Below are 56,505 nucleotides of genomic sequence, written 5' to 3' on the forward strand. Positions count from 1 at the left end.
GCCGGCGAGGTCCAGGCCGGAGTCGGCGAGCGCCTCCCGGGCGGCGACCAGCGCGAACTGGCCCGCGCGGTCGAGTCTGCGCGCCTCCTGCGGGGACAGTCCGGCCGCCGCGGGATCGAGGTCGACCTCGGCCGCGACCTGGGAGCGGTACGGGGAGGCATCGAAGAGGGAGATCGTGCGGGTGGCCGTCCGCCCGGTCGACAGCAGATCCCAGTACCGCTTGATCCCTGTTCCCCCGGGCGCCACCGCACCGATTCCGGTTATGACGACGCGTCGTTCCATGGGCATCCTCACTCGATGTCGGCGGGAACCGGCGCTCCGGCCCCTGGTAGTGACCGTGTCAAGTCGGTCTGGAGACCGGCTCGAACGGGCCTGGACACCCGCGTGTCCGGGTCGGCGGCCGGGGAGTCGGCCGAGGCCCCCAAGTGGGAAGGCCCGCCCGCGAGTTCGGCGAGGGCCTGCTCGAAGGCCGCGCGCTCGGCGTCCGGTCCGCCGGGCCTCGCGGGCAGCAGGCCGATCGCCCGCGAGCGCCCCCGCGCCACCCTCGGGTGGCGGCGCGCGAGTGCGGTGAGCCCCTGTCCGGGGCCCGCCTCCGCGAGCACCGCGTCCTGCCCGGCGAGCAGCATGTCGAGGGCCGGCCCGAACAGCACGGGGCGTGCGGCCTGGAGCGCCCAGAACCGGGGGTCCCGGGCCCGTTCGTAGGTCAGTGGCCCGGGTTCGTACGCCGAGTGGAGCGCCAGTCGGGGCGGGTGGATCGGCACCGATGCGAGCAGCGGCAGCGTGCGCAGGGCCGCCTCGGTGAGCACGGGGCTGTGGAACGGGTTGAGGGCGCGGGCCCTGCGGCAGGTGAAGCCGTCGGCCCGCAGCTTCTCCTCGGCGGTGCGCAGCCCGGCCTCCGGGCCCGCGAGCAGCACCTGGCGGGGCGCGTTGACGGCACCGACGACGACCTCGTCCGTGGTGTACGGGGCGACCTCGTCGGGGCCCGCCCGCACGGCGAGCATGCCGCCCGGCGGGGTGCCGTCGAGCCGGGCGATCCGGTCCGCCATCACGGACACGGCGTCGGCCGGGTCGAAGACACCGGCGAGGGTGGCCGCGGCGACCTCGCCGACGCTGTGCCCGAGCAGGGCCACGGGCCGCACACCGGCGTCGAGGACCGTCCGGCCGACGGCCCAGTTCAGCGAGTACAGCAGCGGCTGCGCCGTGCGCAGACCATCGGCCTCGGGGCCTTCGCGGGCGGCGAGCCAGTCGGCGCGCAGGTCGAACCCGTGCGCCCGCCACAGCTGGAGGACCTCGTCCATACGGGTCCTGAAGCCCGGGTGGGCGTGGTAGAGGCCCACACCCATTCCGGGCTGCTGGGCGCCCTGTCCGGGAAACAGCAGCACGGCCGACGGCGGTGCGGTCACGGCGGGTCTCCTCTCCTCGGTGTCCCGTCATGCTGGCGGCACCGTCTGGAGCCTGGGTCGACCCCGGGCACAACGGGAGCCCTCCAGCCGTTCTGGACCGCCCGTCCACCGGGCGGGCCCAGTGTCGTGTCCGACCGGAGGCACGCGACCCGTCGCCCCGGTGCGCCGCGGTCGGCACGAGGCCGCCGGGCCGGGCACCACCTGGTCCGGCGGCTGTCGGCGTGGCGCGGGACTCCCTCTCGGCCGGCCGGTGAAAGGGCATCGGGACATGAGGTTCGACGACCTGTACATCGCCGGCGCCGCCGTGCGCCTGGAAGGCCGGAGCAGCGTGGAGGAGGCGCTGCGGGACGGGCTCTGCGACGAGCGCGCCGCGAGCCGCAGCGGGATCGTCTCCGTGGCGGTCTCGGCCTCCGCCTCCGCGCCCGAACTCGCGGTGGGCGCGGCACGGGAGGTGCTGGAGCGTACGGCTACGCCGTGCACCGACGTCGATCTGGTGCTGCACGCGACCGTGCAGCACCAGGGGCACGACCTGTGGGCCCCCGCCTCGTACATCCAGCGGTACGCGCTGGGCAACCGGTGCCCCGCGATCGAGATCAAGCAGCTGTCCAACGGGGGCATGGCCGCGCTGGAGCTCGCGTCCGGCTATCTCCTCGGCACACCCGGCCGTACGGCGGCGCTGCTCACGACGGGCGATGTGTTCGGCGGGCCCGGCTTCGACCGCTGGCGCAGCGACCCCGGCACGGTGTACGGCGACGCGGGCACCGCGCTCGTCCTGGGCCGTGGGCACACGGGGCTGGCGCGGCTGCGCAGCCTCGTGACCGTGTCGGACGCCGACCTGGAGCAGATGCACCGGGGGCGTGACCCGTTCTCGCGGGTGCCGTTCGCGGTGCGGCGGCCGATCGATCTGGGGCTGCTGCAGCGGACGTTCATCGAGGACACCGGGCGGTCCTACAGCGTCGCCCGGATCACGGCCGGGCAGGACGAGACGCTGAAGCGGGCGCTCGCCGAGGCGGACTGCACGCTCGCCGACATCGCCTGGTTCGTCCTGCCGCACTTCGGGCGCGGGCGGCTGAACTCGACGTTCCTGCGCCGCTGGAACATCCCGGAGGAGCGGACCACCTGGCGGTGGGGCCGCTCGGTGGGGCATCTGGGGGCCGGCGACCAGTTCGCGGGGCTCGCGTTCCTCGCCGAGTCGGGCCTGCCGCGGGCCGGTGCTCTGGGCCTGCTGTTCGGGGTGGGCGCCGGGTTCACCTGGAGCTGCGCGGTGGTGGAGTTCACCGGTGCGGGCCCTCGGACGGCGGGGGTGTGAGCGCCGGGCACGGGTGGGACGGCGGGAGGGCCGGGGCGTGACCGACCCGGCCCTCCTCGTGTCACCGCCGGGGCGGCGTCGCCGCCCATGGCTTGGGGCGGGCCTCCTGTGGGGAGGCCCGCCCTTGTGCGTGTGAGGCGGCTCAGGGCCGCGCCGGCGGGTTGACGACCGACGTGTCGACGGCCGCCGGTTCCAGCTTCCACTTCTTGAGGATCTTGGCGTATGTGCCGTCCTCGATGAGCTGGTTCACCGCGTCCTTGACGGGTCCGGCGAGCGGGGAGCCCTTCTTGAGGGCGAGGCCGACGTTCTTGCGCTCGATCTCGCCCAGGTAGCGCAGATCCGGCTGCTGGGTCGCGGCGTAACGCAGCACGCTGGACGTCGTCATGAGTACGTCCACCCGGCCCTGGCGCAGCGCGAGGAAGTGCGCGGCGGCGTCCGGGTAGGTGCTGATCGCGATCGGGTCCTTCCCGTCGGCCTCGCACTCCTCGCTCGCCGTCTGGAGGTCCGCCTCGAACGTCGTACCCGTACCGGTGCCGACGCGCGAGCCGCACAGGTCCTTCAGGTCGTCGACCTTCTTCAGCTCGCTGTCCTCCCGTACGGCGAAGCCGGTGCCGTCGGTGAGGTAGAGGACGAAGTCGAGGGCCTGTTTGCGCTCGTCGGTCACCGCGAGGTTGGCGGTGCCGAGTTCGTAACGGCCGGCGTTCAGACCGGTGATGAGGGAGGCGCCGCTGACGTGCTTGCGCTCCACCTTCAGTCCGAGGACGCGGGCCACGGCCTCGGAGACGTCGATGTCGACGCCGCGCGGCGGGCCGCCGTCCTCGGGGCTGAACGCGACGGGCGGCACACCGATGCCGGACCCGATGCGCAGCACACCGGACTCGCGCAGCTTCGCCGGCAGGGACGCGGAGATGGCGGACTCCTCGTGGACCGCGGAGACCACGTCCTGGCGGCCGAGGTCGGCGGCCCGGCTGTCCTCGGGGATCTCCTCCGTACCGGAACCACAGGCCGCGAGGAGCAGGGTGAGCAGGGTCGCCGTGGCCAGGACACGGCTGGTGCGCGCGGGGTTCCCACGCGCGCCCGTGGTGCGGGCGGCCGGGGCTGGGGACATGATGCCTCCTCGACGGGCTGGGCTCGGTTCTGGACGGCGGGCGGGGCGGGCGGCGGGTGGGAGCGGGCCTCGGGCGGACACCGTGTCGGTCGCGGGTCGGGAAACGGGCCGTGCGCTGTCACTCGCGGGTCAGGAAACGGGCCGTGCGCTGTCACTCGCGGGTCAGGAAACGGGCCGTGCGCTCGTTGCGCGGGGTGTCGAAGACCTCCGCCGGCGGGCCCGTCTCGACGATGCGGCCGTCGTCCATGAAGACGACCTGGTCCGCGACCTCCCGGGCGAACCGCATCTCGTGCGTGACGACGATCATCGTCATGCCGCCGTCGGCGAGTTCCCTGACGACCGTGAGCACCTCCCGGGTCAGCTCGGGGTCGAGGGCGCTGGTCGGCTCGTCGAAGAGCATCGCCCTCGGTTCCATGGCCAGGGCCCGAGCGATCGCCGCCCGCTGCTGCTCGCCGCCGGAGAGCTGGTGGGGGCGGGAGGTCTCCTTCCCGGCGAGGCCGACCCGGGCCAGCAGACCGCGGGCCCGTTCCTCGGCGGCGGCCCGCTTCAGCCCGAGGAGGGCGCGCGGGGCCTCGGTGAGGTTGTCGAGGACGGTCATGTGCGGGAAGAGCCGGAAGTTCTGGAAGACCAAGCCGGTACGGGTGCGCTGCCGGGCGACGGCGCGGCGCGGCCGTTCGTAGAGCCGGTCGCCGCGCCACTCGTGACCGACGAGCTCGCCGTCGACCACGATGCGTCCCGCGTCGATGCGCTCCAGCCGGTTGACGCACCGCAGCAGGGTGCTCTTGCCGGACCCGGAGGGGCCGATGACACAGGTGACGGTGGATTCGGGAACGGTGAGCGAGACATCGTCCAGCACGGTCAGCGTGCCGAACGACTTGCGCACACCGACGGCCTCGATCATGCGCGCTCCCCCGTGGCGTAGCGGCGTTCGACGAAGTGCTGGACGACGCTGAGCAGCGTCGTCAGCAGCAGGTACCAGAGCGTGGCCACCAACAGCAGCGGGATGACCAGGTAGTTGCGGTTGTAGATCAGCTGGGTCGCGTAGAGCAGGTCCTGTACGGCGATGACGCTGACGATGGACGTGCCTTTCAGCAGGCCGATGACCTGGCTGCCCGCGGGCGGCAGGATCGCCGGCATGGCCTGGGGCAGCACGACGCGGCGGAAGGTCCGCCAGCCGCCGAGACCCAGGGCCTGGGCCGCCTCGGTCTGGTCGCGGCCGACGGACAGGATGCCGGCCCGGACGATCTCGGCGAGCTGCCCGGCCTCGTGCAGGACGAGCCCGATGACGGCGGCGGTGAGACCGCTGATCATCCGCTCGGTGGAGAACTCGGTGAACCCGGGCCCGAACGGGATGCCCAGCGACAGCGTGGGGTACAGCAGCGAGATGTTGTACCAGAACAGCAGTTGCACCAGCATCGGGACGGACCGGAACAGCCAGGTGTAGCCGAAGCTGAGCACCACGAGGACCGGGTTGTCGGAGAGCCTCATCACGGCGAGCGCGGTACCGAGGACGAAGCCGCCGGTGAAGGCGACCGCGGTCAGCCACAGGGTGGTGACCAGGCCGGAGAGCACCGTCTCGGCGGTGACGTACTTGGCGACGACGTCCCAGCGGAACGCGTCGTTCGTGACCAGGGCGTTGAGGGCCATCGCCAGCAGGACGAGGCCCACCGCGGCGGCCACCCGGCGCAGCGGGCGCGGACGGGGCCGGGCGAACGCCGCGTCGGCCTCGTCCACCGCCCTCCCGCCCCGCCCGTCCGTACGGGCCTTGCGGGCACGGGACACCTGGTCCCCGCCGTCGGTGCCGCCGCCCGGGCCGGTGCGGCCGTGCTCGGTGCGCAGGGAAACCATCGGCGGTCCGTCCTCAGTCGTTCGACGCGTAGTGCGGCAGGACTCGCTCGGCGAACAGGCGCATGGTGCGGGCCGACTTCTCGAACGGCATGGCGCCGGAGATGACCTGGAGGCTGATCGTGAAGTCGCCGAACCAGCCGCGGATGTCGTCGATCGCCTCGCGCACCTCGTCGGGGGTGCCGACGAGTGCCTTGCGTTCGGCGACGGCGCGGTCGAAGTCGCCCCGGCCGGCCTTCTCGACGATCTTCTCGTAGCCGGGGTAGTCGGCGCTGCGGGTCTCGCGCCACGCGGACACCGCGGACGCGAGGGCCTGGTTGGCCCGCTCGGACGCCGACTTGCCCTTCTCGCGGGCCTCCTGGCCGTCCTCGGCGACATAGCAGCTGTAGCTCATGTGGATGTCCTCCTCCGTCGGCTTGAAGCCCGCGGCGGAGGCCGCGTCGCGGTACAGGGCGAGCGTCTTCCGCACCTGTTCGCGGGGGTTGATGGACGGGACGAGCATCACGCCGTACCCGGCGCGGCCCGCGGCCTCGGCCGAGGCTGGCGTCTTGGCGGTGGCGACGAGGATGCGCGGGTGCGGGCGCTGCCAGGTGCGCGGAAGCATGGTGACCGGGCCGAAGCGGTGGAAGGTGCCCTCCCAGACGACGTCCTCCTCCGCCCACAGCCGGCGGACGGCCTCGACGCCCTCGTCGAACCGGGCCCGGCTCTCGTCCATGGAGACCTCGAACGCGGTGAACTCGTCGGGCAGGAAGGCCCGTCCGAAGCCCACGTCCAGCCGGCCCCGGGAGATGTTGTCGAGCATGGCGAGCTTGCCGGCGAGCTTCAGCGGGTGGGTGAAGGCGGGCAGTACGGCGCCGGTGACCAGGCGGACACGGCGGGTGCGGGCCGCGGCGGCGGCGAGGAACGTCACCGGGTCGGGGCTGTAGCCGCCGTACTCGTGGAAGTAGTGCTCGACCGTCTTGACGTGGTGGAAGCCGAGTTCGTCGGCGAGCTCGGCCAGCCGCAGCGACTCCTCGAAGTGCTGTCCGGCGGACTTCTCCGCGGGTCCCACGGTGGGGAAGAGGTTGATGCCGAACTTCATGGAGTCCCCTCGATGTGATGGCTGGACGGATGCCGCGCGTGGCCGTGAACCGTGGTCGCTAGTCGCCCGTCGGGCTCCCCGACAGAGCGGGCACGGGCAGGTGGACGTAGTCGCGCTCGTGGTAGAGCATCGGCGCGCGGCCGTGCACGGCGGCGCCCTCGATCCGGCCCAGGAACACGCTGTGGTCCCCGGCCGGCAGCTCCTGGTGCACCAGGCACTCGGCGACGGCGCTGAGGTGCCGCGCCGGCAGCAGCGGGGCGCCGGCGGCCGGCTCGGAGGGCCGCCAGTCGAGCCCGTCGAACTTCCGGGTGCTCTTGCCCGCGAAGCGCTCCGAGAGCCGCTCGTTGTGCACGGCGAGGAAGTTGACCGCGAAGCCGCCCGAGTGCCGGATCGCCGCCAGGGTCCGCGAGCCGGTGCCCACGCACACGAGCAGCAGCGGCGGTTCCATCGACACGGAGGTGACGGCACTGGTCGTCAGGCCGCTCGGCCGGTCCTCGGGGCCCGCGGCGGTGACGACGCAGACCGCGGCCGGGTGCGCGCTGAACACCGCGCGGAACAGTTCGTCATCGATCGCCATGGTCCGTAGCTCCTCCCTTGCCGGTTCAGGCTGTCCGCGGGCGCTGGAGGGCCGGTCCATACCCTCTGGAGGGCGCGGCCGGGCCGGCCTCCTCCAGCACCCGCGCCAGCAGGGACGTCGCGTTGCGGTGCAGGGGGAAGTCCGTGCCGGGCGGCAGGATGCCGCTCTCGTCGAGCAGCCGGGCCACGCGCGCGGTGACGACGCAGAACCGGTACGCGGCGAACACCTCGTGGTACGGAAGGTTCCGCGCGGTGCGCCCGGTGCTCTCCTCCCAGCGGGCCACGGTCTCGGCCCTGCCGGGCAGGCCGGCGAGGCGGGGTGCGCCGATGCCCTCGCTGAGATGCCGGTCCATGTGCAGATACCAGGCGAGGTCGGCCTCGGCGGGCCCCAGGGCGGCCATCTCCCAGTCGAGCAGCGCGGCGGGCCGGGTCCCCGCGTAGATGATGTTGCCGATCCGGGCGTCGCCCCACAGCAGTGAGGCGGGGCCGTCGTCGTCGGGCAGGTGGGCGCGCAGCCAGTCGAGGGCGGCGGCCGCGGTGGTGTTGTCGTCGGCGACCCCGTAGAAGTCGAGGTGGTGGGTGAAGTGCCGCAGCAGCTGCCCCGAGCCGGTGGGGCCGAACTCGGGCCGGTCCAGGAAGTCGGCGCCGGTCTCCTTCGGGTCGAGGCGGTGGACGGCGGCGAGCGCGTCCACTCCCCCGTTCCACACGGCGGCCCGCTCCACGGGCGGCAGTTCGGCGAGCCAGCCCTGCCGGTGGTAGGAGGGCAGATCGGCCGGGACCTGTCCCTCGACGCGTTCCATGACGAGGAACGGTGCGCCGAGGTACTCGGTTGACGGCTCGTGCCACAGCACCTTCGGCACGGGCAGGCCGGTGTCGCCGAGCAGCCTCAGCAGCCGTACCTGGTCCTCCCAGAAGTCCTCGGGGAAGACCCGGTGCCCGGTCGGGGCCACCCGGACGGCGAGGGCCTGCCGTCGGCGGGTGCCCGTCTCGGTCCACTCGGCGTCGAACAGCAGGATCTCGCCGGAGAAACCGGCCTCCTTGGGCACGGTGACGGGCCCGAGTCCGACCGCGCCGATCTCGGCGGAGCGGCCGCCGAACCAGTGGGTGAGCACGGCGCGGGTCAGGTCGGGGTCGCGTTGCAGGGGTACGGGCACGGGGAGCCTCCTCACGCCCGGCGCCGGCCGGGTGGGGACGGATGGGCGGGCGGGAAGGGGACGACGGCGCTGTCGCCGCGCCGGATCACCGACTGCAGCCGGCCGATCGCGGGGCCGGGGGCGACGCCCAGGTCGTGGGCGAGGCGGCGGGTGAGCCGGGCGGCGACGTCGAGCGCGTCACCGGCGCGTCCCGTCTGGTGGAGCGCGGTCATGTAGCGGGCGTGCAGGGCCTCATGGGTGGGGTGGCGGCGGGTGAGGACGGCGAGTTCCGGGAGCACGTCGCGGTACCGGCCGAGCCTCAGCCGTGCGTCGAGGTATGTCTCGTGGACCTCCAGGCGGCGCCGCTCCCAGTGGGTGACGGCGCTCTGGAGCACCGGTCCCGTGCGCACGTCGGCGAGGACGGGCCGGTCCCACAGGGCGAGCGCGGTACGCAGCAGCCGCGCCGCACGGGCGTCGTCGCCGGCCCGGCCCGCCTGCTCGACGAGCCGCTCGAATCGGAGCAGGTCCAGCTCCTCGGGCCCAACGACGATGAGATAGCCCTGCCCGGTCGTCCTGAGCCGGTCGTGCGCGGCGGCGCGGGAGCCCACGGACGGCATCCGGGCGAGCAGCCGGCGCAGGTGCATCACATACGTCTGCAGGGTGGTGGCCGCGCTGGGCGGCGGGTGCTCGCCCCAGATCTCGGTCACACAGGTGCGTACGGGCATGACCTCGCCGGCGTGGAGCAGCAGCAGTGCGAGCAGTTGACGCTGTTTGGGCGCGGTGGGCAGATGGCGGCCATCGCTGTCCTCGACGGACAGCCCCCCGAGCACGCCGAATTCCATCGTGGTCCTCTCGTCTTCCGTGCGGTGGTGGCGGTGCGGTTCCGGTGGCTTCTCCAGCGGCGCTCCACCGGGTGTCGGCCCAATGGAGGGGCAGGGTGCCGAGGCCGTGCGGGACAGGGGGAGGGCGTATGCCGGGAACAGTGGTGACCGTGGCCGACGGGGTGCACGCGTATGTGCAGGAACCGGGCGGCTGGTGTGTGAACAACGCCGGGATCGTCGTGGGCGGGGACACGGTCCTCGTCGTCGACACGGCGGCCACCGAGAAGCGGGCGCTCGCGCTGCGGGACACCGTGGACGCGCTGGCGCCGGGTCCTCGGCGGATCGTGGTGAGCACCCACCACCACGGCGACCACACCTTCGGCAACCATGTGTTCTCCGGTCCCCACACGCTGCTGGTCAGCCATGAGGCCGGTCCCGCCGAACTGGTGCGCAAGGGCACGGCACTTCAGTCGATGTGGCCGCACGTCGAGTGGGGCAGCACCCCGACGGTGCTGCCGGCGCTGACGGTGCGTGAGGGGGCCACGCTGCGTCTGGGCGGCATCACCGCGGAGCTGATCCACCCCGGTGTGGCGCACACATCGGACGATCTGGTGGTGTGGCTGCCGGAGCGGCGGGTGCTGTTCGCGGGCGACCTGGTGTTCTCCGGGGCCGCGCCGTTCGTGCTGATGGGTTCGCTCGCCGGGTCCCTCGCGGCGCTCGCGGTGCTGCGGGCCCTCGATCCGCTGGTCGTCGTCGGCGGACACGGCCCGGTCGGCGGACCCGAGTTGCTGACGTTCACCGAGGAGTATCTGCGCTGGGTGGCGGCGCTCGCCGAGCAGGGGCTCGCGGACGGGCTGAGCCCACTTGAGACGGCGATGCGTGCCGACGAGGGCGTGTTCGCGGCGCTGCTGGACCGTGAGCGGCTGGTCGGCAACCTCCACCGTGCCTTCCACGAGGCAGCCGGCGGCCCGCCCGGCGCCCGTATCGAGTCGGCGCCGGCGATGCGCGAGATGGTCGCCTTCAACGGCGGCCGCCCTCTGCGCTGCCTGGCATGACGGCCGGTACGGCCGCGGGCGCCACGGTACGGGGGTGTCCATGTCCCGCAGCGTCTCCGCGCCCGCTGGAGCGGGACTCCAGCAGCGCTGGACGGCGCCCCGCGCGCGGACGGTCGTCTCCAGCCGCCCTCCGCCGGGGCGCGAGCCGTGCCGCGCAGGCTCGGCTTTCGCAACACGCCGTAGATCCCGAAGCCGATGCTGTGGAGGAGAGATGAGACTGCGTGGCAGGACCGCGGTGGTCACCGGGGGGACCCGGGGGCTCGGCCGGGATGTGGCGCTCGCGCTCGCGGGTGCGGGCGCCACGGTCGTGGTGGCCGCCCGGGAGGTCCCCGACGACCCGGGTGACGGGCTGATCGCGGTGAAGGCGGACGTGACCTCACCGGAGTCGACGGCGGCGCTGATGGCCGCGGTCCACGAACGGTACGGCGGTCCGCACATCGTGGTCGCGAACGCCGGCGTGAGCCGCCCCGGCCCGGTCGCCGCGCTGTCGGTGGAGCACTGGAACGAGGTCGTCGACACGAATGTGCACGGTGTGTTCCACACCGTGCGGGCGGCCCTGCCGTATGTGCGTGAGACACCGGGCGGCCGGGTCGTCACCATGTCCTCCCTCCTGGGTTCGCGGGCCATGCCCGGTGCCGCCGCCTACTGCGCGTCGAAGGCGGCCGTCGAGGCGTTCACGGCCGTCGCCGCGCTGGAGCTGGCCGCGGACGGGGTGACCGTGAACTGCGTGGCGCCCGGCTACATCGACTCCGGCATGGGCCGGGCGCTCATCGGCAACGAGGCGCTGTGGCCGAAGCTCGCCCCGTCGCTCGCGTCCGGGCGTCCCGGTACGGGCGACGAGGTGGCGCGGGCGGTGCTGTTCCTGGCCTCGCCGGAGAGCGGCTACATCAACGGCCAGGTGCTGCGGGTGGACGGCGGGGTGCGCTGAGGCGTGCCTCCCCATCACCCCGAGGGCCGGCGCGTGGTGCGCCGGCCCTCGGTCCCGTTCCGGTTCAGACCTGGGCGGCCTGGCCCTGCTTGACCGGCACGCTCAGATGCGGCTCTCCCTTGATGAGTCCGGTGAGCGCGTCGAGCCGACGGCGGAACTCCGGCTCCGCGAGGGCCTTGCGGAAGGTGTCCTCGTCCTCCCACTCGGCGATGTTGAAGTAGACGGAGTCGTCCTTGGAGGACCGTACGAGGGAGTAGCGGATGAGGCCGGGCCGGGTCTCCATGAAGGCGCCGACGGCTTCGTAGCGGTTCTCGAACTCCTCGGCGTCACCGATCAGGGTGAGCTTGTTGACGAACACGACGGCCATGGTGGTCTCCTCGGGTGATGGTCGTTCGGCGGGTGGTCGTGGGAGCGCCGACCGGCGGGATGCCGTACGGACGGCGCGCCCGGCGGGTGTCGGTCAGCCCGTGGTGCCCGCCGCGCTCGCGGCGAGGACCGGGTAGTCGGTGTAGCCCCGGCTGCCGCCCTCGTAGAAGAACCGGGGGTCGAAGGCGTTGAGCGGGGCGCGGGTGCGCAGCCGCTCGGGCAGGTCGGGGTTGGCGAGGAACTGCCGGCCGAAGGACAGCAGATCGGCGCCCTCGGCGAGGTTCTTCCCGGCGGCGGCCAGCGTGGTGTCGGCATCCAGCGGCCCGGTGCCCGCGTTGACGACGACGGTGCGCCGCCAGCGGCGGCTCAGCCCACCGACGAGGTCCGGGTCGCTGCCGGCGACGAAGTGGACATGGCCGAGGGCGAGCGCGTCGAGTGCGTCCAGCAGCGCCGGGTAGACCTCGGCCCGGTCGGGCTCGGACATGTCGTTGAGCGGGAAGCCCGGGGAGAGCCGGATGCCGGTGCGTTCCGGGCCGATCTCCGCGGCGACGGCCCGGGCGACCTCGACGGGGAAGCGGATACGGCCCTCGGTGTCGCCGCCGTACTCGTCCTCGCGCACATTGGTCACCGGTGACAGGAACTGGTGCAGCAGATAGCCGTTGGCGCCGTGGATCTCCACACCGTCGAACCCGATGGCGGTGGCGGTGCGGGCGCAGCGCACGAAGTCCTCGACGGTGGCGATGAGGTCGCCCGCGGTCAGGGGCCGCGGCACCGGGTAGGCGGGCCTGCCCCGGAAGACCCGGGCGACGCCGTCGGCCCGGACGGCCGACGGCGCGACGGGGGTCTCACCGTGCAGGTCGGGGTGGCTGACCCGGCCCGCGTGCATGATCTGGAGGTAGATCCTGCCGCCCGCGCCGTGCACGGCGTCGACGACGTCGGTCCAGGCGCGGGCCTGTTCGGCGGTGTGCAGCCGGACGCTGTGCGCGTGGCCGACGGCGACCGCGCTCGGGTGGGTGGCCTCGCTGATGATGAGCCCGGCGGCGGCGCGCTGGGCGTAGTACTCGGCCATGACCGGCAGCGGGGTGCCGTCGGCGGTGGTGCGGCCGCGGCCCATCGGGGACATGACGAGCCGGTTGGGCAGGGTGAGGCCGCCGAACGGGACGGGATCGAACAGACCGGCCGTCATGCCCCGGCCCCCGCGACGGCCTCGATGCCGGTGATCGTCTCGGCGCCGTCGTGGCTGATGTGGCGGCTGCGCACGAACCAGGCGCCGTCCCGGCGCTCCAGGACGTCCTCGGCGGTCGTGCTCAGATACAGCCGGGGCTCGCCGCCCTTCGGGGTCTCGAAGACGACGGCGTAGTAGCGGGTGCGCACGGCGTCGGGTCCCAGGGGTTCCGCGGCGACCATGCCGAACCAGTGGCGGCGGGTCAGCCCTCGTGCGGCGAGCGCGTCGATGCCCTTGCGCATGCCGGAGGCGATGTCCGCCCGGCCGCGTTTGACGCCGGGCTTGACGTTCTGGGCGAACGTGCCGTCCTCGGTGAACTGTTCGGCCCACTCCTCCGCCCGGCCGGCGTCCAGCAGCTGCGCGTGCCCGGCGTAGAACTGGATGATGGCCGCGTAGTCCAGTGCGGACACGGTCTTGGTGTCCGGAGGTGCGGTCCGTGTCACGGTCTTCCTCCTGTGCTTCGGGGCGCCGCTCGGGCGCCGGGTCCGGGCCAGGTTCTCCGCTGCCGGTGGAGGGGGCATGGAGTCCGGCTCCACGCATACGGGCTCCACTCGTGCGGCTCCATGCGTGCGGCGTCGCGCGTTCGGCGTCGCGCGTTCGGCGTTCGGCGTTCCGCGTTCGGCGTTCGCGCCCCGCCGGTCAGCCGGCCGGGCGCAGCGGTACGGACGCGCCGTCCGGCCCCGGCAGATACACGGACTCGGTGACGGGTGCGGAGTTGAGCAGGTCGGAGTGCAGGTCCCGCATCCGGGACGAGGGCTCCAGGCCGAGTTCGGCGGTGAAGGTACGGCGGAGCCGGGCGAATGCCTCCAGGGCGTCGGCGGTGCGGCCGGACCGGTAGAGGGCGATCATCAACTGGGCGTGCAGGTTCTCGTAGGTGGGGTACTGGCGGGTGAGCACGCTGAGTTCGCCGATGAGCTGGTGGTGACGGCCGATCCGCAGGTCGGCATCGATGCGCTGTTCGAGGGCGGCCAGCCAGGTCTCCCGCAGTCCGCTGAGCCGGGTGCGCAGCAGCGGTCCGCAGGTGACGTCGGCGAGCGCCTTGCCGGTCCACAGACCGAGGGCGCGGTGCAGCAGTTCGGACTCACGGGCGTGATCGCCGGCGATACGGGCGAGGGACGCCTGCTCGACGAGCTTCTCGAACTGGTCCAGGTCCAGTCGGCCGGGGCCGACGGCGAGGAGGTAGCCGCGGTCGCGGGTCTCCAGGTACATCTCCGCGGGCGCGCTGGTGGTGGACGCGGCGCTTCTGAGTGTCTTGCGTATCTGCATCACATACGTCTGGAGCGTGGAGTGGGCGCTGTGCGGGGGCGAGTCCGCCCACAGCTCGTCCACGCATTCGTCGACGGTGACGACCTGGCCCGCGTGAAGCAGCAGCAGGGACAGGAGCTGACGCTGCTTCGGGGCCCTCGGGGTGACGGTCCGCAGACCGTCGGTGAGGGTGAGCGGGCCGAGTATCCGTGCGTACATCTCGCCTCCGGGGCCGGCTGGACGGGGTACAGCCACCATCGTGTGCCCTGGATCTTGCGTCGCACTTTCCGCTGCCTTTCACGCCGTCGGCACTCACCCTTCACCTCTGGGCGGGGAGTTCGGCCGTCATGGGGCCGCAACACGGTGTTCACACCCGCCGAAACGGTCAGGTGTCCCCTGCCGGAGTGCGCCTCACGCGGTGCACTCCGGGAACAGCGCGCGGAGGCTGTCGGACACCTCCGGCAGGTCCGTGCCGTCGGCGTGGGCGGGCTGACCCCCGGTGCGCGCGGGCCGTTCCCGGTCGGGAGGGTGACCGGTGCGCCGGCACAGTTCCTCGGCCTGGGCGCGCAGCAGCAGGAGCCCGGACGCCTCGGCCACGGCCAGCGCGCGGAGGCCGAACTCCCGCGCCTCGACCGGCCGGCCGCCCGCGAGTTCGAGCCGGCCGAGGCCGATGAGCGCGTGGGTCTCCGACTGGGGGTGGCCGATGCGTTCGGCGATCACGAGGGTGCGGCTGAACTCCTCGCGGGCGTCGGCGGACCGGCCCCGGATGAGGTGCAGTCCGCCGAGGACGTTGCGGGCGTTGGCCTCCAGGGCGACATAGCCGTGGTCGCGGGCGATGACGACGGCGCTCTCGGCGTGCTGGTAGGCGAGGTCGACATAGCTGTTGCAGGCGTAGACCTGGGCGAGCCCGTAGGAGGCGAGCACCGTGGAGTGCAGCGCGTTGAACTCCTTGCTGAGCGACAGCGCGAGGCTGAGGTTGTCCATGGCCGCGTCCCAGTCGCGCAGGTCGGCGTGGACGGAACCCAGCCGGGCCAGCACCTCGGGGCGGGAGCGCTGGACACCGTCCTCGTCGAGGATCGCGGCGGCGCGGCCGAAGTGGGCCTTGGCCAGGTGCAGTCGGCCCTGGCTGTGCCGCGCCATGCCGAGGTACATCAGCCCCCGGGCCTCGACGTGCCGCAGCTGGTGCTGCCGGCTGATCTCCAGACCGCGCTCCAGCAGGGTGATGGCGCTGTCGATGTGCTTGGTGGGCCGCTGGAGCTGGTTCATCGCGATGGCGTTGACGGTGACGGCCTCGAAGTCGCGTACGCCGAGGCGGATGAACTCGCGGTGCGCGGCCCGTAGTTCGCGGGCGGCGTCGGGGAGCCGGTTGAGGCCCTGCAGGGCGAGTCCGACGCACAGGCGCATCACGGCGGTGATCCGCTTGTCGCCCAGTGAGATCGCGGCGCGCAGCCCGGCCTGGGCGATGGTGAGCCAGTCGCTCTGGAGGCGGCCGAGGGTGAAGTAGCCGCGGAGCATGTCGACGAGGCGGACGCACACCTCGTTCAGTTTCTCGTCGGCGGCGCGGACCACGAGGGCGACGAGGTTGCCCTGTTCGGCCCGCAGCCACTCCTGCGCGGTGCGGGGGTCGATCTCCGGCACCTGGGGGTCGGGGCGGAAGACCCGCAGGAAGCCCGGGTAGCAGGACTGCACGGCCTCGTCGGTGCGGCGCAGATACCAGCGGCACAGCCGGTTCAGTGCCTGTCGCCGGTCGGCCGGGCCGTCCTCCTCGACACCGCGCTCGGCCGCGTACAGGGCGATGAGGCTGTGGAAGCGGTAGGTGTCCTGGGAGGAGACCTCGATGAGCTGGGCCGCGGCGAGCTTGTCGAGGAGCTGGTCGGCCACCTGGGCCTCGCATCCGGCGAGCTGGGCCGCGGTGCGAGCGGTGAAGGCCATGTCGCCGACGACACCGAGGAGCCGGAAGAAGCGGCGGGACAGGGCGGGCAGCGACTCGTAGGCGACGCTGAACGCGGCCCGTACGGCGGTCGACGGGCTGTCGCCGAGGGCGAGGAGCTCCAGCGGGTCGCCCTCGCGCAGCGCCTCCACGAAGGACTCGACGGACCGCCAGGGCCGTCCGGCCAGGTGTCCGGCGGCGATGCGCAGGGCGAGCGGGAGCCGGCCGCACAGTTCGACGAGTTCGGTGACGGCCGTGGCGCAGAGGGTCTCCGGGGCCCGGCCGAGCACGGCGGTGAGGACCTCCTCGCCCTCCTTCTGCGACAGCAGGTCCAGGGTGAAGCTGCGGGCGCCGTAGACGGCGACGAGGTCCGGCCGGTACTCGCGGTGCAGGGCGAGGACGGCGCAGCTGGGCGAGCCGGGCAGCAGATCGGGGATCTGCTCGCTGTCGTTGACGTCGTCGATGACGATGAGCACCCGCCGGTCGGCGAGCCGGCTGCGCAGCACACCGGTGAGCTGGTGCCGTTCGGCGGGCAGTACGGAGACATCGGCGCCGGAGGAGTGCAGCAGCTCGGCGATGATGTCGTGCACGGGCCGGGTTCCGCCGCGGGCGTCGTGGAGGCGTACGTACCACTGGCCGTCGGGGTAGGCGGGGCTGAGCCGGTGCGCGGCGCGCAGGGCGAGGGCGGTCTTGCCGATGCCGGGCGGGCCGACGAGGCTGACGAGCGGGATGGCCGCGCGCTGGCGTGGGGTGAGCGCGGCGACGACCTCCTCCAGCAGTTCCTCCCGGCCGATGAAGTGGGTCGCCTCGGGCGGGAGTTGGCGCTGTACCACCCAGGGGGCGCTGGGGTTGGTGGGCTGCACCCCGGCGGGCTGGTGGACGTCGCGGGCCGCGTGGGCGGCGCCGCCCCGCGCGGGGGCGGGCCGGGGGGTGTGGAGTTCACCGGTCTCGGCGAGTAACTTCCGGTGCAGTTCCTGGAGTTCCTGTCCGGGCAGCAGCCCGAGTTCGCGGTCGAGCATCCGGTAGTAGTCGCGGTACTCCTCCAGGGCCGCGGCGACCTGCCCGGTGCGGTGCAGCGCCCGCATCAGATACTCGCGCAGCCGTTCCCGTACCGGCTGCTCGGCGGCGAGTGCGCGCAGCTGCGGGATGATGTCGGCGCTGCCGTCGAGGTCGAGGACGAGGGCGAAGCGCCGCTCCACGAGGGTGAGGTGTTCCTCGGTGAGTTGCGGCAGGACCTCGGTCTGGAGGGAGGCGGAGGACACCGTCTCGAAGGGGTCGCCGCGCCATTCGGCGAGGGCCCGTTCCAGGGCGGCCAGTTCGCGGACGGCGTCGCCCTCGCCGCGGGCGGCGCGGGCCTCGGCGGCGGCCCTGCGGTAGCGGGGGAGGTCGAGGGCGGCCGGGTCCATCGCGAGCCGGTAGCCGCCCGGGTGGGTCTCGATGACCGGAGGGTCGCCGAGGTCGAGTGATTCACGCAGCAGCGCCCGCAGCCGCGTGGTGTGCACATGCAGCGCGGCACGGGTGTCCCGCGGTGGCTGGTCGTCCCAGAGTCTTCGGATGAGTTCGTCGGGCGTGACCACCTGGTCGGCCCGCAGCAGCAGGGATGCGAGGAGCACCCGCTGCTTGGGGGACGAAAGGGTCAGTTCCCTGCCCCCCGCGCGGACCACCAGGGGCCCGAGTATCCGGAAGTCGTAGAGCGAAGCTTGTTCCCCATTCAAGCGCACACCTGCCTGGTCGGTCCCCCTGCGCACGGTCGGCCGTGCACCCGCGACACATTAGAACGTGCTTCCGCATGAGACCGCCGCCCTATGATTCAGGTCACATGTGCGAGGCCGGGGTGTCTTATGGTTCAGGACATTTTTTGTCGGCCGCCCGTGACCTTCGTTTGTCTCACGCGACGTGGCCGCCGTCCTCCTCGGGCAGTCCGAAGCGCCGTGCCAGCAGTTCGTAGGAGCGCATGCGGTCCTGGGGCGCGTGGATGGTGGAGAGCACCATGAACTCGTCGGCCTCCAGCTCTTCGGCCATGGAGGTGAGCACCTTGTGCACATGGTCGGGGTCGCCGACGACACACCTCGGCCACTCGGCCACCTCGTCCGCGAGCGGCTCCACCTCGCCGCGCAGCCCGTCGAGCGCGGCCTCGGGGGACGGCAGGGGAAGCAGCAGCCCCCGGCCCATGCGCAGCCGGAACAGCCGCTGGCTGGCGAAGACCCGCTGGGCCTCCTCCTCCGTGGGCCCGCAGTACACGGCGATGCCGATCTGCACCCGGGGCCGGGCCCCGTCGCGGCTGTCGAAGGCGCCTCGGTACGCCTCGACCACGGAGCGGGTGACCTGCGGCCGGCCGAAGTGGGCTATGGACACGGGCAGTCCGAGCCGGGCGGCGAGTTCGGCGCTCTGCGGGCTCGCGACCAGCAGCCACACCTCGGGGGCGCCCGCGGTCGGCATCAGCTGGATGCGCGCGTAGGGGTGTCCCTCGGGGAAGCCGCCGTGCAGGAAGGCGAGGAGTTCGGCGAGCTTGCCGGGGAAGTCCTCGTCGCCCCCGCCGCCGGGGGTGCCGGGGGCCAGCGCGTGCGCCTCGATGCTTCCGGCGCCGATGCCCCGGCCGACACCGAGGTCGATCCGGCCCGGTGAGAGCGCGCCGAGCACCCGGAACACCTCGGCGACCTTCAGCGGGCTGTAGTGCGGCAGCAGCACCCCGCCGGAGCCGACGCGGATGCGGTGGGTCTCGGCGGCGACCCTGGCGGCCATGATCTCGGGGGCCGGGCCCGCGAAGGAGGGCGTGGCGTGGTGCTCGGCGAGCCAGTAGCGGTGGTAGCCGAGCCGGTCCGCGAGACGCGCCAGGGCCAGGGAGTTGTGCAGGGCGGTGGCCGGGGTGGTTCCCTCCGGCACGACGGACTGGTCCAGGACGGACAGTTTCACGCTGGTCTCCTTCTCGGTCGGGGCCGCGACTCGCGCGGTGGGGCTCCCGCGCACGCCGTACGCGGTTGCCCCGCCGCCGTCACGGAAGGGGCCGAAAGGAGGGGGTGACGCGATTAAGGGGTGGCGGCCGGGGCTGCGGTGTGCCGGAAGCGGGCGACGAGCGATGCCCAACGGTCGTCGAACGAGGCGACGTCGAGCAGTCCCGTCAACTCGTCACGGCAGCGGGCCTCGGCCCGCTCACCGCGCTCGGCGCCTTCGGGCGTCAGCATGCAGTACACACCGCGGCGGTCGTGTTCGCAGGAGACCCGGGTCGTGAGGCCCTTGTTCTCCAGCCGGGTGACGAGCCGGCTCATGGACGACTGGTCGAGTCCGACCGCGGCGGACAGCTCCTGCACCCGGGTGCCGCGCTCATGGCCGTGCCGCAACTCGATGAGCACCATCAGCTCGGGCAGCGAGATCTGGTACTCGCTCGCGAGCGTCCTCTCCAGCGACTGGTTGAGCTGACCGACCATCAGCGTCAGTCGACGCCACAGGTCGAACTCTCCGGGACGCCCGGCGCGGTCATCGGCCGACATGTCCACCTCCCCTTGGTTCGCTCCCCCTCCACTATAGCCACCTCCATGCACGATCCATGTCTATGCATGCTTTTTGCTTGCGCCTTCGTTCTCCAGCCTGCCCCAATTCCCCAACAGCCAGCAAGACAAGCGGAGATCTGTCCGAAACTTAGATGCAGGCGCCTGCATTTAGCTCTACTGTGGGCGAAACAGAGCGCGGCATGCGCCCGCGCCCGTCCCCGACTGCATCGACTTCAGGCGGTACGCATGACACGCGGAACTCCCGAATCCTCCACGGCACCCGATACGACAACGGAGCCCTCGCAGACCGCTCCAGCGACGGCGGAGAACCCCACCGCGGCGAGCGACAAACTGGACCCGGCGTTCATGCGCATGGCCGGTGTCCTGCTGCTCGCCCTGCTGATGGCGCTGCTCGACGAGACGATCGTCAACGTCGGCGTCAAGACGCTCAGCGGCGAGTTCGGCTCGCCGCTGGCGACCGTCCAGTGGGTCACCGCCGGCTATCTGCTCGCCGTCGCCGTCGCCACGCCGTTCGCGGGCTGGGCCGTCGACCGCTACGGCGGCCGCACGATGTGGCTCACGGCCGTCTCCCTGTTCGTGCTCGGCTCGGTACTGGCCGGCTTCGCCTGGTCCATCGAGTCGCTGATCGTGTTCCGGGTGATCCAGGGTGTCGGCGGCGGCATGATCGTGCCCGTCGTGCAGAGCGTCCTCGCGACGACCGCGGGCCCGGCCCGGGTCGCCAAGGCCATGGCGCTGATCTCACTGCCGCTCACCCTCGGCCCGATCCTCGGCCCCGTCCTCGGCGGAGTCCTGGTGGACGCCGTGAGCTGGCGCTGGATGTTCCTGATCAACCTGCCCATCGGACTGATCGCCCTGCTGCTGGCGCTGCGCACCCTCCCCGCCGACCAGCACGCGGGCCGTCCCGAGGAGCGCCTGGACGTCCTCGGCCTGGTGCTGCTCTCCCCCGGCTTCGCCGCCCTGGTCTACGGCTTCACCACGGCCGCGCACTCCGGTGACGCCTCGTCCCCGAAGGTGCTCATCGCCTTCGCCGGCGGCGCGCTGCTGCTCGTCGGGTATGTGGCGCACGCGCTGCGCACCTCCGTCACCCCCCTGATCGACCTGCGGATGTTCGGCAAGCGCGGCTTCACCATGGCCGTGATCACCATGTTCTTCGTCGGCGCCGTCGCCAACGCCCTGCTGTTCCTGACCCCGCTCTACTACCAGCAGTCCCGCGAGTTCGGCGCCCTGCACGCCGGTCTGCTGCTGATCCCCTCCGGCATCCTCGGCGCCGCGGGCGCGATCACCTCCGGCAAGACGGCGAACAAGGTCACCGCGCGGCTCACCTCGACGGTCGGCATGCTGGTCACCGCGCTGGGCGCGCTCGCCTTCTCGCAGATCGGCTCCGACACGAACACCGCCTGGCTGTCCGTCGCACTCGGCCTCACCGGCTACGGCATCGGTCTCACCGCGCCCGGCACGATGGCGTTCATGTACAAGGCCGTCGGCGAGGCGAGCGCGCCCCGGGCCACCAGCGCCCTGTTCATCTTCAACCAGATCGGCGGCGCGCTCGGCATCGCCGCCATCGCGATCACCCTGCAGCAGCGGCTCGACGATTCGGGCGGCCAGCCCGCCGGGGCGTACGGCGGCTCCTACTGGGTCATCATCGCCTTCAGCGTGATCGCGGCCCTCGCGGCCCTGGTCCTCCCCGGCTCCTTCCGCGCGGAGGCCCCGCCCGAGCGGCCCACCGAGGACAAGGGCACCCTCGCCGAGTCGACGCCCGCCTGACCGCCTCCCCCGACCGGCCCGCCCAGCTCCCCCCTGGGCGGGCCGGTTCCCTTTGCGCACCGCCCCGATCCGCCGGGGAGCGGAACGCCGCCCTCGGCCCCCCGGCCGGAGCCCGCGCCCGCCGACGCGGCGCGTACCCCATGGCGGCTGGACCAGGAATCCAGCGCCGCCGCCTACACCTTGCAGAGCCCATCGCATCCCCTGCCCGCGAGGAAAAAGTGAAGGCACTGGTCACCACCGCCGTCGATCCGCTCGCCCTTGAGCTGTGCTCCGTAGCCGACCCCCGCCCCCGCCCGGACGAGGCCCTCGTCGAAGTCCACGCGACCGCTCTGAACCGGGCCGACCTGCTCCTCGCGGTCCGCCGCCCCGTCGGCTCGCCCCTCGGCCTCGACGTCGTCGGCACGGTTCTGCGCCCCGCCTCCGACGGCAGTGGCCCGCCGGCGGGCGCCCGTGTCGCCGGGCTCGCCGCGAACAACGCCTGGGCGGAACTCGCCGCGGTCCGCACCGACCGCCTGGCGGTGATTCCCGACGGCGTCACCGACACCGACGCCGCCACCCTCCCCGTCGCCGGGCTCACGGCCCTGTACGCGCTCCGCAAGGCCGGCTGGCTCCTCGGCAGGCACTGCCTCGTCACCGGCGCGAGCGGCGGTGTCGGTCGCGTCGCCGTGCAACTCGCCCGCGCCGGCGGCAGCGCGGTGACCGCCTGGGTGGGGTCCGAGGCCCGGGGCGCCGGGCTCGGCGACCTCGGCGCGCACGTCGTCGCCGGCTACGACGAGCCGCCCGCCGCCCCCGTCGACATCCTCGTCGACAGCGTCGGCGGCGAGGTGTTCACCACCGGCTACACACTGCTGCGCCCCGGCGGCGTGGCGGCGGTGTTCGGCAACACGGTCCGCGCCGAACTGCGGCTGCCCGCCGACTGGGGGCACGCCCGCCCCGGCGTCCGCATCGAGTACCTGTTCCTGCTCGACGAGGTCACACGACGGGACGTACCGGCCGACCTCGCCCTGCTGCTCGACCTGGTCGCCGCCGGAAGGGTCGTGGCCGCACCCGGACTGCTCACGCCCTGGACCGACCCGCGGCGAGCGATCGCCGCCCTGTACTCCCGCGAGGTCAACGGCAAGGTCGTCCTGTCCATGTGACCCCGCGCCACGCGACACCACGCCCGGTACCCCTGTCTCCCCGACCGCACCGCGAGGTTCCCATGCGACTGATCAGCTACCACCGGCACGGCTCCCCCGACGTCCTGCGCGTCGAGGAGGCACCGGCGCCCACTCCGGGCCCGGGCCAGTTGCTCCTGAGCACCGAGGCCGTCGGCGTCAACTTCATCGAGACCCAGCTGCGCGGCGGTACCGCCCCCTTCCCGTCCCCGCTGCCCGGCCGTCCCGGCGGTGACGTGGTGGGCAGGGTCGAGGCGCTCGGCCCCGGCACCGACGGGCCCGCGCCCGGTACCCGCGTCGCGGCGTTCGGCGTGCCCGCCGCCTACGCGGACCAGGTGGTCGTCGACGCCGAACGCGTCCTCGTGGTGCCCGAGGACATCGACGTGGCCACCGCGACCGCGCTCGGCTCCACCGCGCAGACCGCGTGGAGCGTCCTCGACGCGGCCCGGATCGCCAAGGGCGACACCGTCCTCGTGCACGCGGCGGCCGGCGCGATCGGCCATCTCGTCACCCAGCTCGCCAGAGCGCGCGGCGCGGGCCGGGTCATCGGCACCGTCGGCTCACCCGCCAAGGCCGGCTTCGTCCGCGCGCACGGCGCCGACGACGTCGTCGACTACCGGCGGCCGGACTGGGCGGACGAGGTCCGCGAACTCACCGGCGGCCAGGGCGTCGACGTCGTACTCGACAGCGTCGAGGGCGCCGTGTTCAAGGACGGCCTGAAGCTCCTCAAGCCGTACGGGCGGCTCGTCTACTACGGCTTCGCGGGCGCCGACGGCGAGGTCGCGAAGGTGGCGATGACCGAACTCCTGGGTCTGACGTATGTGGTGGGGACCTCGCTGGACGCGTGGGCGAAGGCCGACCCGGCCCGGGTCGCGGAGGCCCGCGCGGAACTGGTCCGGCTGATCGCGTCGGGCGGACTCCGCGTCGCCGTGCACACCACGCTGCCGCTGGCCGAGGCCGCCGAGGCCCACCGGATCATCGAGAGCCGCTCGCAGCTGGGCCGTGTCGTCCTCGTTCCCTGAGCCCCGAGCCGAGCCCTTAGCACCGAGGGAGCCCCTGCCATGACACAGACAGTGGAACAGCCCGACCCCGCCGGCACACCGTCGCCCGCGCCCCGGCCCGGCCCCGAACCCGACGAGACCGTGCCCGTCCTGATCGCCGGCGCCGGCCCCGGCGGTCTCAGCACCGCCGTCTTCCTCGGACTGCACGGCGTACCGGCCCTGGTGGTGGAGCGCCACCCGAGCACGTCGACCGCGGTGAAGGCGACCGGCCAGTACCCGCACACGATGGAGGCGCTGGCCATCGCGGGCGCCGCCGAGACCGTACGGCAGCGGGGGCGCGCGTACCGCAGCGACTTCCACATGGTCGTCGCGAAGACCCTCGCGGGCCCGGTGCTGCGCACGCTGATGAGCGGCGATCAGCTGAGCATGCGGCATGTCTCCCCGGAGGACTGGGGCACCGCGAGCCAGTCCGCCGTGGAGGGCGTGCTCGCCGACCGGGCGGCGGAACTCGGCGCACGGCTGCGCTTCTCGACCCGGCTGACCTCGCTCACGCAGGACGCGGACGGTGTCACCGCGGTCACCGAGCACGCGGAGACCGGTGAGCGGCGTGTGGTCCGGGCCCGGTATCTGGTGGCGGCCGACGGCTGGCGCAGCGGCATCCGGCAGTCCCTCGGTATCGCGCTGCGCGGCCGGGGCACGGTGGGCAGGGTGCTGCGCGTGCTGTTCGAGGCTGATCTGAGCGAGCCCCTGTCGCACACGGACGGCGCCGCCGACGGCCGCCGCTTCACCGCGCTGCACGTGGGCCGGGCCGTGCTGTTCAACACCGAGGTGCCCGGCCTGTACGGATACTTCCGCAACCTCACGCCCGAACTGCCGGACGGCTGGTGGACGGGCGAGGACACCGTCGCCGCGCAGATCCGCTCCGACCTCGGCATTCCGGACACCCCGCTGAAGATCCAGGACATCGGCGAGACGGAGATCTCGTGCGGGGTCGCCGAACGCTTCCGTGAGGGCCGGGTGCTGCTCGTCGGCGACGCCGCCCATGTGATGCCGCCGACCGGCGGCATGGGCGGCAACACCGCCTATCTGGACGGGCTGTATCTGGGCTGGAAGCTCGCGGCCGTACTCGACGGCACGGCGGGCGAGGCCCTTCTCGACAGCCATGACGCCGAACGCCGGCCGTACGCCGTGGAGTTGGTGGAGCAGCAGTTCGCGAACCTCGTGGACCGGATCTCGCCCGAGCTGGCCGACGCGTCCCTGGCGGTGCCGCTGCCGCCGCCGGTGATCGCGTTCGGCTACCGCTTCCCCCGGGGTGCCGTGCTCACCGAACCCGACGACGGAGGCGAGCTGTTCGAAGATCCGGCCCGGCCCACCGGCCGGCCGGGATCGCACGCGCCCTACGTCCCGCTCGTCGACGCGGACGGCTCGGCCACCTCGACGACCGCTCTGTTCGGCCACGCGTTCGTGCTCCTCACCGGGCCGGACGGGGCGGCCTGGGCAGAGGGCGCCGCCGCCGCGGCGGACGCGCTCGGTGTCACCGTGCGCGTGCACCGGGTCGGTCCCGGCACCGGGCTCCTCGACACCGACGGGGCCTTCGCCGCGGCGTACGGCATCGGGGGCGACGGGGCCGCCCTCGTGCGGCCCGACCGGTTCGTGGCGTGGCGCTCCGCCGGGGCGTGCCCGGACCCGGCGGCCGAGATCGAGCGCGCCCTGCGGCACGTACTGCACCGGCCCGCGTGCTGAAGGGGCGTGCCCGGCCCGCCGGACGCGGCAGCAAGGCGCCCGCGGCCCGAACCCACCTGTGGAAATCGTCGTGAAAGGACCCACCATGGCAGTGGCAGAAACAGCCGGCCGGAGCGAGGAAGCGAATACCGACCGGCAGGAGGAGGCGAAAGCCGACCCGAACGAGGCGGCGAAAGCCGGGGGCCCGCGTGTCGCGCTGGTCACCGGTGGCACGAGCGGCATCGGCTTCGCCGTCGCCGAACTCCTCGCGGAGCAGGGGCACGCCGTGTTCCTGTGCGGCCGGGACGGCGACACGGTCGCCGCCGTCGTGGACAAGCTGCGCGGGCGCGGCTTCGAGGCCGACGGCGTCGCCGCCGACGTCACCTCGAAGCCGGACGTCCAGCGCCTGGTCCGCTCCGCCGTGGACCGCTACGGCCCGGTCCACGTCCTGGTCAACAACGCCGGACGGGGCGGCGGCGGCGCGACCGCCGCGCTACCGGACGAGCTGTGGGAGGCGGTCATCGAGACCAACCTCAACAGCGTCTTCCGTCTCACCCGCGAGGTGCTCTCCCACGGCGGCATGCTGGAGCGCGGCCACGGCCGCATCATCAACATCGCCTCCACGGGCGGCAAGCAGGGCGTCGAACTGGCCGCCCCGTACTCCGCCTCCAAGCACGGCGTCATCGGCTTCACGAAGGCCCTCGGCAAGGAGCTGGCCCAGTCGGGCATCACGGTGAACGCGGTCTGCCCCGGCTATGTCGAGACGCCGATGGCCGCCCGGGTGCGCCAGGGCTACGCGGCGCACTGGGGCACGACGGAGGAGGAGGTCCTGACGAGGTTCCAGGCGAAGATCCCGCTCGGCCGCTATTCGACGCCCGAGGAGGTCGCGGGCCTGGTCGGCTACCTCGCCGGCGACCTGGCCGCGTCCATCACGGCCCAGGCCCTCAACGTGTGCGGCGGTCTGGGCAACTACTGACAGCGGGTGGCCCGGGGCCGGGACGGCAGGCCCATGTGCGGGGGCGGGAGGACGACGCGCCCCCACGCATGGGCGCCCGGCTCCGGGGGCCCCGGGCGCATCCGCCGGCTCCCGGGGGCGCGCGCCCCCGGGAGAAACGAGACCTGGTGAGGTACTACACGGCGGACCGGCTGATCACCGGCGACCGCGGCAGACGCATCCGCTCCGGCGGGGTGCTGGTGGACGGGGAGCTGATCCGGTGGGCGGGACCTGCCCGTGAGGTGCCGCCGCGGCTGCGCCGGGAGAGCGAGCATGTGGAGCTCGGACCGCTGACGCTGATGCCCGGGCTCGTCGACAGCCATGTCCATCTGGCGCTGGACGGTGTGCCCGGCGCGATGGACCGGATGCGGGCCTCCTCCGACGAGGAGTCGTACGCGCTGATGTTGCGCAATGCGGGCGAGCTGCTGTCCTCGGGCGTCACCACCGCCCGCGACCTGGGCGCACCCGCGGGGCTCGGGGTGCGGGTCCGCGACGCGATACGCGCGGGTCTCGCTCCGGGGCCCGAACTGGTCGTGTCGGGGGCGCCGTTGACCGTGCCGGACGGCCACTGCTGGTTCATGGGCGGCTCCTGTGTCGGCGAGCGGGCGCTGCGGCAGGCGGTACGGGAACAGGCCCACGCCGGGGTCGACCTCATCAAGGTCATGGCGACCGGGGGCGCGCTGACGCGGGGTTCGGCCGCGTGGCGGGGGCAGTTCACCGAGCGGGAACTCGCCGCCGTCGTCGACGAGGCGACCCGCGCGGGCCTTCCCGTCGCCGCGCACGCGCACGGCACGGAAGGGATCGCGGCCTCGCTCCGGAGCGGGGTGCACACCATCGAGCACTGCAGTTTCCTCGACGCGTCCGGCGCGATAGTCCCGGATCACGGCCTGCTGCTCCGGCTCGCCGCACAGGGCGTCCATGTCTGTCCGACCATCAGCGTCCGCTTCACCGAGCGCTGGGACCGGCGCGACCCGAGTCGGCTGCCCGCTCTGTCGGCCCTGTACCGGCAGGGTGTCTCCGTCGTCGCCGGCACCGACGCCGGGACCGACGGCGCCCCCCATCACGCGTATGTCGAGGGACTGATCGGCATGGCGCTGCTCGGTCTGCCGCCCGGGGAGATCCTTGAGGCCGCGACGTCCCGCGCGGCGCGCGCCCTGCGTGTCGAGACGCTGACCGGCCGGATCTCGGCGGGTCTGCGCGCGGACCTCATCGCGGTGGAGGGCGATCCGCTGCACGACGTCACGGCCTTGCGGGCCCTGCGCCTGGTCGTCGCGCGGGGGCGGGAGATCCACTCCCTGGATGCCCGGGGTTGAGCCGCGCTCCGTCGCCCCTCCACCGGCGCGGGCGATGCTCCCCGCATGTATGGAGAACCCGAACGTCCCACGCCCGCCATCTCACCGGTCCTGCCCCCGGAGCCGCTGGCGCTCCGGCTCGCCCGTGTCCTGTTCAGCCAGGACGCCACGTCGGCCGCCGCCCGTCTCCTGGGTCTCCCCCCGGACCGCGCGTCCGGCGCGGACCGGGCCGACCGCGCGGCCGTGCCGTCGGCCACGGGCGTGGACGGGCACGCGCGTGAACGGGCACGGGCCTGGACGGCGGATGCCGCCGCGCCCCTTCCCCGGTCGGTTCGACCGGATGGGGAAGGGGCGCGGCGGCATCGCGGAAACGCCTGAGGGGCTGTGCTCAGCTCGCGGCCGGCTGGAGCTTGGCGCGGAAGTGGCGCAGGATCGGTGACTGTTCCACGATCCGGTAGCCGCGGATGGATTCCGCGTCCTTCACGATCCGCTCCAGGGTGCGGCCGACGTGGTCGTAGTGGCTGCGCGTGTAGACCCGTCGGGGCAGGGCCAGCCTGACCAGTTCGTAGGGCGCGCTCTTGGTGGGGTTGCCGTCCTCGTCCTCCTCGCCGAGGTAGAGGGAGCCCAGTTCGGCGGAGCGGATGCCGCCTTCGAGGTAGAGACGGCAGGCGAGGGCGTGGCCCGGGTAGTGGTGGGCCGGTATGTGCGGCAGCAGACGGCCCGCGTTGAGGTAGAGGGCGTGCAGGCCCGGGGGTTCGAGGATGTCGACACCGGCCGCGCGGACGCGGTCGGCGAGATGGGCGGCGACATCGGCGCGCTCCGCGAGATACGCCGGCTCGGTCACCTCCAGCAGACCGGTGGCCATCATGTCGAGGTCGCGGCCCGCGAGACCGCCGTAGGTGGCGAAGCCCTCGGTGGCGATGAGGAGCCGCTCGCACTTCTCGGCGAGTTCCCCGTCGTTGAGGCCGATGAAGCCGCCGATGTGGACGATGGCGTCCTTCTTGGCGCTCATGACACAGCCGTCGGCCAGCCGGAACGCCTCCTCGGCGACCTGCCGCGGGGTGCGGTCGCGGTATGCCTCCTCGTGACGGGTCACCAGCCAGGCGTTCTCGGCGAACCGGGCGGCGTCGAGGATCATCGGGACGCCGTGGCGGCGGCAGATTTCGGAGGTCGCCCTCAGGTTCTCCATGGAGACCGGCTGGCCGCCGCCCCCGTTGTTGGTGATCGTCATGATCACCACCTGGACGCGGGAGCCGTCCGGTCCCTCCAGCGTGCTGCGGAGTTTGTCCAGGTCGATGTTGCCCTTGAAGGCCACCTCGCTGTCGAGGTCGCGGGCCTCCGCGCAGGGGATGTCATGCGCCTGACATCCCGAAAGCTCCACATTGGCCCGGGTGGTGTCGAAGTGGGTGTTGGACAGGACGATGCCGCCCGGTTCGAGCAGTGTGTTGAAGAGGATGCGCTCGGCGGCCCGCCCCTGGTGGGCCGGCAGGATGTGCCGGTAGCCGGTCAGTTCGGTCACCGTCTCGTGGAAGCGGTAGAAGGAGCGGGAGCCCGCATAGGACTCGTCGCCCTCCATGCCCGCCGCGAGTTGCGCGGCCGAGATGGCGCCGGTGCCGGAGTCGCTGAGCAGATCGATGGTCACCTCCTCGGCCTTGAGGTCGAAGAGGTTGTAGTGCACCCGTTCGAGCGCCGCCTCGCGCTGTGGGCGTGTGGTGAGGGCGATGGGTTCGACGACCTTGATGCGGTAGGGCTCCACGCTGATCCTTTCTCCTGACGTGCTGGGGGTTGCTGGGTGAGAGGTGTTCGGCGGCCGTACCCGGTAGGCCTCCGAAGAGATGTATGTGGTCACCCGGGGCGCCCGCCCCTGCTCATGGGCCAGGGCCACATACGCGATGAGTCCGACGCCGTCCTCGGGGCGCCGTGAGGTGACGGCGGACAGCGCCCCGTCCAGTGGGGCGGTGTCCATGCCGTGGCGGCGGAGGAGGGTCCTCGCCCGGCTGAGGGCCTGGCGGTCGTCCCGGGCGTAGTCCCTGATCGGTACATGCAGGGTGAAGCCGGTCGGGCCGCCGGTCGTCCGGGTGAAGGAGTGGCAGGTGAGGATCGGCCGACGGTCGAACCGTGCCGCCCCGAGGGCAGGGAGGCCTGAGGTCCGGTCGTCGAATCCGCCCGCCGTGCGGAGGAACTCCTCCAGTGCCCCGCTGTCGGGCCCGGCTTCCATTCCGCACAGAGCGCCGACGGCCGTCACCGGCAGCCCGCGATGAGCGGTGTAGATCTTCACCCTGGGCTCGGCCCAGTCGCCCAGGTCGAGTGCGAGGAACGGATAGCCGTCGGCCGGTGGCAGCGCCTCGAAGGCCTGCCGGTGGCCGAGCCGGTCCAGTGCCTGTCGTACGGTCTCGGCGGCCCGGTCCGCGCCGGAGGCGGAGGGGTTCAGATACACCTTGACCTTCGGGACGCCTCCGGGGCTCAGCTCCAGCGCGATCCACAGCGCCAGCGGCCCCTGGGGGTCCGGGGGCAGGAACAGGTCCTCGATGGCGTCGAGTTGACCGGTGGCGAAGCCCCAGCGCCGGGCCATGGACCGGACGACGGCCATTCCGGCTCGGCCGTTCTCGCGCAGGCCGGGGGCGTCGTAGCCCGGTTCGAGCAGCACGCGCAGCCTCGGCCGCGCGTCCGGGGTGTAGGAGAGGGAGAACTCCACCGGTGTGGAGTCGTCGGACAGGAAGCTCTGGGAGGGGGGCGGCAGACGCAGCGGCCGTCCGGCCACCGCTCCCAGCGAATCGGTCAGTAGACGCGCGTAGGTGTCGGCATCCGATCGTTCGATGCCCGACACCTGGCACAGCCGGATCAGTTGGCCCGTGAAGAGCCCTCCGAGCGTCCCCTGTTCATATGTGCTCCCGGCACCCGTTCCATGGGCGCTCATCGATGCTCCCGAGACTGCTCGCCGTGCCCGCGCGGGCCCTCGGGCGGGCGCCCCGGTCGAGGGGGCGCGCCGGCGCCGGGGGCCACAGAGAGATACCCGCCGGCCTGGGCGGGTATCTCGTCGTGCTGCCGTCGGTGACGGGTCACGTCCTGGGGGGCTGTTGTGTCGGATAACGGGTTGTGCCGTACGTTGCGGCGAGCAGCGCCCGGTTGTCGAGCGAAAGCGGCGTCGGTGGATATGTGGTCCACGACACCTCCCTTTGTTCGTCGTTCACCACGAATGCCGCCGCGTTACTACCCCCTTGGTTGAATACTCATGCAGTCGCTTGTGTTACGGAGTGTTGCGTGGCTCACCCTCGCAGCCAGGACAGGAACGAGCCCCACACTCCCGCGCGCTCCTGCTTGCGGCCGGCCGGTGCCTGCTCGCCCTGTGCGGAGGCGTCCGCCGCGCGCGGCGGGGTGGGGCGCTGCACGACCTGCGGGGTGAAACGGCAGGGCAGCGCGGCCAGCGCCCGGTGGAAGGGGCCGGGCCGCCAGGTCAGGCTGTCCTCGGGCACCGCGAGTTCGATGTCGTGCAGCCGGTTGAGCAGATTCTCGATGGCCACCATGGTGACGAGCCGGGCGAGTTCCTTGGAGGGGCAGGCGTGCGGGCCGGCGCTCCACGACAGATGGGCCCGCCTGCCGCCCGTGCCACGGGCCGCCGCGAGCGCCGGGTCGGTGTTGGCGGCCGTCATGCTGACCAGCACCAGATCGCCCGCCCGCAGCTTGGTGCCGCCGAACTCCATGTCCGCCGCGGGGTAGTGCGGCGCGTAGTTCGCCATGGGCGGGTTCTCCCACAGCGTGTCGTCGATGGCCTCCTCGATCAGGCCGCCGTCGGCGTACCGGTCATGGATGAGCAGCCGGTGCAGGGTGTTGCCGATGAGATTGCGCAGCGGTTCGGCGCCGGCGCCCAGCAGCAGGATCAGCTGGTGGACGAGTTCCTCGTCCGTCAGCCGCGTCTCGTGCCGCATCAGATACGAGGTGACGTCTTCGCCCGGCCGGGCCCGCTTGAGCGCGACCAGCTCGAACACGGCTTGGCCCAGTACGGCGTTGGCCTTCTCGGCGTTGACGCCCTCGAAGACGCCGGAGATACCGAAGACGACACGGTCGCCGATGTCCGCCGGGCAGCCGAACAGCTCGTTGAACACGAGCAGCGGCAGCTGCTTGACGTAGTCGTTCATCAGGTCGACGGAACCTCGGGAGGCCACCTGCGCGATGAGGTAGTCCGAGGCCCGCTTGGTCATGTCGCTCAGCCGGCGGGAGTCCACCTTGGCCAGGCTGTCCGTGATCGCCTGGCGCAGCCGCGCGTGCTCGGCGCCGTCGGTGAACATGGCGTTGGGGCGGTAGCCCAGCATCGGTACGACCGGGCTGTCGGGGCCGACCTTGCCCTCGGCGACGTCACGCCAGCGGCGGGCGTCCTTGCGGAAGTTGCCGGAGTCCTGCAGCAGTTGCAGCGCCGTCGCGTGGTCGGTGACGAGGGTCGCGTCCACACCGGGGGCGATCTCGACGGCGGCGGTCGGCCCGTGGTGGCGCATATAGGCGTAGTAGGCCTGCGGATCGGCCGCGTACTCCGGCCCGTAGATCGGTATCCGCAGTCCGCTGTCGTGCGCCGGGCAGCCGGGTGGTGGAACGGGGGTGGTGGGTTCGGGGGTCATGTCTGCTCCTAGCGAGCGCGTTCCATCAAGTAGCGGACGAGCGTGATCAGCGCTTCGGCCGACGAGCGTTCGTCACGTGCGTCGCAGGTGACGATCGGGGTGTCGTCGAGCAGGTCCAGCGCCTCGCGCAACGCCCTGGTGTCACGTATCGACGAGCCGTCGAAGTGGTTGACCGCGATCGCGTAGTCGAGTCCGTACTGCTCTATGAGGTCGATGACGGCGAACGAGTCCGCCAGTCTCTCGGGGTCGACCAGCACCAGCGCGCCGAGGGCGCCGCGGGCCATGTCCTCCCACATCTGCACGAAGCGCTGCTGGCCGGGCGTTCCGAAGAGATACAGCACGACGCGGTCGCTGACGGTCAGACGGCCGAAGTCCATGGCGACCGTGGTGGTGGTCTTGCCCTTGACTCCCTTGAGGTCGTCGATGGCCTCGCCCGCCTGGGTCATGGTCTCTTCGGTGGTGAGCGGGGAGATCTCGGAGATCGAGCCGATGAACGTGGTCTTGCCCACCGCGAAGTGGCCGACGACCAGGATCTTCACGGCGGTCTGCGTCTCTCCGTCCGGGACATAGGCCCGCTTATCCAAACTTGGACTCGAGACCATGGAGCACCTCCTGAAGAATCTGCAGATTGACGACAGGAGCACGCGTCTCCGGCGGTCGGGTGATGAGGTAACCGGCCTCGGTGAGCGCGGCCAGCAGAATCCTCACCACGCCCACCGGGAGCCGCATGTGCCCCGCGATCTCGGCGACGGAGAGATAGCCGCCGAGGCACATCCCCAGCAGGTTCTGTTCCTCGGGCGAGAGACGGGCCGGCCGCTGCTGCTGATCGGCCGCGGCCGTCACCAGGGTGATCAGGGAGAACTGGCTCTCGCCGGGGAGACTGCGGCCGCCGGTGATGACATACGGCCGTACTAACTCGGCGGCCTCGAACTCCTGCTTGTCGGAATCGCTCATGGCCGGACCACACTCTCGCGAGGCGGGGCGGTCAGCACCTTGCCCAGCTGACCGACGAGTTGCTGCATCCGGAAGGTGATGTCGGCCATGTCGATGTCGGGGGAGGCCGACACCGCGAGGTAGGCGCCGTCACCGGCCGAGATCAGGAAGATCCAGCCGCCGTCGAACTCGACCAGCGTCTGCTGCCACCGCAGATCCGAGCGGGAGCAGAAGAACGCCAGCGAACGGCTGAGCGACTGCATACCACTCAGCCCGGCGGCGGCGGTGTCCGCGTCGTCCTTGCTGATGCCGTTGGACCGGGCCCGCAGAATCCCGTCGGCGGACACCAGAACCGCGTGCAGAGCCCCGGGGATCTCCAGGGCGCTGTCGAGCATCCAGGAAAGATCGTTGTTCATTGAACCTAGTGCCCTTGCCCTTCGGTGCTTGCGTCACTGGTACTGGGCCGATCCGTGGCGTCCGGACGCGTGGCGCGACCCTGGTCCGTGCCCTGCTTGAAGGCCGCCATGATCGCCGCCGTGTCCTCGCTGCGCCGCCTCGGCGTGCCCGGGGACGCCGAGCCGGTCGAGCTGTTGGAGACGAGGGCCATCGGCCGCTTGCGTACCCGCTTGGGCAGACCGTCGTCGGTCATGAGCGGGGGCGCCGGGGGCGCCGCGGGCTCGGGGGTGACCTCGCGCGACACGACAGGAGCCGGGTCGACGGCCGCCGGCCGGGACCCGGGCACCGGAAGCACCTCGGGCTGCGCGGGCTGAGCCGGCTCCGGCATGGTCGTGAGCAACTCGTCGGGAAGCAGCACGACCGCCCGTACACCTCCGTAGGGGGACGTGGAGTCCACGGACACCGTGAAGCCGAAGCGTTCGCAGAGCACACCGATCACCGCGAAGCCGAACTGCGGCGGGTTGCCGAGCCCGGAGACGCCCTGGGCCCGCTCGCTCGTCAGCAGCCTCTCGGCCCTGGCCTTCTCCTCCTCGTTCATACCGACACCGGCGTCGTCCACGATGATGCAGACGCCCTTGGGGACGGAACGGACGTTGATCTCGACCACGGTGTCCGGGCTGGAGTAGCTGGTCGCGTTGTCGAGCAGCTCCGCGAGCGCCAGCGCCACCGGTTCCACGGCCCGGGCGGTGAGACCGAAGTCCACCTTGGACAGGATCTGCGCGCGCTCGAAGTGGCGGATTCTGCCCTGGGCGCTGCGGACCACGTCGTACACCGAGGCCACATCGCGGTGCCGCCCCAGCCAGCCCTCGCAGAGCACGGCGATGGACTGGGCACGCCGGCTGAACTGGGCGTTCATATGGTCGATCTCCAGGAGGTCCTGGAGCATGACGGACTCGCCGTACTTGCGCTGCAGCCCGGAGATGATGCGCTGCTGTTCGGCCGCGAGGCCCTGGAGCGTCCGCATCGCGGACTTCAGGGCCGTCCTGGTCTCGCCTTCGGCTTCCTGCTGGGCCTCCCGAACGGACTCCGTGTAGTGACTCTCCAGCTCACTGCTACGAGTTCTGAGGTTGGTGATCTCCTGTCGTAATTTCCGCGCCGTCCCTCGCTGACGAACAATCAGGACGGCGGCGACAAGGGCTACGGCAAGAAGTGCCCAGAGCGCCGGATTTTCTATGTATTGCGTCATGAGACCCTCTTCAGGCGGCTGAAAGCCAGCTACTGAATTCCGTCAATTCACACAGACCGAAGGGTCAGCCACTCCAGGGTTGCCACTCAGGCCTCTCCCCATGGCCAGAGGTGCCCCATTTGTACCTAAGCGTCCGTTCGGTAAGTGCGGTGATCGTATCATCGCTCAGCATGATGACGAGCCGTCAACCTGGGCGGCTCTCGCGAAAGTTGAACCGAACCGGAACAGCGTGCGCGCGAACGTGAGCGATCGATGGACGACTCGACTTTCCGCCGCGTCAGCAAGTGTTCTTGTCGACTTTTTCAGCGTCCGACAGAGGCGGGGGGGCGCCCGACCGTTCGGACAGCCAGGGGGCCGGGCGACCGTTGGAGGTTCCCCCTATCGCGCTGTGAAGGTCCGTGAAGCCATGATGGAGCCCAAGCGGAATTTCAGGGGAGAAAGGTCGCTGTGGGGGGACAGCCGCGGACCCGAGCCCGGGACGCGGGTAAGAGCACGCTTGTGACTCGCCATGCCGTCGGCCGGGCCATACAACCGACGGCACTCGGTCGTGCCCTGAAGCTGGAGCACGGCCGCCAGCGCACACCACTCGCTCAGCTGATTTCGCTCCAAGGTCAAGACGACACACCCGAGGCGGTACACGACGATCCGCCGCGTCAACACCACGGAGGCTGTCATGTCAATGTCATCCAGCGCGCACGGTTCCGTCAGCAGACGTCGGTTCCTGGCCCGGTTCGGAGCCGGGACCATCGCACTCGTGGCGGGCTTCGACCTGCTCACCCGGCAGTGGGTGACCGAGGCCGCCGCCGCTGACAGCACCTCGTTCGCCACCGTGCCGTCCCTCGACGGCACCCTCACCTTCGACTCGGAGGCCCTTACGGAGAACGCTCACGACCAGGGCAACATCGTCTTCCGGACGCCGTGCGCCGTACTGAGACCGGGCTCGGTCCGGGACATCCGCAGAATGATCGCCTTCTGCGCCGGCCATGGCATCGAGGTCGCTCCGGCCGGAGCCCACCACGCGATGTTCGGCCAACCGCTGGTCAGCGGCGGCCTGGTCATCGAGATGCAGTCACTGAACACCATCCACTCCATCGACACGGACGGCGCCGACGTCGACGCCGGTGTGCTGTGGCAGGACCTGATCGAGGCCGCGTACGAGCAGGGCCTCAGGCCGGCCTCGATCACCAGCTACCTCAACACCACGGTCGGCGGGACCCTGTCCATGGGCGGCATCGGGATGATGTCCGCCTACCGGGCCGGCGCCCAGGTCGACCACGCCCAGCAGCTCCAGGTGGTCACCGGCGAGGGCGAGGCGAAGTGGTGTTCCGACACACAGAACAGTGACCTGTTCCAGGCGGCGCTCGCCGGGCTCGGCCAGTGCGGTGTGATCACCCGGGCGACCGTCGACCTGGTACCGGCCAAGCAGCTGGCCCGGACGTACCGGATGGTGTATGCGGACATCCCGACCTTCTTCCAGGACGTCCGCGTCCTCGCGGACCGGGGCGAGTTCGACTCGCTCGGCAGCATCCCCCAGCCGGGCACGGCACAGCCCCTGACGCTGTGGGCCACCGTCTTCCACAACCCGGGCGAGGTGCCCGACGCCTCCCATCTGCTCCGGGGGCTCAGCCCGACGGCGGACACGGCGGTCTTCGAGGACTACTCCTACCTCGACTACATCTCCTTGGTCACGACCATGTACGACTCGTTCGCGGCGAGCCTGGGCTGGGACGCGAAGGTCAAGCCCTGGTCGGACCTGTTCCTGCCGGACGACGCCGTCGAGAGCTATGTCGTGTCGGTGTTCTCGTCACTGACCGCCGAGGATCTGGGGCCGACCGGCTTCGGGCTGATCTTCCCGATGCTGCGGTCGAGCTACGGCCGACCGCTGCTGCGGCTCCCCGAGGAGGCGAGCAGCCCCTGGGTGTGGCTGGTCAGCGTGCTGACCGATTCGGCGGGGGCGGGCCCCGACCCCGACTTCGCCGAGCGGATGATGGCCCGCAACTACCGGTACTACGAGGACGCGGTCGCGGTCGGCGGTATGCGCTATCCGCACGGGGCGTGCCCGTTCACGGAGGCCGACTGGCAGGCGCACTACGGCTCGATGTGGGACCGCTTCGCCGGCTGGAAGGACCGCTACGACCCGAACGGCATCCTGACGCCCGGCCCCGCCATTTTCTGACCCCGGCCCACCCGCACCCCGGCCGCCCGGCACCCGCCGGGGGCGACCGGGGTGCGGTCGTGTCCACGGGGGTTCGCTTCCGGCTGCGGGGGTGCGGTCGTGTTCGCGGGGGTTCGCTTCCGGCTGCGGGGGTACGGCCGTGTTCGCGGGGGTTCGACCGCGGTCTCGGGGCTTCGCCGTGGCTGTGATCGGGCGAGGGCGCCCTCCCGGTTCCCGGCCCCCGGCCCCGCTCCGGTGCGGCGGCGCCACGGGCGGAGCAGTGGGATCACCCGGCTGAGCGCTCCGAGTGGTGGGGGCGGGGAAACCGGCTGACGGTGGATCACGTCGGGTCGGGTTACCTCAGCTGACAACGTGTCAACTGCCCGGTCCTCGACGGAAGGACCTTCAGATGCGCTCTGCTCGCATGCTCTTCGCAACGGCGGCGGCCACCGCCGTCCTCGCCATCACCGCCCCCGGGGCCTTCGCCGCGGACGAGTGGGACCACGAGGACAACGGGTACAGCAAGGAGCAAGACAAGGACTGGAAGCACGACGAGCCTCGCGGTGGAGTTCACACGGGTGGCGGTGCCCTGACCGCGCTGAACGACGCGGGTGAGTGGAACTCCGACCACGGCAACAAGCAGGACGAGGGCTACAAGGACGGCGACCGCGCCAAGGAGGACTCCGGCAGCTACAAGGAGAGCGACAACGGGTCGTGGGAGGACCACGGCAAGGACCCCTCCAAGGACAGTGACAAGGACGCGTGGAAGGACGAGGAGGACAGCGCGTCCTGGAAGGGTGACCACGACAAGCCGCGCGGTGGGATGCACACGGGTGGCGGCGCGCTCGCCTCGCCTGCCGTGACCGCGGGCGGAATGGCCGTTCTCGCAGTCGCCGGCACCGGGCTGTACGCGATGCGGCGCAAGCAGGCCGGAAACGCGGCCTGATTCATGCCCGACGCGATACCCGCGGCAGCGGCCGTGGCCGCCACACAGTGCATCGTGTGGCGGCCCGGCCGCCGCCGCTCGCCCTTTTCCCCGTTCGCGCGTTCCGCTGCCGTGTCCCGTGAGGTGGTGTCCGATGGCAGCCTTTACCCCGCCCCCCGGCGGCCTCGATCCGGGGCCGACCCGCCGTGGCTCCCACATCAATCTGACCGTGCTCTGCGCGGTGGCCCTGATGATCCTGGCGGTGAGCCTCTTCGGCGGCGAGGACTCCCCCTCCGACGCCTCCCGTCCACCGACCGCCCGCCACGCCCCGCAGGCGGACCGCACGCCCGCGACGGACCCGACGCCCGCAGAGAGCCCGGCCGAGCGGCCCGACGACAAGGGCCTGCCCCCGTCGAGACCCCTCCGGCTGCTCATCCCGAAGATCTCCGTCGACGCGCCCTTCACCCCGCTGGCCGTCGGCGCCTCCGGGCAACTCGAAGCGCCGCCCGCCGATGACGTCAACCTCGTGGGCTGGCACGCGGACGGGGCGTCCCCCGGGGAGAGGGGTACGTCGATCATCGCCGGGCATGTCGACACGGCGACCTCGCCGGCCGTCTTCGCCCAGCTGGGCGAGTTGAGGAAGGGCGACGTCTTCCATGTCGTACGCGCCGACCGGCGCAGGGCGACCTTCGTCGTCGACGGTGTCGAGACCTTCGCGAAGAACGACTTCCCCGACCGCCGTGTCTACGCCGACACCACCCGCCCCGAGGCCCGCCTCATCACCTGCGCCGGCGCCTACGACCGCGCGGCCAAGGACTACACGGAGAACCTGGTGGTGTTCGCCCACCTCATGTGAGGAGGGGACGAGGGCGCTGGGCGCCGCCCTGAGCCCGAGGGCGCGGGGCCCCGCCCAATCGGGCTCCCCCGCGCCACCGGGCTCCCCCGCGCCACCGGGCTCCCCCGCAGCATCGGCCCGCCGCGCCACCGGGCTCCGACGCGCCATCGGGCTCCGACGCGTCACTGGGCTCCCCGGCGCCATCGGGCTCCCCCTCCCCTGCAGCATCGGCCCGCCACGCCACTGGGCTCCGCCACGCCACCGGGCTCCGACGCGTCACTGGGCTCCCCGCCCCATAGGGCTCCCCCGCACCATCGACCCAACACACCTCGGGCTCCCCGGCGCCACCGGGCTCCTCCACGCCACCGGGCTCCGACGCGTCACTGGCTCCCCGCCCCATAGGGCTCCCCCGCACCATCGGCCCGACACACCTCCGGCTCCCCGGCGCCACCGGGCTCCCCCTCCCCTGCAGCATCGGCCCGCCACGCCACCGGGCTCCGCCGCCCCAGCGAACTCCTACGCGCCACCAGGCTCCCCCGCCCGCCCCATGGGGCTCTCCCGCAGCATCGGCCCGACACGTCACCCGGCTCCCCCACCCCACCCGGCTTCGCCGCCCCATCGGGCTCCCCCGCGTCACCAGGCTCCCTCGCCCCATGGGCGTCGCCCGCACCCTCGGCCCGACACGCCAGCGGGCTCCCCCGCACCATCGGCCTGACGCACCATCGGACTCCCCCGCACCATCGGCCCGGCGCGCCACCGCCCCGCCGCGCCAGCAGCCTCCCGCGCCCCGTCGGTCTTCGCCCCGTCGGTGAGGTCGGGCCGGAGGCGGCCGAGGTGACGCGCGGCTCGGGGGCGTCGGCCGGCTGTGTTCGGCCCGTCGGCCTCCGTCCCCGGCCGGGCGGCTGTCTCTCAGGCCGTCGCCTCCGCCGCCGCTCTGCCCGTCTGGCGGCCCGAGAAGAGGCAGCCGCCGAGGAAGGTGCCCTCCAGGGAGCGGTAGCCGTGGACTCCGCCGCCGCCGAAGCCCGCCACCTCGCCGGCGGCGTAGAGGCCGGGGACGGGGTCGCCGGCGGCGTTCAGGACACGGCCGGAGAGGTCGGTCTGGAGGCCGCCGAGGGTCTTGCGGGTGAGGATGTTGAGGCGCACGGCGATCAGGGGGTGGGCGCTCGTGTCCATGATCTTGTGGGCGGAGGCCGTACGGCTGAGGGAGTCGCCGGGGTAGTTCAGGGCGTTGCGGATGCCCATGACCTGGACGTCCTTGGTGTACGGGTTGTCGATCTCGCGGTCGCGGGCGTCGATCTGCCGCTTGAGTTCGGCGTAGTCGATGAGGTTCTCGCCGGTGAGTTCGTTCATGCCGTCGACCAGGTCTTCGAGGTTCGACGCCACCACGAAGTCGGCGCCGTTCTCCTTGAACTTCTCGATCGGCTCCGGTGTCTGCCAGATGCGGGACAGCAGCATCCAGATGTTCTTCTCGGTGAGGTCCGGGTTCTGCTCGGAACCGGAGAGGGCGAACTCCTTGGCGAGGATCTTCTGGGTGGTGACGAACCAGGAGTAGTCGTAGCCGGTGTCGGTGATCGTCTTGAGGGTGTGCAGGGTGTCGTAGCCCGGGATGTCGGGGGTGTTGAAGCGTTTGCCGGTGGCGGAGAACCACATCGAGGACGGGCCGGGCAGGATGCGGATGCCATGGCCGGGCCAGATGGGGTCCCAGTTCCGCAGGCCCTCGGTGTAGTGCCACATCCGGTCGGGGTTGACGACCCGGCCGCCCGCCTTCTCGGTGATCGCGATCATCCGGCCGTCCACATGCGCCGGTACGCCGGTGACCATGGACGTGGGCGGGGTGCCGAGGCGGGCGGGCCAGTTGGCGCGGACGAGGTCGTGGTCGGCGCCGATGCCGCCGGAGGTGACCACGACGACCGGGGCCTTCAGTTCGAACGAGCCGACGACCGTACGGGAGCTGGGCTTGCCGCGCGCGGCGCTGCTGGGCTCCAGGATCGCGCCCTGGACGCCGGTGACGGCGCCGCCCGTGGTGACGAGGCCGTCGACGCGATGGCGGAACTTGAAGGTGACGTTCCCGGCGGAGACGGCCTCCCGCACCTTCTTCTCGAACGGCTCGACCACCGCCGGACCGGTCCCCCAGGTGACGTGGAAGCGGGGCACCGAGTTGCCGTGGCCGTCCGCGAGACCGCCGCCGCGCTCGGCCCAGCCGACGATCGGGAACCACTGCATCCCGAGCCCGGCGAGCCAGGACCGCTTCTCCCCGGAGGCGAACTCGACGTACGACTCGGCCCATTTGTACGCCCAGTAGTCCTGGCCGTCGGGGTCCTCGATGCCCCGGTCGAAGCCGGCCGTGCCCAGCCAGTCCTGCCAGGCCAGCTCCTGGGAGTCCTTGATGCCCATCAGCCGCTGTTCGGCGGAGTCGACGAAGAAGAGGCCGCCGAAGGACCAGAAGGCCTGGCCGCCGAGGCTCGCCTCCGGTTCCTGGTCGAGGAGGAGGACCTTGCGTCCGGCGGCGGCGAGTTCGGCGGTGGCGACCAGACCCGCGAGGCCGTGGCCGACGACGATGGCGTCCGCGTCGTAGGAGGTGGCGGCGTAAGCGGGGACGGCGTGTGCGGCGAGGGCGGCGCCGGCGAGGACACCGCCTGTGGTCGCGAGGACACTGCGACGGCTGATCCCGTCGGAGGAGGCGGTGTTCTCCAGGGAGATGGGCATCGGCGTGGACCGCCTTCCGGGCGAGGGGCAGGAAGTACGCGTGAGGAGAGGGCTGTTGTTGCGACACCAGCGCTGTTACCGTCGGTAGCCCTCAAGGAAACCAGGTCGTCACAGCCGTGCGGTAGTGGCTCGGGGGCAACGCCCCGGCCGCTTCGTTGTGGCCCGGCGACAGCGCCCGGGACGGAACGGAACGGGTGGGGACGGGACGGGAGAAGCGCCCATGACGGTCGTTCACGAGCGCGACCCGGTCACCGGCATCCTGCGCGCGATGGCCGCCGACGCCGGGGTCTGCGAGGACCTGGTGCGCGCGGCCCGCGACCGTTCACCGGAACTGGCCCGGCTCGGCGAGCGCGAGACCCTCTCCCATGTGACCGCCCTGATCGGCGCCGCCGAGTCGTGGTTCGCCACGCTGGACCGGGTCGAGGAGCACGACTTCGCCGCCGCCCTGCTGCTCGGCGCCGACCGCGCGGCCCAGGGCATCCCGATGACCGCCGTACTGCGCGGCGTCCAGGCCGCCCTCACCCGGGTCGTCGAGATCACCGTCGAGCGCTGCCGTTCGGCCGGGGTGTCCGACGCCGCGCTGATCACCCTCGTCCTGCGGATGAAGGAGTACGGCGACGCGGTGGAGCGCCATGTCGTCAACGGGTACCGGGCCGCGGAGTCGGGCAGCCCGCGCGGGGCGCACGAGTACCGGACGCGGCTGCTGCGCCGGCTGCTGGACGGGGGCGACGAGATGCCGCTGCCCTCGCGGGAGGAGCTGGCGCGGGCCGGGATACGGCAGAACGGGCGGTATCGCCTCGTGGTGGTGGAGGCGGACGACGCCTCGTCGGCCCGTGCGCTGGCCGTCCGCTTCGACGGGCTGCCCGGGGTCTTCGGTGTGGTCGGCGACCGTCCGGTGGGGCTGTGTCCCCGGCCGCCCAAGGAGGCGGAACTGGCGGAGATCGGCGCCACGCTGGTCCTGGTGTCACCGGCCGCCGTACCGGCACGGCTGCGGGCCTTCCACCGGCTGTGTGTACGCGGGCTGGAGGTCGGTGGCGGGCGGGGACTGCGCGGGGTGCGGGAGCTGACCGATCTCGCCGGGGAGATCGCCCTGGCGGACCATGCCCTGCTGGGTGCGGCCCTCGGTGAGCGGTTCCTCGGCGGTCTCGATCCGGCGGACGATTTCCATCGGCAACTGGCGCTCACGGCACTGGCCTTCCTCGACAACGGCCGTCGGCTGGACCGGACGGCGACGGCGCTGTTCACCCATCCCAACACCGTCCGCTACCGCCTCGGCCGGCTTCAGCAGCTCACCGGCACCTCCCTCACCGACGGTTCGCTGGACGGGCCTTCGGGAACGCTGGCCACCCTGCACTGGTGGTGGGCGCTGACGACCTGGCTGGGCGGTGGCGGCGGGAGCGCTCCCGTTCCGGGAGCGAACGTCAGAGGTTCGTAAGCGAACGGCAAGAGACGCGCCGGCCAAAAACTTACTTTCGACCGGCCAAGAACGATTCAAGGACCGGCCATGGTTCGTCCACGCCCGCCCATGATTCGACAACTTGGACGTTCGGGCGTTTCGGCCGGACGTACGTTCCTCGGCGTGAACTCTGACATAGCCCCTCACAGAGGCGACGGCGCCGAGGCGAACGCCGCGGCCGACGCTCCGACTTCCCACGCGAGGCCCCGTGGCCGGCGCACCATCCTGCGCGCCGCGCTGGCGGGTACCGCGGTCCTCGGCGGTGGGGTCGCCCTCGGCACGCTCCCGGCCGAGGCCGAGCCCGTCACCCGGACCACTCGCACGACCGGCTCCTCCACGGCCAAGCGGCCGAGCACGCCCGAGGAGGCGCTGAAGGAACTGTCGCAGGGCAACCGTCGCTGGCGGACCTTCCACCAGCTGCACCCCCATGAGGACGCCACCACCCGCAAGGCCCTGACGACCGGTCAGCAGCCCTTCGCCCTCATCCTGAGCTGCATCGACTCCCGGGTCCCGCCGGAGCTGACCTTCGACCAGGGCCTCGGCGACCTGATGACCGTGCGCAGCGCCGGTGAGGTCCTCGACGAGGCGGTGCTGGGCAGCGTCGCGTACGGCGTGCTCGAACTGGACATCCCGCTGGTCATGGTGCTGGGCCACCAGTCCTGCGGTGCGGTGAAGGCGGCGGTCTCGGCGGACGAGACCGGTGAGGAACTGCCCGCGCACATCCAGTACATCGCCGACGCGATCGAACCGGCGATCGACCACAGCGTGGAGGGCGACGCCCGGATCGCGGCGACCATCGACGCCAACGTCCGCCTCGTCCGCTCCAAGCTGGAGGCCGAGCCCGACCTCGCCGCCAAGGTGAAGGCCGGCGAGGTGGCCATCGTGGGCGCCCGCTACGACCTGACGACACAGCGCGTGCACCTGCTCAAGTAGCCCGCGCCGCCGGGGCAGGGACCCGGCGCGCGCGAAAGGCGGCCCCGGTGGGCACTCACCGGGGCCGCCTTCCTCTCTGTCGCCGGGTCAGCCCTGGACCAGGACGAGGGTGATCACCTGCTGGCGGGCCGCGTGGAACCGGGGCAGGGGCAGTCCGCCGCCGGACAGTTCCATGACGGTGGCCTCGACCCGGGCGGGGCCGGCCCGGAAGCGGCCGGGGTCGGCCTTGCCCGTGTTGGTCCAGGAGTGTTCGGCGCCGTCACAGCGGGCCACGGTGCCGCCGACGCCCTTGCGGACCGGGTCGTCGCCCTGCTGGAGCGAGGACGACACGAACACGGGGCCGCTGCCCCCCAGGCAGCGATAGGTGCCGGAGAGCCTGACGGTGCCGTCCGACGCGACATACCCGATGGCGTCGACCGTCACCGTCTCGAACGGCTCGGTCGCGGCACCGGCCGACGGGGCGGCGGCGAGCAGCAGCAGCGCGGCACCGGCGGCGGCAGCGATCAGCCGCGGGACCCGGGAAAAGGTCATCTCGTATACCTCCTTGAGCGGGGCTCCAGAGGTACTGCGCGGGCGTTCCCGCCCGTGTGATCATCACCCTTGCGTCGGCGCGTCGAATCCGCCGAACTCACCACACGACCCGCACGGATGAGCTGCACCGCACTCGCTTGTGTCCGCGTCCTGTCACAAGACGTCCGTGTGCTGTCACGTCTCCTCGAAATGGCTTGTCGATGAGTTCCGGGGCCGGGCAAGGTCTGTAGTGCGAGGCGGCGATCCCGCCGCCGGCAGTCACAACGATGTGGAGGCCCGCCATGTGTTCCCACCAGCCCCTGTGCCCCTCGGCCGACAGCTCCGACCGCGACGCCGCGCATGTCGTCGCCTTCCACCCCGAGCAGGGCTGGAACCTGCTGTGCAACGGGGCGATCGTCTTCGACGACACCGGTGAAATCCTCCCCGACGGCAGCGTCGTCGCCCCGCACCGCCTCACCGTCGCCGCCTGACCGGCCTTCAGAGCCGCGGCGGCACCGCCCCGGCAGTACCGCCCGAAGGCCTACGGCAGCACCGCGAACCCGTCCAGTTCGACCAGGGCCCGTTCGTCCCAGAGCCGTACGACGCCGATGACCGCCATCGCGGGGTAGTCCCGCCCCGCCGAACGCCGCCAGATCCGGCCCAGTCGAGGCGCTTGGGCACGGTAGTCGGCGACATCCGTGACATAGACCGTGACCCGGGCGAGGTCGGCCGGACAGCCGCCGGCCGCCGCCAGCGCGGTCAGCAGATTGCCGAGCGCCCGCTCGAACTGCTCCTGAAGCGTCTCCCCCACGACTTTGCCGTCCCCGTCGAGCGAAGTCTGCCCCGCCAGGAAGACGACCCGGCGGCCGGTCGCCACCACCGCGTGCGAGAAGCCGGTGGGCGGCGACAACTCGGGCGGATTCACCCTCTCGACGCTCATACGGCCCTCCCCTCCGACGGTCCCCGCGTCTCACCGATGCCCCGCGTCCGTGTGTGCCGGGCGTACAACTCCTTCGCGATGATGGCCCGTTGCACCTCGCTCGCCCCCTCGTAGATACGTGGCGCCCGCACCTCCCGGTAGAGGTGTTCGAGCAGATGTCCGCGTCGCAGGGCCCGCGCCCCATGGAGTTGAACGGCCGCGTCCACCACGTACTGGGCGGTCTCCGTGGCCAGCAGCTTCGCCATCGCGGCCCGGCCCGGCACGCCCGACTCGCCCCTGTCGTACGCCGTGGCCGCCGCGTGGACCATGAGGCGGGCCGCCTCGGTGCGCAGGGCCATCTCGGCGACCTGGTGGGCGACCGTCTGGAGGTCACGGAGCGGGGCGCCGAAGGCCTCGCGGTCCGAGGTGTGGGTGAGGGTGGCGTCGAGGGCGGCCTGGGCCATGCCGACGGCGAAGGCGCCGACGCTGGGGCGGAAGAGGTTGAGGGTGCCCATGGCGACACGGAAGCCGTGGTCGGGGGCGCCCAGGATGTCGTCGGCCCCGACGGGTACGGCGTCGAAGTCGAGGGTGCCGATGGGGTGCGGGGAGAGCATGTCGAGGGGGGTGCCGGTGAGCCCGGGGCGGTCGGCCGGGACCAGGAACGCGGTGACGCCCTTGGAACCGGCGCCCGGGGTGGTGCGGGCGAAGACGGTGTAGAGGTCGGCCTCGGGGGCGTTGGAGATCCAGCACTTCTCGCCGGTGAGCCGCCAGCGGCCGGGGCTGTCGGGCTCGGCGCGCAGGGCGAGGGCCGCCGCGTCCGAGCCGGCGCCGGGCTCGCTGAGCGCGAAGGCCGCGACGGCCTCGCCGTCACTCACCCGGGGGAGCCAGCGGGCGCGTTGGGCCTCGGTGCCGTGGGCGTGGACCGGGTGGGCGCCCAGGCCCTGGAGGGCGAGGGCGGTCTCGGCCTCGGTGCAGGAGTAGGCCAGTGACTCGCGCATCAGACAGAGGTCGAGGGCGCCCGAGGTGAACAGCCGGGCGAGCAGGCCCAGTCGGCCGAGTTCCGCGACGAGGGGGCGGTTGACGTGGCCGGGCTCGCCCTTCTCGGCGAGGGGGCGCAGTCGGTCGGCGGCGAGGGCGCGCAGCTCGGCGCACCAGGCGAGTTGTGCCGGTTCGAGCGAGAATGCGGTCATTGCCGTCCCCTCTCCCCCGGTGGACTCCGGGGCCTGCCCGTCGAGGTTATCGCGATCTGTTGACTGCCGTCACCAAGGCGATACGCTCGCAAGGAGCGAGCCCACCCACGTACTCGGGCGGTGCGAGACCGGTCGCGCCGCCCGAGCATGCGAGCCCACCCGGACACGCGAGCCATCGCCGCAGGGACACAGCAGGGGGCGAACGTCATGAACTCCAGGGTCACCGCCCACATTGACACCTTCGCCCGGGACCGTCTCCCACCCCCGGAGCAGTGGCCCGAGCTGGCCTTCGACCTTCCCGAGCTGCGCTACCCGGACCGGCTGAACGCGGCCGTCGAGCTGCTCGGCGGGGGCGCGGCCGAACGGCCGGTCTTCCGCACCCCCGCCGGTGACCTCTGGACGTACGGCGAACTCGCCGCCCGGGTCGACCGGATCGCCCACACCCTCACCACCGGGCTCGGGGTCGTCCCCGGCAACCGGGTGCTGCTGCGCGGGCCCACCACGCCCTGGCTGGCCGCGTGCTGGCTGGCGGTGCTGAAGGCGGGGGCGGTCGCGGTGACCGTGCTCGCGCAGGCGCGGCCGCACGAGCTAGCGACGGTGTGCGAACTGGCGCGGGTGTCGTACGCGCTGTGCGACGTCCGGTCGGTGGACGACCTGGTGAAGGCGGAGGTGCCGGGGCTCAGGATCACCCCGTACGGCGGGGACGGGCCCGACGATCTGCTGCGGCGCGAGGTGAGCGGGGAGCCGTACGAGGCGGTCGACACGGCGGCGGACGATGTGGCGCTGATCGCGTTCACGTCGGGGACGACCGGGCGGCCGAAGGGGTGTGCGCACTTCCATCGGGATGTGCTGGCGATCGCGGACACCTTCTCCCGGCATGTCCTCGCGCCGCGCGCTGACGATGTGTTCGCGGGCTCCCCGCCGCTGGGCTTCACTTTCGGGCTCGGCGGTCTGGTGGTGTTCCCGATGCGGGCCGGGGCCAGTGCGCTGCTGCTCGAACAGGCGGGGCCGAGGCAGTTGCTGCCGGCGGTCGGGGCGCACGGGGTGTCGGTGCTGTTCACCGCGCCGACGGCGTACCGGGCGATGCTCGGCGAGCTGGACGGGCACGATCTGTCGTCGCTCAGGCGGTGTGTGTCGGCCGGTGAGAATCTGCCGGCGGCGACCTGGGAGGCCTGGCACCGGCGGACGGGACTGAAGATCATCAACGGCATCGGGGCGACCGAGCTGCTGCACATCTTCATCTCGGCGGCCGACGGCGCCATCCGGCCGGGGACCACGGGGGTGCCCGTACCGGGGTGGCACGCGCGCGTGCAGGACGCGGCGGGCAGGCCGGTGCCGGACGGACAGGCGGGACTGCTCGCGGTGCGCGGGCCGGTGGGGTGCCGCTATCTGGCGGACCCCCGGCAGTCGGAGTACGTACGCGGCGGCTGGAACGTCACCGGGGACACCTATGTGCGCGAGCCGGACGGGTACTTCCGCTATGTCGCCCGCGCCGACGACATGATCATCTCGGCCGGGTACAACATCGCGGGCCCCGAGGTGGAGGAGGCGCTGCTGCGCCATCCGGAGGTGCTGGAGGCGGCCGTGGTGGGGCGGCCGGACGAGGAGCGGGGGCAGGTCGTCGTCGCCCATGTGGTGCTGCGGGCGGGGGCGCGGCGGGACGGGGAGGCGTTGCGGCGGTTCGTGAAGGGGGAGCTGGCGCCGTACAAGTGTCCGCGCGAGATCGTGTTCCTGGACGCGCTGCCCCGCACGGCGACCGGAAAGCTTCAGCGGTTCCGGCTGCGCACCTGGGGTGACCAGCAGTGATGCCGAAGACCTAAAATGATCAACGTGTCCGAACAGCACGCACCACGTTCGCTCATCGTCACCTTCTACGGCGCCTACGGGCGTTCGGTGCCGGGCCCGGTGCCCGTCTCCGAACTGATCCGGCTGCTCGCCGCGGTGGGGGTCGACGCGCCCTCCGTCCGTTCCTCCGTGTCCCGGCTCAAGCGGCGCGGGCTGCTCCTGCCGGCCCGTACGGCGACGGGGGCGGCCGGGTACGCGCTGTCCGACGACGCCCGGCAGTTGCTGGAGGACGGCGACCGGCGGATCTACGCGTCGGCGCCCGAGGGCGACGAGGGCTGGGTGCTTGCCGTGTTCTCCGTCCCGGAGTCGGAGCGGCAGAAGCGGCACGTCCTGCGCTCCCGGCTGGCGGGGCTGGGATTCGGCACGGCCGCGCCCGGGGTGTGGATCGCCCCCGCCCGGCTGTACGAGGAGACCCGGCACATGCTGGTACGGCTGCGGCTCGACCCTTACGTGGAGCTCTTCCGGGGTGAGCACCTGGGGTTCGCGGCGACCGCCGAGGCGGTGTCCCGGTGGTGGGACCTGGCCGGGATCGCCAAGCAGCACGAGGCGTTCCTCGACCGGCACGCGCCCGTGCTGCACGTCTGGGAGCAGCGCGTGGACGCCCCACCGGAGGAGGCGTACCGGGACTATCTGCTGGCGCTGGACTCCTGGCGCCATCTGCCGTACGTGGACCCGGGGTTGCCCGCGGATCTGCTGCCCGCCGACTGGCCGGGGGTGCGATCGGCGGCCGTGTTCCGGGCGCTGCACGAGCGGCTGCGGGAGGCCGGGGCGGCGTTCGTGGGACTGGATGCAAACGAAACTTAAAACTTTGTAACGATTCCGTTCACTTAGGGAACGCTCAGGGTTCTACTTCAATCTTCTCAGAATCCTTACTTACCATCCTGACGCATGAGTCTCATGCGCAACCTGAACCGGGCGCTCACCGCCACCACGGGCCTGCAGGTACGCAGGGCGGTCCCCGCCGCCCCCGCGAACCCCAAGGTCACGGCGGCCAAGCCGGCCGCGAAGAAGCCGACGTCGGTGTACCGATGTCCGGCTCCGGACGACCTCGCCACGGACCGGTTGCTGAGGCGGCCGGTCTTCATCATGTCGCCCGTGCGGTCGGGCTCCACCCTGCTGCGGATGCTGATGAACGCGCACTCGCGGCTGCACTCCCCGCACGAGCTGCACATACGCCGGCTGGAGGTCGGCTACGGCTCCAAGCTGTCGCAGAAGGCGATGAGCGCCCTCGATCTGGAGCGCGGCGACCTGGAACATCTGCTGTGGGACCGGGTCATGCATCGCGAACTGGTCAAATCAGGCAAGGACTTCATAGTCGAGAAGACCCCGAGCAACGCCTTCGTCTACGAGCGCATCCGGGACTGCTGGCCCGACGCCCGCTTCGTCTTCCTGCTGCGCCACCCGGTCTCCATCGCCCAGTCCTGGCACGAGGGCGACCCCGACAAGCGCACCTACGACGAGGCCGCCGCCGACGCGCTGCGCTATATGAAGGCCGTCGACCGGGCCCGTAAGGGACTCACCGGGCACACCGTCCGCTACGAGGACATCACCGCCGATCCCGAGAAGGAGATGCGGGCGCTGTGCGCGTTCCTCGACCTCGACTTCGAGCCGGGGATGCTCGACTACGGCAGGAAGGACGACGCCCAGGTCGTCAAGGGACTCGGCGACTGGCGCGACAAGATCAAGACCGGTCAGGTGCAGGCCGGGCGGGCCCTGCCCACCGAGGACGACATCCCGGAGATCCTCCGGGAGATGTGCCGGGCCTGGGGTTACGGCCAGTGAAGGCGCACGCGGAGATAACCGAGGTCTGGCCGCGCGACGGGCGCGTCAGACTCGTCGGCCGCATCCATGGACAGCCCCTGGGTGACACCCCCGACACCACCGGTACCTGGCAGTTGGTCCTCACCCGCCGCGCCCACGCCGACCGCCGGCTGCGCTACGCCGCCGAGCTGAAGGGCGACCGCTTCGAGGCCGAGTTCCCCATCGCCGATCTCGCCGCCCCCGACTACGCGCCCGTGGAGGAGTGGGACATCCACCTCGGCGACGGCGACACCGAGCTGCGGGCCGGACGGCACCTCGACGACATCCGGGGCAAGAAGAAGGTCTTCGTCTTCCCCGAGCAGCGCACCGGGAACCTGGGCGTCCGCCCCTACTACACGATCAAGGACAATCTGTCCCTGGAGTGCCGCACGGGAGGTGCCGCATGACCGACCGCCGACCCCTCCCCCGCAGCCCCCACATCCGGTATCTCCTCCTCCATGCCTACGGGCGCGGCGGCACCATCCGCACCGTGATGAACCAGGCCAACTCCCTGGTCGCGGCGGGCTGGAGCGTGGAGATCGTCAGCGCGGTGCGCAACCGCGACGACATCCAGTTCCCGCTCGACCCCCGGGTGAAGGTCTCCACGGTCGTCGACCAGCGCGAGGGCGCCTACACCCCGCCCTCCGGACTCATCGCCCGCTGGCGCGACCGCAAGCGCGGCGACCTGCTGGAGACACCCGCGCAGCACATCCCCAAGGGCGAGTTCGGCTACCGCTACTTCAACCGGTACGTCGAGGACCGGCTCATCGCGTACATGCGCTCGCTGACCGACGGCATCCTGGTCACCACCCGCCCGGCGCTGAACTTCCTGTCCGCCGAGCACGCCACCGGCGGTGTCATCCGGGTCGCCCAGGAGCACATGAACCTCGGCACCCACCGCAAGGACGTACAGCAGCGCATCCGGGAGACCTATCCGCGCTTCGCCACCGTCGCCGTGCTCACCGAACGGGACCGCGAGGAGTACGCCGAACTGCTCCCCGGCACCAAGGTGGTTCGTATCCCGAACGCCGTGCACTCACTCGACCAGGTCCCCGCCGACCCCACGTCGAAGATCGCGGTGGCCGCCGGGCGGCTCTTCCCCCAGAAGGGCTTCGACATGCTGATCCCTGCCTGGGCCAAGCTCGTCGAGTCGTACCCCGAATGGCAGTTGAGGATTTACGGCAGCGGCGAGAAGAAGTCGGAACTTCGTAACCTCATCGAAGTCCACCATCTCTACAATCACGTCCTCCTGATGGGACACACCGACCGACTAGACGACGAACTCGCCAAGGCTTCCTTCTACGTGCTCAGCTCACGGTTCGAGGGTCTGCCGATGGTGATGATCGAAGCGATGAGCCACGCACTGCCCGTGGTCAGCTTCGACTGCCCGACCGGCCCCGCGGACGTACTGACGCACGGGGTCGACGGGCTGTTGGTCGCACCCGAGGACCCCGACGCGCTCGCCGACGCGATGGCCAAGCTGATGGCCGACGAGAAGCTGCGCGCCGACATGGGGGTGGCCGCGGTGCTCACGGCCTCCTCCTACGGCCCGGATGCCGTCCATCCGCGCTGGGAAGCACTGTTCACCGACCTCCACGAGCGACAGCACGGCAGCGCCGCCGGCGTCGGCTCCGCGAAAGGAACGCAACGATGACCACCTCGTCCAAGGGCCAGGGAGCCACGATCTGGCTCACCGGTCTGCCCAGTGCGGGCAAGACGACGATCGCCCGCGTCCTCGCCGGGCGACTGCGCTCCGAGGGGCACCGGGTGGAGGTCCTCGACGGTGACGAGATCCGCCGCTTCCTCTCCGCCGGCCTCGGCTTCTCCCGTGAGGACCGCAACACCAACGTCCAGCGCATCGGCCTGGTCGCCGAGGTCCTCGCCCGCAACGGCGTCCTCGCCGTCGTCCCCGTCATCGCCCCCTACGCCGACAGCCGCGACGCCGTCCGCAAGCGCCACGACGTGAGCGGCACCCCGTACTTCGAGATCCATGTCGCCACCCCCGTCGAGGTGTGCAGCGAGCGGGACGTCAAGGGCCTGTACGCCCGTCAGGCCGCCGGGCAGCTCAAGGGCCTGACCGGGGTCGACGACCCGTACGAGCCGCCGGCCGACCCCGCGCTGGTGCTCCCCACCCAGGACCAGACCCCCGAGGAGTCGGCGGCGTCCGTGCACGCGCTGCTGGCGGAGCGGGGCCTGGTATGACCGTCCACCCCCTGTCCCATCTGGACGCCCTGGAGTCCGAGGCGGTCCATATCTTCCGTGAGGTGGCGGGTGAGTTCGAGCGGCCGGTGATCCTGTTCTCCGGCGGCAAGGACTCCATCGTCATGCTGCACCTGGCGCTGAAGGCGTTCGCCCCGGCGGCGATCCCCTTCTCGCTGCTGCACGTGGACACCGGCCACAACTTCCCCGAGGTCATCGAGTACCGCGACCGCACGGTGGCCAAGCACGGCCTGCGGCTGCACGTGGCGTCGGTACAGGACTACATCGACCGGGGTGTGCTGAAGGAGCGTCCGGACGGGACCCGCAACCCCCTCCAGACCCTCCCGCTCACCGAGAAGATCCAGTCGGAGAAGTTCGACGCGGTCTTCGGCGGCGGACGTCGGGACGAGGAGAAGGCCCGCGCCAAGGAACGGGTCTTCTCCCTGCGGGACGAGTTCTCCCAGTGGGACCCGCGCCGTCAGCGCCCCGAGCTGTGGAACCTGTACAACGGCCGGCACGCCCCCGGCGAGCACGTCCGCGTGTTCCCGCTCTCCAACTGGACCGAGCTGGACGTGTGGCAGTACATCGCCCGCGAGGGCATCGAACTGCCGGAGATCTACTTCGCCCACCACCGCGAGGTGTTCAAGCGCGGCGGAATGTGGCTGACCGCCGGTGAGTGGGGCGGGCCGAAGGACGGCGAGAGTGTCGAGAAGCGCCAGGTGCGGTACCGGACGGTCGGCGACATGTCCTGCACGGGCGCCGTCGATTCGGACGCGACCACGCTGGACGCCGTGATCACCGAGATCGCCGCGTCCCGGCTGACCGAGCGGGGGGCCACGCGCGCCGACGACAAGCTGTCGGAGGCCGCGATGGAGGACCGCAAACGCGAGGGGTATTTCTAGGGATGAGCATGACCACGATCGACACGTTGCGGTTCGCGACCGCCGGGTCGGTGGACGACGGCAAGTCCACCCTGGTGGGGCGGCTGCTGCACGACTCCAAGTCGGTCCTCGCGGACCAGTTGGAGGCGGTGGAGCGGGCCTCGGCCTCGCGGGGGCAGAACGCGCCCGACCTCGCCCTGCTGACGGACGGCCTGCGGGCCGAACGCGAACAGGGCATCACCATCGATGTGGCGTACCGCTACTTCGCCACCCCGCGCCGCCGGTTCATCCTGGCCGACACCCCCGGGCATGTGCAGTACACCCGGAACATGGTGACCGGCGCCTCCACCGCCGAGTTGGCCATCGTCCTCGTCGACGCGCGCAACGGGGTCGTCGAGCAGACGCTCCGGCACGCGGCGGTGGCCGGGCTGCTGCGGGTCCCGCATGTGGTGCTGGCCGTCAACAAGATGGACCTCGTCGGGTACGAGGAGAAGGAGTTCCTCCGGATCGTCGAGGACTTCGCCCGGCAGGCGGACGAGCTGGGGCTGACCGGTTTCACTCCGATTCCGGTGTCGGCGCTCGTCGGTGACAACGTCGTCGAACGGTCCGCGCACATGGACTGGTACGACGGGCCCGCGCTGCTGGAGTTCCTGGAGACCGTGCCGGTGGGCGCGGAGGCCGTGGACGCCCCTGCCCGCTTCCCCGTGCAGTATGTGATCCGGCACGGGGAAGAGCGTCACTACGCCGGGCAGTTGGTGTCGGGGGCGCTGCGGGTGGGTGACCGGGTGACGGTCCAGCCGTCCGGGGAGACCTCCGAGATCGTCGGGATCGATGTGCTGGGGCGGGCGGCCGATGTCGCCTTCGCGCCGCAGTCGGTCGCCGTGCGGCTGGCGGATCAGCGGGATGTGTCGCGGGGCGACATGATCACTGCCGTCGGGGTGGACGCGCCGACGCTGACGCAGGAAGTGCGGGCCGACGTCTGCCATCTGGCCGAGCGGCCGTTGCGGGTCGGGGACCGGGTGTTGGTCCGGCATACGACTCGGACGGTGAAGGCGATCGTGAAGTCGCTGGGCGACGTGCCCGAGCTGTCGACGAACGACCTTGGCCGGGTTGTGCTGCGCACGGCGGAGCCACTGGCGCTGGACGACTACGCGGTGGTTCGGCGGACCGGGGCGTTCATTCTGGTCGACCCTGCGGATGGGGCGACGCTTACGGCGGGGATGGTGCGGTTGGTGTAGCTGCGGGCTGGGGTACGAGGGTGCCGTGCGGGTTTGTCGTGCGGCACCCGGTGCCGGGGCTGGGCGGAGGTGGGGTGCGCTTGCCGGCGCTTACAGGGTGCCGCTCTCTTTGGGATGGGCGCCGCCCCAGCGGCACGATTGCCCGCAGCTACGCGCCCCGTAAGGGGCGCGGGGAACTGCGCGATCAGCCCCCACTCAGCCGCACCCGCCAAACCACCCCCACCACCCGAGCTATTGGGCGCCGCAGCCCTCCCCACGGAGTGTCAGTCGGGGTTTCGGGGCGTCCAGGCGCCCTGTGTTGGGACGGCGGCTCCCCGCCTGGTAGGGGGCGGGCCAGCTCACCCCCGGCCCCGTGTACCCCTGCTCCGCCGCAGCGTGAAGCGTCCAGTTCGGGTCGTACAGGTGGGGGCGGCCCAGAGCGCAGAGGTCGGTGCGGCCCGCCAGGATGAGGGAGTTGACGTCGTCCCAGGAGGAGATCGCGCCTACGGCGATCACCGGGACGCCGGCCTCGTGGCGGATGCGGTCCGCGAAGGGTGTCTGGTACGAACGGCCGTAGTCGGGGCTCTCGTCGGAGACCACCTGGCCCGTAGAGACGTCCATCGCGTCGGCGCCGTGCGCGGCGAAGGCGCGGGCGATCTCCACGGCCTCCTCGGCGGTCGTGCCGCCGTCCGCCCAGTCCGTGGCGGAGATACGGACTGTCATGGGGCGTTCCTCGGGCCATACGGAACGGATCGCGTCGAAGACTTCCAGGGGGTAGCGGAGGCGGTGGTCCAGGGTGCCGCCGTAGCGGTCGGTGCGGTGGTTGGTGAGGGGGGAGAGAAAGCCGGAGAGCAAGTAGCCGTGGGCGCAGTGGAGTTCGAGGAGATCGAAACCGCTGCGGGCGGCACGGACGGCGGCCGAGGTGAACTGCTCGCGGATGTCGGTGAGTTGGGCACGGGTGAGTTCGCGGGGGATCTGGCTGTTCGGTTTGTACGGGAGGGGGGAGGCGGCCACCAGGGGCCAGTTGCCCTCGTCCAGGGGGTCGTCGATGCCCTCCCCCATGCGCTTGGTCGAGCCCTTGCGACCGGAGTGGCCCAGTTGGATGCCGATGGCCGTTGCGGGGGCGTTGTCGTGCGCGAACCGTACGGTGCGGCGCCATGCCTCCGCCTGGCGGGTGTTCCACAGTCCCGCGCAGGCCGGGGTGATCCGGCCTTCCGGGCTCACGCACACCATCTCGGTCATGACCAGGCCGGCCCCGCCGAGTGCCCGTGCGCCCAGATGGACGAGGTGGAAGTCGCCGGGGACTCCGTCGGTCGCCGAGTACATGTCCATCGGGGAGACGACGACCCGGTTGCGCAGCTTCAGACCGCGTAGTCGGAACGGGGTGAACATGGGCGGTGTGCCGGGTGGGCAGCCGAACTCGCGCTCCACGGCGTCGGTGAAGTGCGCGTCGCGCAGCCGCAGATTGTCGTGGGTGACCCGGCGGCTGCGGGTGAGGAGGTTGAACGCGAACTGCCGGGGCGGTTGGGAGAGATGGAGCCCGATGTTCTCGAACCACTCCAGGCTGGCCCTCGCCGCCCGCTGGGTCGAGGCGACGACCGGGCGGCGTTCCTCCTCGTACGCGGACAGGGCGCGTTCCAGGGTGGGTTGTTCCTCCAGGCAGGCGGCCAGGGCGAGGGCGTCCTCGACGGCGAGTTTCGTGCCGGAGCCGATGGAGAAGTGGGCCGTGTGCGCGGCGTCGCCGAGGAGCACCAGATTGCCGTGCGACCAGCGTTCGTTGACGACCGTGCGGAATGTCGTCCAGGTGGAGTTGTTGGAGTGGAGGGGGCGGCCGCCGAGGGTTTCGGAGAAGAGTTTGGCGCAGCGGTCGATGGATTCGGGGGTGTCGAGTTCGTCGAATCCTGCTTTTCGCCAGACTTCTTCGCGCATTTCGATGATGACGGTGGAGGAGTGGGGGGAGTAGGGGTAGCCGTGGAGTTGCATGACTCCGTGTTCTGTTTCGGCTATCTCGAAGCGGAACGCGTCGAAGGGGAAGTCGGCGGCCAGCCAGATGTAGCGGCAGCGGTGCGGGGTGATCGTGGGGCGGAACACCGCCGCGTAGGCCTCGCGGGTGGCGCTGTGGACGCCGTCGGCCGCGATGACCAGGTCGTAGGTCTCGCAGAGCCATTCCGGGTAGGGGGCTTCCGTGTGGAAGCGGAGTTCCACGCCCAGGGTGCGGCAGCGGTCGTGGAGGATCTGGAGGAGACGGCGACGGCCTAGGGCGGCGAAGCCGTGGCCTCCGGCGG

General features: G+C 71.9%; 51 protein-coding genes (2 of these 51 cut by a window edge). 24 read left to right on the forward strand and 27 right to left on the reverse strand.

The window, feature by feature from the left end; all coding sequences use genetic code 11:
* A protein-coding gene (locus ACWD4G_RS15200) for a beta-ketoacyl-[acyl-carrier-protein] synthase family protein (protein ID WP_451293326.1) crosses the window boundary here: on the reverse strand, positions 1-282 show its 5' portion. It extends 987 nt beyond the left edge of the window; the window shows 282 of its 1,269 coding nt (coding positions 1-282); its start codon is at positions 280-282; its stop codon lies off the left edge, out of view.
* 8 nt (positions 283-290) lie between these two features.
* Positions 291-1,403 (reverse strand): acyltransferase domain-containing protein, encoded by a 1,113-nt coding sequence (locus ACWD4G_RS15205; protein ID WP_451293328.1) that lies wholly within the window; start codon positions 1,401-1,403, stop codon positions 291-293.
* Positions 1,404-1,671: 268 nt separating this feature from the next.
* Between ACWD4G_RS15205 and ACWD4G_RS15210 the strand changes: the two genes are divergently transcribed.
* Positions 1,672-2,712 carry a ketoacyl-ACP synthase III family protein gene (locus tag ACWD4G_RS15210; protein ID WP_451293330.1) on the forward strand — a complete coding sequence of 347 codons (1,041 nt, stop codon included), beginning with the start codon at positions 1,672-1,674 and terminating at the stop codon, positions 2,710-2,712.
* Positions 2,713-2,854: 142 nt separating this feature from the next.
* Here ACWD4G_RS15210 and ACWD4G_RS15215 read toward each other — a convergent pair whose 3' ends face one another.
* The 7 genes from ACWD4G_RS15215 to ACWD4G_RS15245 all read right to left on the reverse strand — a co-directional run bounded on the left by ACWD4G_RS15215 (position 2,855) and on the right by ACWD4G_RS15245 (position 9,297).
* Positions 2,855-3,820 carry an ABC transporter substrate-binding protein gene (locus tag ACWD4G_RS15215; protein WP_451293332.1) on the reverse strand — a complete coding sequence of 322 codons (966 nt, stop codon included), beginning with the start codon at positions 3,818-3,820 and terminating at the stop codon, positions 2,855-2,857.
* Between the two features lie 151 nt (positions 3,821-3,971).
* Positions 3,972-4,721, reverse strand: coding sequence for an amino acid ABC transporter ATP-binding protein (locus ACWD4G_RS15220; protein ID WP_451293334.1), 750 nt, complete (start codon positions 4,719-4,721; stop codon positions 3,972-3,974).
* Positions 4,718-5,668, reverse strand: coding sequence for an amino acid ABC transporter permease (locus ACWD4G_RS15225; RefSeq protein WP_451293336.1), 951 nt, complete (start codon positions 5,666-5,668; stop codon positions 4,718-4,720). Before ACWD4G_RS15225 ends, ACWD4G_RS15220 begins: the two co-directional genes overlap by 4 nt.
* Positions 5,669-5,681: 13 nt before the next feature.
* On the reverse strand, positions 5,682-6,746 hold the full coding sequence (locus ACWD4G_RS15230; RefSeq protein ID WP_451293338.1) for an LLM class flavin-dependent oxidoreductase: 1,065 nt from the start codon (positions 6,744-6,746) through the stop codon (positions 5,682-5,684).
* Positions 6,747-6,804: 58 nt separating this feature from the next.
* Positions 6,805-7,323, reverse strand: coding sequence for a flavin reductase family protein (locus ACWD4G_RS15235; RefSeq protein ID WP_451293340.1), 519 nt, complete (start codon positions 7,321-7,323; stop codon positions 6,805-6,807).
* A 25-nt stretch (positions 7,324-7,348) separates the two neighbouring features.
* On the reverse strand, positions 7,349-8,476 hold the full coding sequence (locus ACWD4G_RS15240) for a phosphotransferase family protein (protein WP_451293342.1): 1,128 nt from the start codon (positions 8,474-8,476) through the stop codon (positions 7,349-7,351).
* A gap of 11 nt (positions 8,477-8,487) precedes the next feature.
* The gene (locus tag ACWD4G_RS15245; RefSeq protein ID WP_451293344.1) at positions 8,488-9,297 is read right to left on the reverse strand and encodes an AfsR/SARP family transcriptional regulator; all 810 of its coding nucleotides are present in this window, start codon (positions 9,295-9,297) and stop codon (positions 8,488-8,490) included.
* A 128-nt stretch (positions 9,298-9,425) separates the two neighbouring features.
* Here ACWD4G_RS15245 and ACWD4G_RS15250 point away from each other — a divergent pair, with 128 nt between their 5' ends.
* Together ACWD4G_RS15250 and ACWD4G_RS15255 are read left to right on the forward strand one after the other, a co-directional pair.
* Positions 9,426-10,331 (forward strand): MBL fold metallo-hydrolase, encoded by a 906-nt coding sequence (locus ACWD4G_RS15250; RefSeq protein ID WP_451293346.1) that lies wholly within the window; start codon positions 9,426-9,428, stop codon positions 10,329-10,331.
* A 211-nt stretch (positions 10,332-10,542) separates the two neighbouring features.
* Positions 10,543-11,259, forward strand: coding sequence for an SDR family NAD(P)-dependent oxidoreductase (locus ACWD4G_RS15255; RefSeq protein WP_451293348.1), 717 nt, complete (start codon positions 10,543-10,545; stop codon positions 11,257-11,259).
* 64 nt (positions 11,260-11,323) lie between these two features.
* Here the strand turns inward: ACWD4G_RS15255 and ACWD4G_RS15260 are convergent, their stop codons facing one another.
* The 7 genes from ACWD4G_RS15260 to ACWD4G_RS15290 form a co-directional block, all read right to left on the reverse strand.
* On the reverse strand, positions 11,324-11,626 hold the full coding sequence (locus ACWD4G_RS15260) for an antibiotic biosynthesis monooxygenase family protein (RefSeq protein ID WP_451293350.1): 303 nt from the start codon (positions 11,624-11,626) through the stop codon (positions 11,324-11,326).
* A 93-nt stretch (positions 11,627-11,719) separates the two neighbouring features.
* Positions 11,720-12,811, reverse strand: coding sequence for an alkene reductase (locus ACWD4G_RS15265; protein WP_451293352.1), 1,092 nt, complete (start codon positions 12,809-12,811; stop codon positions 11,720-11,722).
* On the reverse strand, positions 12,808-13,293 hold the full coding sequence (locus tag ACWD4G_RS15270) for a nuclear transport factor 2 family protein (protein ID WP_451293354.1): 486 nt from the start codon (positions 13,291-13,293) through the stop codon (positions 12,808-12,810). The genes ACWD4G_RS15265 and ACWD4G_RS15270 overlap by 4 nt, the downstream gene beginning before the upstream one ends.
* A 196-nt stretch (positions 13,294-13,489) precedes the next feature.
* On the reverse strand, positions 13,490-14,314 hold the full coding sequence (locus ACWD4G_RS15275) for an AfsR/SARP family transcriptional regulator (protein WP_451293356.1): 825 nt from the start codon (positions 14,312-14,314) through the stop codon (positions 13,490-13,492).
* 192 nt (positions 14,315-14,506) lie between these two features.
* On the reverse strand, positions 14,507-17,740 hold the full coding sequence (locus ACWD4G_RS15280; protein ID WP_451293358.1) for an AfsR/SARP family transcriptional regulator: 3,234 nt from the start codon (positions 17,738-17,740) through the stop codon (positions 14,507-14,509).
* Between the two features lie 172 nt (positions 17,741-17,912).
* On the reverse strand, positions 17,913-18,938 hold the full coding sequence (locus ACWD4G_RS15285; protein WP_451293360.1) for an LLM class flavin-dependent oxidoreductase: 1,026 nt from the start codon (positions 18,936-18,938) through the stop codon (positions 17,913-17,915).
* Between the two features lie 113 nt (positions 18,939-19,051).
* Positions 19,052-19,513, reverse strand: a complete 462-nt coding sequence (locus ACWD4G_RS15290) for a MarR family winged helix-turn-helix transcriptional regulator (protein WP_451293362.1) — start codon at positions 19,511-19,513, stop codon at positions 19,052-19,054.
* 246 nt (positions 19,514-19,759) lie between these two features.
* Between ACWD4G_RS15290 and ACWD4G_RS15295 the strand changes: the two genes are divergently transcribed.
* The 7 genes from ACWD4G_RS15295 (at position 19,760) to ACWD4G_RS15325 (ending at position 27,842) form a co-directional block, all read left to right on the forward strand.
* Positions 19,760-21,298: an MDR family MFS transporter gene (locus ACWD4G_RS15295; RefSeq protein WP_451293364.1), complete on the forward strand. Its 1,539-nt coding sequence runs from the start codon at positions 19,760-19,762 to the stop codon at positions 21,296-21,298.
* Positions 21,299-21,516: 218 nt separating this feature from the next.
* Positions 21,517-22,437, forward strand: a complete 921-nt coding sequence (locus ACWD4G_RS15300; RefSeq protein ID WP_451293366.1) for a zinc-binding dehydrogenase — start codon at positions 21,517-21,519, stop codon at positions 22,435-22,437.
* Positions 22,438-22,499: 62 nt separating this feature from the next.
* Positions 22,500-23,477, forward strand: a complete 978-nt coding sequence (locus tag ACWD4G_RS15305) for a quinone oxidoreductase family protein (RefSeq protein WP_451293368.1) — start codon at positions 22,500-22,502, stop codon at positions 23,475-23,477.
* A gap of 39 nt (positions 23,478-23,516) precedes the next feature.
* A complete protein-coding gene (locus ACWD4G_RS15310; protein ID WP_451293370.1) occupies positions 23,517-25,199 on the forward strand; it encodes an FAD-dependent monooxygenase in 1,683 nt (560 codons plus the stop codon).
* An 85-nt stretch (positions 25,200-25,284) separates the two neighbouring features.
* Positions 25,285-26,154, forward strand: a complete 870-nt coding sequence (fabG, locus tag ACWD4G_RS15315) for a 3-oxoacyl-ACP reductase FabG (protein WP_451293372.1) — start codon at positions 25,285-25,287, stop codon at positions 26,152-26,154.
* A 146-nt stretch (positions 26,155-26,300) separates the two neighbouring features.
* On the forward strand, positions 26,301-27,485 hold the full coding sequence (locus ACWD4G_RS15320) for an amidohydrolase family protein (protein ID WP_451293374.1): 1,185 nt from the start codon (positions 26,301-26,303) through the stop codon (positions 27,483-27,485).
* A gap of 45 nt (positions 27,486-27,530) precedes the next feature.
* The gene (locus ACWD4G_RS15325; protein WP_451293376.1) at positions 27,531-27,842 is read left to right on the forward strand and encodes a hypothetical protein; all 312 of its coding nucleotides are present in this window, start codon (positions 27,531-27,533) and stop codon (positions 27,840-27,842) included.
* Between the two features lie 10 nt (positions 27,843-27,852).
* Here the strand turns inward: ACWD4G_RS15325 and ACWD4G_RS15330 are convergent, their stop codons facing one another.
* The 6 genes from ACWD4G_RS15330 to ACWD4G_RS15355 form a co-directional block, all read right to left on the reverse strand.
* A complete protein-coding gene (locus tag ACWD4G_RS15330; protein ID WP_451293378.1) occupies positions 27,853-30,381 on the reverse strand; it encodes a tryptophanase in 2,529 nt (842 codons plus the stop codon).
* A gap of 349 nt (positions 30,382-30,730) precedes the next feature.
* Entirely contained in the window at positions 30,731-32,074 is a 1,344-nt protein-coding gene (locus tag ACWD4G_RS15335) for a cytochrome P450 (RefSeq protein ID WP_451293380.1), read from the reverse strand.
* A gap of 8 nt (positions 32,075-32,082) precedes the next feature.
* The gene (locus tag ACWD4G_RS15340; protein ID WP_451293382.1) at positions 32,083-32,676 is read right to left on the reverse strand and encodes a GTP-binding protein; all 594 of its coding nucleotides are present in this window, start codon (positions 32,674-32,676) and stop codon (positions 32,083-32,085) included.
* Complete coding sequence (locus ACWD4G_RS15345; protein ID WP_451293384.1) at positions 32,651-33,028, reverse strand: DUF742 domain-containing protein; 378 nt, start codon at positions 33,026-33,028, stop codon at positions 32,651-32,653. Before ACWD4G_RS15345 ends, ACWD4G_RS15340 begins: the two co-directional genes overlap by 26 nt.
* Positions 33,025-33,423 carry a roadblock/LC7 domain-containing protein gene (locus ACWD4G_RS15350; RefSeq protein ID WP_451293386.1) on the reverse strand — a complete coding sequence of 133 codons (399 nt, stop codon included), beginning with the start codon at positions 33,421-33,423 and terminating at the stop codon, positions 33,025-33,027. Before ACWD4G_RS15350 ends, ACWD4G_RS15345 begins: the two co-directional genes overlap by 4 nt.
* 5 nt (positions 33,424-33,428) lie before the next feature.
* Complete coding sequence (locus ACWD4G_RS15355; protein ID WP_451293388.1) at positions 33,429-34,649, reverse strand: sensor histidine kinase; 1,221 nt, start codon at positions 34,647-34,649, stop codon at positions 33,429-33,431.
* A gap of 673 nt (positions 34,650-35,322) precedes the next feature.
* On the opposite strand from ACWD4G_RS15355, the gene ACWD4G_RS15360 reads away from it, so the two are divergent.
* From ACWD4G_RS15360 to ACWD4G_RS15370, 3 genes are all read left to right on the forward strand, one after another.
* Positions 35,323-36,825: an FAD-binding protein gene (locus ACWD4G_RS15360; RefSeq protein ID WP_451293390.1), complete on the forward strand. Its 1,503-nt coding sequence runs from the start codon at positions 35,323-35,325 to the stop codon at positions 36,823-36,825.
* A gap of 388 nt (positions 36,826-37,213) precedes the next feature.
* The gene (locus ACWD4G_RS15365; protein WP_451293392.1) at positions 37,214-37,750 is read left to right on the forward strand and encodes a hypothetical protein; all 537 of its coding nucleotides are present in this window, start codon (positions 37,214-37,216) and stop codon (positions 37,748-37,750) included.
* A gap of 133 nt (positions 37,751-37,883) precedes the next feature.
* A complete protein-coding gene (locus ACWD4G_RS15370) occupies positions 37,884-38,585 on the forward strand; it encodes a class F sortase (RefSeq protein ID WP_451293394.1) in 702 nt (233 codons plus the stop codon).
* Positions 38,586-39,473: 888 nt separating this feature from the next.
* On the opposite strand, the gene ACWD4G_RS15375 is transcribed toward ACWD4G_RS15370, so the two are convergent.
* Positions 39,474-41,270 carry an FAD-binding dehydrogenase gene (locus ACWD4G_RS15375; RefSeq protein ID WP_451293396.1) on the reverse strand — a complete coding sequence of 599 codons (1,797 nt, stop codon included), beginning with the start codon at positions 41,268-41,270 and terminating at the stop codon, positions 39,474-39,476.
* A gap of 220 nt (positions 41,271-41,490) precedes the next feature.
* Between ACWD4G_RS15375 and ACWD4G_RS15380 the strand changes: the two genes are divergently transcribed.
* A complete protein-coding gene (locus ACWD4G_RS15380) occupies positions 41,491-42,705 on the forward strand; it encodes a helix-turn-helix domain-containing protein (protein ID WP_451293398.1) in 1,215 nt (404 codons plus the stop codon).
* Between the two features lie 144 nt (positions 42,706-42,849).
* A complete protein-coding gene (locus ACWD4G_RS15385; RefSeq protein WP_451293400.1) occupies positions 42,850-43,659 on the forward strand; it encodes a carbonic anhydrase in 810 nt (269 codons plus the stop codon).
* 87 nt (positions 43,660-43,746) lie between these two features.
* Here ACWD4G_RS15385 and ACWD4G_RS15390 read toward each other — a convergent pair whose 3' ends face one another.
* On the reverse strand, positions 43,747-44,190 hold the full coding sequence (locus tag ACWD4G_RS15390; RefSeq protein WP_451293402.1) for a DUF6299 family protein: 444 nt from the start codon (positions 44,188-44,190) through the stop codon (positions 43,747-43,749).
* 281 nt (positions 44,191-44,471) lie between these two features.
* Here ACWD4G_RS15390 and ACWD4G_RS15395 point away from each other — a divergent pair, with 281 nt between their 5' ends.
* On the forward strand, positions 44,472-44,660 hold the full coding sequence (locus tag ACWD4G_RS15395) for a DUF5999 family protein (RefSeq protein ID WP_451293404.1): 189 nt from the start codon (positions 44,472-44,474) through the stop codon (positions 44,658-44,660).
* A gap of 50 nt (positions 44,661-44,710) precedes the next feature.
* On the opposite strand, the gene ACWD4G_RS15400 is transcribed toward ACWD4G_RS15395, so the two are convergent.
* The gene (locus ACWD4G_RS15400) at positions 44,711-45,109 is read right to left on the reverse strand and encodes a RidA family protein (RefSeq protein ID WP_451293406.1); all 399 of its coding nucleotides are present in this window, start codon (positions 45,107-45,109) and stop codon (positions 44,711-44,713) included.
* Entirely contained in the window at positions 45,106-46,278 is a 1,173-nt protein-coding gene (locus ACWD4G_RS15405) for an acyl-CoA dehydrogenase family protein (RefSeq protein ID WP_451293408.1), read from the reverse strand. The genes ACWD4G_RS15400 and ACWD4G_RS15405 overlap by 4 nt, the downstream gene beginning before the upstream one ends.
* Before the next feature lie 207 nt (positions 46,279-46,485).
* Here ACWD4G_RS15405 and ACWD4G_RS15410 point away from each other — a divergent pair, with 207 nt between their 5' ends.
* From ACWD4G_RS15410 to ACWD4G_RS15445, 8 genes are all read left to right on the forward strand, one after another.
* Positions 46,486-48,084, forward strand: coding sequence for an AMP-binding protein (locus ACWD4G_RS15410; protein WP_451293410.1), 1,599 nt, complete (start codon positions 46,486-46,488; stop codon positions 48,082-48,084).
* 15 nt (positions 48,085-48,099) lie between these two features.
* A complete protein-coding gene (locus tag ACWD4G_RS15415) occupies positions 48,100-48,927 on the forward strand; it encodes a PaaX family transcriptional regulator (RefSeq protein WP_451293412.1) in 828 nt (275 codons plus the stop codon).
* An 84-nt stretch (positions 48,928-49,011) separates the two neighbouring features.
* A complete protein-coding gene (locus tag ACWD4G_RS15420; RefSeq protein WP_451293414.1) occupies positions 49,012-49,905 on the forward strand; it encodes a sulfotransferase family protein in 894 nt (297 codons plus the stop codon).
* A complete protein-coding gene (locus ACWD4G_RS15425; protein ID WP_451293416.1) occupies positions 49,902-50,330 on the forward strand; it encodes a hypothetical protein in 429 nt (142 codons plus the stop codon). Before ACWD4G_RS15420 ends, ACWD4G_RS15425 begins: the two co-directional genes overlap by 4 nt.
* The gene (locus tag ACWD4G_RS15430) at positions 50,327-51,577 is read left to right on the forward strand and encodes a glycosyltransferase family 4 protein (RefSeq protein ID WP_451293418.1); all 1,251 of its coding nucleotides are present in this window, start codon (positions 50,327-50,329) and stop codon (positions 51,575-51,577) included. The genes ACWD4G_RS15425 and ACWD4G_RS15430 overlap by 4 nt, the downstream gene beginning before the upstream one ends.
* Positions 51,574-52,125 carry an adenylyl-sulfate kinase gene (gene cysC / locus ACWD4G_RS15435; protein WP_451293420.1) on the forward strand — a complete coding sequence of 184 codons (552 nt, stop codon included), beginning with the start codon at positions 51,574-51,576 and terminating at the stop codon, positions 52,123-52,125. The genes ACWD4G_RS15430 and cysC overlap by 4 nt, the downstream gene beginning before the upstream one ends.
* Positions 52,122-53,024 carry a sulfate adenylyltransferase subunit CysD gene (cysD, locus tag ACWD4G_RS15440; RefSeq protein ID WP_451293422.1) on the forward strand — a complete coding sequence of 301 codons (903 nt, stop codon included), beginning with the start codon at positions 52,122-52,124 and terminating at the stop codon, positions 53,022-53,024. Before cysC ends, cysD begins: the two co-directional genes overlap by 4 nt.
* 2 nt (positions 53,025-53,026) lie before the next feature.
* On the forward strand, positions 53,027-54,241 hold the full coding sequence (locus ACWD4G_RS15445) for a sulfate adenylyltransferase subunit 1 (RefSeq protein WP_451293424.1): 1,215 nt from the start codon (positions 53,027-53,029) through the stop codon (positions 54,239-54,241).
* A gap of 231 nt (positions 54,242-54,472) precedes the next feature.
* On the opposite strand, the gene ACWD4G_RS15450 is transcribed toward ACWD4G_RS15445, so the two are convergent.
* On the reverse strand, positions 54,473-56,505 hold the 3' portion of the coding sequence (locus tag ACWD4G_RS15450; RefSeq protein ID WP_451293446.1) for a bifunctional salicylyl-CoA 5-hydroxylase/oxidoreductase. It continues 391 nt past the right edge of the window; only the last 2,033 of its 2,424 coding nucleotides appear in the window; the start codon falls outside the window, past its right edge — the gene reads right to left on this strand; it ends in the stop codon at positions 54,473-54,475.

This window comes from Streptomyces sp. NPDC002643, assembly GCF_053592555.1.

Coding starts and splice junctions, on each gene's coding strand:
- ACWD4G_RS15210 (WP_451293330.1), top strand. CDS start 1,672: ATGAGGTTCGACGACCTGTACATCGCCGGCGCCGCCGTGCGCCTGGAA.
- ACWD4G_RS15215 (WP_451293332.1), bottom strand. CDS start 3,820: ATGTCCCCAGCCCCGGCCGCCCGCACCACGGGCGCGCGTGGGAACCCC.
- ACWD4G_RS15220 (WP_451293334.1), bottom strand. CDS start 4,721: ATGATCGAGGCCGTCGGTGTGCGCAAGTCGTTCGGCACGCTGACCGTG.
- ACWD4G_RS15225 (WP_451293336.1), bottom strand. CDS start 5,668: ATGGTTTCCCTGCGCACCGAGCACGGCCGCACCGGCCCGGGCGGCGGC.
- ACWD4G_RS15230 (WP_451293338.1), bottom strand. CDS start 6,746: ATGAAGTTCGGCATCAACCTCTTCCCCACCGTGGGACCCGCGGAGAAG.
- ACWD4G_RS15235 (WP_451293340.1), bottom strand. CDS start 7,323: ATGGCGATCGATGACGAACTGTTCCGCGCGGTGTTCAGCGCGCACCCG.
- ACWD4G_RS15245 (WP_451293344.1), bottom strand. CDS start 9,297: ATGGAATTCGGCGTGCTCGGGGGGCTGTCCGTCGAGGACAGCGATGGC.
- ACWD4G_RS15250 (WP_451293346.1), top strand. CDS start 9,426: ATGCCGGGAACAGTGGTGACCGTGGCCGACGGGGTGCACGCGTATGTG.
- ACWD4G_RS15255 (WP_451293348.1), top strand. CDS start 10,543: ATGAGACTGCGTGGCAGGACCGCGGTGGTCACCGGGGGGACCCGGGGG.
- ACWD4G_RS15260 (WP_451293350.1), bottom strand. CDS start 11,626: ATGGCCGTCGTGTTCGTCAACAAGCTCACCCTGATCGGTGACGCCGAG.
- ACWD4G_RS15265 (WP_451293352.1), bottom strand. CDS start 12,811: ATGACGGCCGGTCTGTTCGATCCCGTCCCGTTCGGCGGCCTCACCCTG.
- ACWD4G_RS15275 (WP_451293356.1), bottom strand. CDS start 14,314: ATGTACGCACGGATACTCGGCCCGCTCACCCTCACCGACGGTCTGCGG.
- ACWD4G_RS15290 (WP_451293362.1), bottom strand. CDS start 19,513: ATGTCGGCCGATGACCGCGCCGGGCGTCCCGGAGAGTTCGACCTGTGG.
- ACWD4G_RS15295 (WP_451293364.1), top strand. CDS start 19,760: ATGACACGCGGAACTCCCGAATCCTCCACGGCACCCGATACGACAACG.
- ACWD4G_RS15305 (WP_451293368.1), top strand. CDS start 22,500: ATGCGACTGATCAGCTACCACCGGCACGGCTCCCCCGACGTCCTGCGC.
- ACWD4G_RS15310 (WP_451293370.1), top strand. CDS start 23,517: ATGACACAGACAGTGGAACAGCCCGACCCCGCCGGCACACCGTCGCCC.
- fabG (WP_451293372.1), top strand. CDS start 25,285: ATGGCAGTGGCAGAAACAGCCGGCCGGAGCGAGGAAGCGAATACCGAC.
- ACWD4G_RS15325 (WP_451293376.1), top strand. CDS start 27,531: ATGTATGGAGAACCCGAACGTCCCACGCCCGCCATCTCACCGGTCCTG.
- ACWD4G_RS15330 (WP_451293378.1), bottom strand. CDS start 30,381: ATGAGCGCCCATGGAACGGGTGCCGGGAGCACATATGAACAGGGGACG.
- ACWD4G_RS15335 (WP_451293380.1), bottom strand. CDS start 32,074: ATGACCCCCGAACCCACCACCCCCGTTCCACCACCCGGCTGCCCGGCG.
- ACWD4G_RS15340 (WP_451293382.1), bottom strand. CDS start 32,676: ATGGTCTCGAGTCCAAGTTTGGATAAGCGGGCCTATGTCCCGGACGGA.
- ACWD4G_RS15345 (WP_451293384.1), bottom strand. CDS start 33,028: ATGAGCGATTCCGACAAGCAGGAGTTCGAGGCCGCCGAGTTAGTACGG.
- ACWD4G_RS15350 (WP_451293386.1), bottom strand. CDS start 33,423: ATGAACAACGATCTTTCCTGGATGCTCGACAGCGCCCTGGAGATCCCC.
- ACWD4G_RS15355 (WP_451293388.1), bottom strand. CDS start 34,649: ATGACGCAATACATAGAAAATCCGGCGCTCTGGGCACTTCTTGCCGTA.
- ACWD4G_RS15360 (WP_451293390.1), top strand. CDS start 35,323: ATGTCAATGTCATCCAGCGCGCACGGTTCCGTCAGCAGACGTCGGTTC.
- ACWD4G_RS15365 (WP_451293392.1), top strand. CDS start 37,214: ATGCGCTCTGCTCGCATGCTCTTCGCAACGGCGGCGGCCACCGCCGTC.
- ACWD4G_RS15370 (WP_451293394.1), top strand. CDS start 37,884: ATGGCAGCCTTTACCCCGCCCCCCGGCGGCCTCGATCCGGGGCCGACC.
- ACWD4G_RS15375 (WP_451293396.1), bottom strand. CDS start 41,270: ATGCCCATCTCCCTGGAGAACACCGCCTCCTCCGACGGGATCAGCCGT.
- ACWD4G_RS15380 (WP_451293398.1), top strand. CDS start 41,491: ATGACGGTCGTTCACGAGCGCGACCCGGTCACCGGCATCCTGCGCGCG.
- ACWD4G_RS15390 (WP_451293402.1), bottom strand. CDS start 44,190: ATGACCTTTTCCCGGGTCCCGCGGCTGATCGCTGCCGCCGCCGGTGCC.
- ACWD4G_RS15395 (WP_451293404.1), top strand. CDS start 44,472: ATGTGTTCCCACCAGCCCCTGTGCCCCTCGGCCGACAGCTCCGACCGC.
- ACWD4G_RS15400 (WP_451293406.1), bottom strand. CDS start 45,109: ATGAGCGTCGAGAGGGTGAATCCGCCCGAGTTGTCGCCGCCCACCGGC.
- ACWD4G_RS15405 (WP_451293408.1), bottom strand. CDS start 46,278: ATGACCGCATTCTCGCTCGAACCGGCACAACTCGCCTGGTGCGCCGAG.
- ACWD4G_RS15410 (WP_451293410.1), top strand. CDS start 46,486: ATGAACTCCAGGGTCACCGCCCACATTGACACCTTCGCCCGGGACCGT.
- ACWD4G_RS15415 (WP_451293412.1), top strand. CDS start 48,100: ATGATCAACGTGTCCGAACAGCACGCACCACGTTCGCTCATCGTCACC.
- ACWD4G_RS15420 (WP_451293414.1), top strand. CDS start 49,012: ATGAGTCTCATGCGCAACCTGAACCGGGCGCTCACCGCCACCACGGGC.
- ACWD4G_RS15430 (WP_451293418.1), top strand. CDS start 50,327: ATGACCGACCGCCGACCCCTCCCCCGCAGCCCCCACATCCGGTATCTC.
- cysC (WP_451293420.1), top strand. CDS start 51,574: ATGACCACCTCGTCCAAGGGCCAGGGAGCCACGATCTGGCTCACCGGT.
- cysD (WP_451293422.1), top strand. CDS start 52,122: ATGACCGTCCACCCCCTGTCCCATCTGGACGCCCTGGAGTCCGAGGCG.
- ACWD4G_RS15445 (WP_451293424.1), top strand. CDS start 53,027: ATGAGCATGACCACGATCGACACGTTGCGGTTCGCGACCGCCGGGTCG.